The organism is Microbacterium sp. 22242 (assembly GCF_052045495.1).
GTDB lineage: Bacteria > Actinomycetota > Actinomycetes > Actinomycetales > Microbacteriaceae > Microbacterium.
The window spans coordinates 1-53,387 of record NZ_JBQEOZ010000017.1; the positions used below are offsets into that span (position 1 = coordinate 1).

Below are 53,387 nucleotides of genomic sequence, written 5' to 3' on the forward strand. Positions count from 1 at the left end.
CATCGCCCGCGAAATCTACTACGTCCTGATCCAGCCTTGACATCCATAGGAGCATCCCTCGGCGGACCCGCTGCCCCCTCCCCTGGCGGGCGGCTGCGGCGTAGGGTGGGCCCGTGGCTGTGATCGACGACCTCGTGCACGCAGCCGCCGAGGCCTCCTCCGCCATCCCGGGAGCGGCCGCGGCGGCCCTCGACTCGGCCTCCTGGCTCGGGAAGGCGATCGACGCCGACCGCGCCGCGGGCGTGTTCTCGCGCTGGGGGCTGTCCACCGTCATCGACGCGGACGCCCGCGAAGCGGTGATCTCGCGGGCTCTGTTCGAGGCGCTGCACGAGCGCGCCGTACTGCCCGCGACCTGGCCGGTCGGCAACGCCGGCGTGCTGCACGCCTACGGCTATCTGCTCTCGCTCACACCGACGCCCTACGGCCTCAAGCGCGAGCGCTGGCTGGACGGCGCCCTCGCCGCGGCGCTGGGCCTGGACCCGGTGCACTTCCTGCCGTGGGAGGGATCCGGGACCCTGCTCGGCCGGGTGACGGACGCGTTGTCCGCGCTGCTCGAGTCCGGCGGCGAGTTCAGCTGGTTCGCGCCGGTCGCCGGCCGCGCGACGCTGACCGTGCTCGGGCCCGAGCGCGGCGCCCGAGCCCTCGGCTACGCCGTGGCGCCGACGCCCGGATCCGCTCCGCTGCTGGTCACCCTGTTCCCGGTCGCCCAGGCCGACGCCGTGCGCCGCGAGCTCGACGAGGCGTCCGCGCGACTGCGCTGGAACGCCGCCTGATCCGGCCGGGCACTGCGCCGCTCTGACGCCTGACCCGGGGCGACCGGAGGCGGCCGAGGAGCGTGACCGCCCGCCCGACCCGCACCGTCATCGCGTGGCGGACGCCGCGGCCTCCTTGGGCGCGTGCGCCTCGAGGAACTCGTACACGTCCGTGGTGTCGACGCCGGGGAACGCCCCGGTGGGGAGCGTCGCGAGCAGGGTGCGCGGGGTGCGCACGTTCGGCCAGGAACGCTCCCGCCAGCGCTGCTCCAGGTCGGCCGGGGCGCGACGGCAGCACACCTCGACGGAGTGCTTCGAGACGCCGCGGTTCGGCGTGTCCCGCCCGATGAACCACTTGGTGTCGTCGAAGCGCACGCCGACGCTCACCGAGTGCAGGCCCTCGCTGGACGGCTCGACGCGGGCCGTGCACCAGTACGTGCCGTTGCCGGTGTCGGTGTACTGGTAGTACGGGTTGAACCGGTCCTCCTCCTCGAACACGACCCTGCTCGTCCAGCGGCGGCAGCACATCTGCCCCTCGATGGATCCGAGCCGGTCGGTCGGGAAGTTCACGTCGTCGTTCTCGTAGGCCTTCGTGATCGTGCCCGACTCGTGCACCTTGAGGAAGTGCACCGGGATGTCGAGATGACGGGTGGCGAGGTTCGTGAACCGGTGCGCCGCCGTCTCATACGACACCGAGTACGCATCGCGCAGATCCTCGATCGAGATCGCACGGCGCTCCTTCGCGTCCTTCAGCACCGGCACCAGGTGCTCCTCGGGCATGAGCAGGGCGCCGGTGAGGTAGTTCGTCTCGACCCGCTGGCGCAGGAACTCGGCGTAGCTGCGAGGCTCGGCGTGACCGAGGATCCGGCTCGACAGCGCCTGCAGCACCGCGGCGCGCGCGTCGCCCTTGCCCGGCACCCGGCTGGAGAGGTAGAGCCGGCCGTGCGCGAGGTCGGCGACGCTCCGCGTGGACTGCGGCAGGTCGGGCGCGTAGTGCAGGGTGAAGCCCAGATGCGCGGCGATGTCGCTCGCGCTGCGCTGCGTGAGCGGCCCGCCGGGGTGGCGCACGGCGGCGAGGATCTCGGCCGCCTTCTTCTCCAGGTCGGCGAAGTGGTTGTCCTGGCTGCGCATGAGGTGGCGCAACTCGACGTTCGCGCGACGGGCCTCCTCGGGGGTGGCGGCACGCTCGTCGCGGAGGCGGTCGATCTCGCCGTGCAGAGCCAGCAGTGCCTGCAGCGCCTCATCGGGCACGGTCTTCGCGATGCGGAACGGCGCGATCCCGAGGGCCTGGAACGTCTGCCCCTTCATGGCGCGCTCGACCGCGATCTCCATCGCGGCGCGCTCGTCGAGCGGCCCCTCGGCGAGCAGCTGGTCGATGGTGGTGTCCAGCGCCCGCGCGATCGCCTGCAGCTGGGTGAGCTTGGGCTCGCGCTTGCCGGTCTCGATCATGGACACCTGGCTCGGCGCGCGGTCGATGGCCGCGGCGAGCTGCTCGAGCGTCATGCCGCGGGCGGCGCGGAGCTGCCTGATGCGCCGGCCGATCGTGAGGGCGTCGACCTCTTCTGCCATGTCTGCGGTGACCATGACGCCGATTCTGTCACGAAAACAGAAATCTGACCAAACTTCTCCCTGGATTTGGTCAGGCAGGTTCCAGATCTTCACTCAGAGTGGTCTCAAGCCACCCGGCTCGTTCGACAGGCTCAGCAGCCGATGCCGGACCGGATCCCACTCACGGAGGAGACAGATCATGACCATTCCCGCCGCGTCGCCGACCGCCCCGATCCGGATCGTCGGCACCGCCGTCGCCGCCGAGGGTCCGGCGATGCGCGTCACCGGCCCGACGCAGGACCGCTTCGGCGAGATCCTCACCCCCGCCGCGATCGCCTTCCTGACCGAACTGCATCACCGCTTCGGCGGACGCCGGCAGGACCGCCTCGCCGACCGGATGCGCCGCCGCTTCGAGATCGGAAACGGCCACGACCCGCGCTTCCGCGACGACACCCGGCACATCCGCGAGGACGCCGACTGGCGGGTCGCCGGTGCCGGCCCCGGTCTCGAGGACCGCCGCGTCGAGATCACCGGGCCCACGGATCCGAAGATGACCATCAACGCGCTGAACTCGGGCGCGAAGGTGTGGCTGGCCGATCAGGAGGACGCCACGAGCCCGACGTGGGGCAACGTGATCGGCGGTCAGCTGTCGCTGCGCGACGCGATCCGCGGACGCCTGGTGCACACCAGCGCCGACGGCAGGGAGTACCGCGTCACCGCCGCGCAGACCCCGACGATCGTGATGCGCCCGCGCGGCTGGCACCTGCCCGAGAAGCACCTCGAGTTCACCGACCGCACCGGCCGCACCATGGACGCCTCCGGCTCCCTGGTGGACTTCGGGCTCTACTTCTTCCACAACGCCCAGGCCCTCATCGACGCCGGCCGCGGCCCGTACTTCTACCTGGCCAAGCTCGAATCGAGCGAGGAGGCGAAGCTCTGGAACGACGTGTTCACGTTCAGCGAGGAGTACTTCGGGATCCCCCGCGGCACGATCCGCGCGACCGTGCTGATCGAGACGCTGCCCGCCGCGTTCGAGATGGAGGAGATCCTGTTCGAGCTGCGCGAGCACTGCGCGGGCCTGAACGCCGGCCGCTGGGACTACATCTTCTCGATCATCAAGAACTACCGCGGCCGCGGCGCCCGGTTCGTGCTTCCGGACCGCAGCGAGGTCACCATGACGGTGCCGTTCATGCGGGCGTACACCGAGCTGCTCGTGCAGACCTGCCACAAGCGGGGCGCCCACGCGATCGGCGGGATGAGCGCTTTCATCCCGAACCGCCGCGACCCCGAGGTGACCGCACGCGCCATCGAGAAGGTGGCCGCCGACAAGAAGCGCGAGGCCGGCGACGGCTTCGACGGCACCTGGGTCGCACACCCCGACCTGATCCCCACCGCGCAGGCCGAGTTCGACGCCGTGCTGGGCGAGCGGCCGAACCAGCTCGACCGGCAGCGCGACGACGTGCAGGTCCGCGCCGAGGATCTGCTGGACGTGCACATCGGCCGGCCGATCACGGCCGAGGGCGTGCGCGACAACGTCTCGGTGGCGATCCGCTACCTCGAGGCGTGGCTGCGGGGCATCGGCGCGGTCGCGATCGACAACCTCATGGAGGACGCCGCGACCGCCGAGATCAGCCGTTCGCAGGTGTGGCAGTGGATCCACCAGGGCCGGTCCACGCAGGACGGCACGCCGATCACCGCCGAGTACGTCGAGGGGCTGATCGCCGACGTGCTCGCGCAGACGCCGCGCCCTTCGACCGGCTCAGGGACCACCGATCGCTTCGACGACGCCGCCGCGCTGTTCCGCGAGGTGGCGCTGCAGCCCGAGTTTCCGGCGTTCCTGACACTGCCCGCCTACACCCGCTTCCTCGTCGAGACGGCCTGACCCGCCTCGGCACCCCCGACCTCCGCCCACGAACGAAGGACACGACAATGACCCGCTACCAGGACGACATCGCCGCCATCCAGGCGCTCAAGGACGCGAACGGATCCGGATGGAACGCGATCGAGCCCGAGTCCGCCGCCCGCATGCGGGCGCAGAACCGGTTCCGCACCGGTCTCGAGATCGCGCAGTACACCGCCGACATCATGCGTCGCGACATGGCCGAGTACGACGCCGACTCGTCGCTGTACACCCAGTCGCTCGGCGTCTGGCACGGCTTCATCGGGCAGCAGAAGCTCATCTCGATCAAGAAGCACCTGAAGTCGACGAACAAGCGCTACCTCTACCTGTCCGGGTGGATGGTCGCCGCGCTCCGCTCCGAGTTCGGGCCACTGCCGGACCAGTCGATGCACGAGAAGACGGCCGTGCCCGCGCTGATCGAGGAGCTGTACACGTTCCTGCGCCAGGCGGACGCCCGCGAGCTCGACTTGCTGTTCACCCAGCTCGACGCGGCCCGCGCCGCCGGCGACGACACCGCGGCCGAGTTCATCCAGTCCCAGATCGACGGCTACGAGACCCACGTCGTCCCGATCATCGCCGACATCGACGCCGGCTTCGGCAACCCCGAGGCGACGTACCTGCTCGCCAAGAAGATGATCGAGGCGGGCGCCTGCGCGATCCAGATCGAGAACCAGGTCTCCGACGAGAAGCAGTGCGGCCACCAGGACGGCAAGGTCACGGTGCCGCACGAGGACTTCATCGCGAAGCTCAACGCGGTCCGCTACGCGTTCCTCGAGCTGGGCATCGACAACGGCGTGATCGTCGCCCGCACCGACTCGCTCGGCGCCGGGCTCACCCAGAAGCTCGCCGTCACGCACGCCCCGGGCGACCTCGGCGACCAGTACAACTCGTTCCTGGACGTCGAGGAGATCTCCGAGGCCGAGCTCGGCAACGGCGACGTGGTCATCAAGCGCGACGGCCGGCTGCTGCGACCCAAGCGCCTGGCCAGCAACCTGTACCAGTTCCGTCCCGGCACCGGCGAGGACCGGGTCGTGCTGGACTGCATCACGTCCCTGCGCAACGGCGCCGACCTGCTCTGGATCGAGACCGAGAAGCCGCACGTGGAGCAGATCGCCGGCATGGTCGACCGGATCCGCGAGGCGATCCCGAACGCGAAGCTGGTCTACAACAACAGCCCGTCGTTCAACTGGACGCTGAACTTCCGCCAGCAGGTCTACGACCTCCTCGCCGCGCAGGGTGCCGACGTCTCGGCCTACGATCGCGACAAGCTGATGAGCGTCGAGTACGACGACACCGAGCTGGCACGTCTCGCCGACGAGAAGATCCGCACCTTCCAGCGCGACGGGTCCGCCCGCGCCGGGATCTTCCACCACCTGATCACGCTGCCGACGTACCACACGGCCGCGCTGTCGACCGATGATCTCGCGAAGGGCTACTTCGGCGACGAGGGCATGCTCGCCTACGTCAAGGGCGTGCAGCGCCGCGAGATCCGCGGCGGGATCGCGACCGTGAAGCACCAGAACATGGCGGGATCCGACCTCGGCGACAACCACAAGGAGTACTTCGCCGGCGACGCCGCCCTCAAGGCGGGCGGACAGCACAACACGATGAACCAGTTCAGCTGACACAGCGCGGCTCGATCGTCCACGGTGTGCCGAACTCAGTCGATTCGCTCGCGAGAGGGTTCGCTCCTCCTTGCAGGGCCGCGATCGACTGAGTTCGGCACACTTACCGGCTGAAAGGATCCTTCCCATGACCTCTACCGCAGACCTCTACGACGAGCACGGCGACGCCCTGCAGTCCCTCGCTCTGCAGCTGCGCGACTTCGGCGGGACGGTCGCCTTCGAGGGCCCGGTCCGCACGGTGCGCTGCTTCCAGGACAATCGGCTCGTGAAGGAGCTGCTGGCCACGCCCGGAGAAGGCGCGGTGCTGGTGATCGACGGGGCCGGATCCCTCGGCACGGCGCTCATGGGCGACCTGATCGCGGCGAGCGCGGTGACGAACGGCTGGGCGGGCGTCATCATCCACGGCGCGATCCGCGACAGCGCGGCCATCGGCCGACTGCCGCTCGGGGTCAAGGCGCTGGGCACCAACCCGCGCAAGAGCGGCAAGACCGGTGCCGGCCAGGTCGACGTGATGCTGCGCTTCGGCGATGTGGAGTTCTGCCCCGGCGCGAGGGTCTACGCCGACGAGGACGGCGTGCTGGTCGAGCGCTGATCCGCCCGGCCTCGCCGAGCAGCCGCGGCAGAGGCGCCCGGCCGTGCCGCGGCGGGCACCGCGCGATAGTCGGGGCGGATGCCTCATGTGCCCCCGGGCCGGCGGCGGGAAGGTGGATCCATGTCCACCACCGCCACTCCCCAGGCCGCCTCGACCGCCGTGACCGACCGCCCTCGTCTCCCCGAGGGCGACGACGAGCGGTTCACCGGATTCGGCGTGCTCGGCCTCGCCTTCCGCGACGGCGACTGCCTCGCGCTGCGCGTGATGACGCGGACCAGCATCGGCCCCGGCTACCGCGCCGTGTGGCACCGCACGCCCGACGGCGCCTGGCACATGTCCGTCACCACGGATCCGGCGCACAGCTGCCCGCGCTATTTCAGCGCGGCGGCGACATACGAGCAGGTGCCCGAGATCGAACTGCGATGGGCCGGCCCGGCGCGGCTGCACGTGCGGATCCCCGGCGTGCTGGACTGGGAGATCGCCCTGCGGGCGACACCGGCCACACGGGCGATGTCCGCGCTCGGATCCGCGCTTCCCGCTGCCGCGCGGCGCAGCGATCCGCTGCTCGGTGCGATGGGGCCGATGGCACGCCCGATGCTGCGCGCCGGTCGGATGCGGATGACCGGCGCCGCCCCAAACCGGCAGCGCTTCCAGGTCGTGCCCACGCGGCTGTGGCGGGTCGCGGAGAGCACGGCGACCGTCGACGGGAGGGATCTCGGGCCCGTCGGGGCGCTGGATCGGCAGATCAGGATAGGCGACTTCTGGATGCCGCAGCGCGGGCTGTTCTACGTCGGGGACGCCCGGTTCAGCACGTTCGACCCGGCACGGCACGCTGCCGTGGCCGTGTCCGAGGACGGGCACGCCGGGGATGCGCGATCACGCTGATGTCCTGGTCCTGCCGGATCGCTTCGCGGACAATGGACACGTGGGCGCGACAGCCGGTGCTCCGACAAGGGGCGAGATGCTCGCGGCGGTCTCCGTCGCGATCGACCTCGGCCTCGGCCAGCCCGCGGAGCACATGATGCGCGCCGCACTCCTGGCCGACCGCCTCGCCGCGCGGCTGGGCCTGGACGACGAACAGCGCGGCACCGCCTTCCAGACGACCCTGCTCATGTGGATCGGCTGCACGGCCGACTCGCAGGAGTACGCCCGCTGGTTCGGCGACGACATCGCCGTGCGCAGCGCCTCGTATCTCGTGGACTGGTCGGGACTGCCGTTCCTGCGCTTCCTCGTCGAGCACGTCGCGCAGGGCCGTCCCCTCGTGCAGCGCGCGACCACCCTCGCCGCACTGATGATCGACTCGCGCGGCAGCCTCGGCACGCTGCTGCACTCGCACTGCCTGTCCGCCGCCCTGCTGGCCGAGCGGCTGGGACTCCCCCGCACGGTGCAGGACGCGGTGTCCGCCGCCTTCGAACGGTACGACGGGCGCGGACTGCCCCGTGCGCTCTCCGGCGACGCGATCCCGATCGCGATGCGGATCGCGCAGCTCGCCGACACCGCCGAGGTGCACGATCGACTCGGCGGAACGGAAGCAGCCGTCCGCATGGCCCGCGAGCGCCGCGGCGGCCAGTTCGATCCCGCGATCGTCGACGCGTTCACCGCCGACGCCGCCGCGCTGCTCGACATCCCGCACGGATCCGCCGCGTGGGCCGCGGCCCTGGACAGCGCTCCCGATCGGGACGACGTGCTGCACGGCGACGCGCTCGACGCCGCCGTCGCCGCCATCGGCGACTTCGCCGACCTGAAGTGCCCGTTCCTCGTGGGGCATTCGAGGGGCGTGGCCGCGATCGTGGGCGCGGCGGCCCGCGGGGTCGGAGTGCCGGCCGACGAGGTCACGGTCCTCCGGCGTGCGGCGCACCTGCACGACGTCGGACGGCTGGGCGTGTCGAATCTGATCTGGTCGAAGCCGGGCGTGCTCGACGACGGCGACTGGGAGCGGGTGCGGATGCATCCGTACCTCGGCGGCCGGGTGCTCGCGCGGATCCCCGGGCTCGCGGCCGAAGCCGCCCTGGTCCGCGCCCATCACGAGCACCTGGACGGCAGCGGCTATCCGGCCGGCGCCGCCGGCGTGAGCCTCAGCCGCTCCGACCGTCTCCTGTCGGCCGCCGTCGCGTATCGGGCGGCGATCGAGCCGCGCCCGTACCGCGCTGCCCTGGATCCGGGCGCCGCGACCACCCGACTGCGCCGGCGCGTGGCCACCGGTCACCTGGATGCGGAGGCGGTCGCCGCGGTCGAGGCCGCGACGACCGAGTCCCCGCGGCGGCGCGCACCGCGGCCGGCCCTTCCGGCAGGACTCACGCCGCGCGAAGCCGAGATCCTGACCCTGGTCGCCCAGGGCCGCAGCAACCGCGAGATCGCGTCCGCGCTGACGCTCAGCGAGAAGACCGTGCGCAATCACGTCGAGCACACCTACGCGAAGATCGGCGTCGCGAACCGGGTCGGAGCGAGCCTGTTCGCGATCGATCACGGTTTCGTCGGCCGCTCGGCGTGACGACGGCGAGGGATCGAGGCTTCTCATGGCACGCGCATCCGCCACGGCCTACGCGGTCGTCGCCTATCTCTGCTTCCTGGCGGTGCTCGTCCGGGCGATCGCGTTCCTCGCCGACATCGGCCCCGCCGTCATCGACGGGGCGCCGGTCACGGCATGGCCGGTGGCTGCGGCCGTGGATCTGCTGCTCGTGGCCGTGTTCGCGCTGCACCACTCCGTGTTCGCCCGCGCCGCGGTCAAGCGGCGGCTGGAACGGATGCTCCCGATGCGGGTCGAGCGTGCGACGTACGTGCTCACGGCGAGCGCGCTGCTGGCGCTCGTGCTCTGGCAGTGGCGCCCGATCCCGGCGATCGTCTGGGATGTGCGCGCCGAGCCGTGGCGGACGATGCTCTGGGCCGGCTGCGCGCTGGGCTGGCTCGTCGCGATCGGCGCGTCGTTCATGATCGACCATCTGGGCTTCGTCGGCCTCCGGCAGGCCGCGATGGGGCGCCCCGCCGACCACGCGTTCCAGGCCCGCTGGCTGTACGCCGTGGTCCGGCATCCGCTCATGCTCGGCCTGCTGCTGGCGTTCTGGATCACCCCCGTCATGACGTGGGGGCATGTGCTTTTCGCCGCGGCGTTCAGCGCGTACATCGCGGTCGGGATCCGCTTCGAGGAGCGCGACCTGCGCGCGGAACTCGGGGAGCCGTACCGCCGGTACGCGCAGCGCACGGCCGCGCTGGTGCCGGGTGTGCGCATGCCGGCCCGTCGTAGCCGTCCGCCGCGCCTCAGGCGGGGATGACCGCGGCGCCGGGGTGCTGTTCGAAGATGAGCTGCGTCTGGGTCTGACCGAGCGCCGGCACGGCTCCGAGGTGGGTGCGCAGGAAGTCGCGCAACCCGGGCACGCTCTCGCAGGCGACGTGGATGACCAGGTCGTGCACGCCGCCGATCAGGTAGACCCGCTGCACACCCGGGATCGCGCGCAGGTGGGCCGTGATGGCGGGCACCTGGTCGCGGGCATCGTCCTTGACGGCGACCATGATGAGCGCCTCGACGCCCGCGCCGGCGGCCACCGGGTCGAGCTCCGCATGATAGCCGCGGATCACGCCCGCCTCTTCCAGCGCCCGCACGCGCCCGTGGCAGGTCGAGCGGGGAAGGCCGACCCGCGCGGCGAGCTCCTTGTTCGAGAGCCGCCCGTCGCCGGCCAGTTCGGCCAGGATGCGCCGATCCGTCGGCGTGAGCCGGATCCCGTCCGCCATATCGCCCCCTCACAGGTCACCGATCCGGCGATCGCACGCGAACCGCCGGAGATCTCGGACATCTGCCGGAATCCTAGGCGAATCCTCGGCGATTCGTCATCATGGATCCCGGCCCTCCCTCTCGTCGTCCCGGGAGGCCGGAGACCCCCACCGAGGAAGGTGCCCGATGACGGATCCCGCAGCGCCGATCACGCGCGAGCTGTGCGAACAAGCCGACCGGAACGACCCGCTCGCCGGACTTCGCGAACGCTTCGCCCTTCCCGAGGGCGTCGTCTACCTCGACGGCAACTCGCTCGGCGCGCTCCCCCGCGACGCCGTCGCCCGCGCGGCGGACGTGGTGAGCCGGGAATGGGGCGCCGACCTCATCGGCAGCTGGAACAAGAACCACTGGTTCGCACTGCCCCTCCGGATCGGCGAGAAGATCGGCCGGCTGATCGGCGGCGGCGCCGGCGAGTGCGTCGCGACCGACACCACGTCGGTGAACGTCTTCAAGGCGGTCTCGGCCGCGATCCGGCTCCAGCAGCAGGACGCGCCGGAGCGCCGGGTCATCGTGTCGGAACGGGAGAACTTCCCCACCGACCTCTACATCGTGGAGGGGCTGATCGCGCTGCTCGACCGCGGCTACTCGCTGCGGCTGATCGACGGACCGGAGGAGCTCGACGCCGCCCTCGGCGAGGACGTCGCCGTCGTGCTGCTCACCCAGGTGAACTACCGCACCGGCTCTCTCTGGGACATGGCCGCGGCCACCGGGCGGATCCACGACGCGGGCGCACTGGCGATCTGGGACCTCTGCCACTCGGTCGGCGCGGTGCCCGTCGCCGTCGCCGACGCCGGGGCCGACTTCGCGGTCGGCTGCACGTACAAGTACCTCAACGGCGGCCCCGGCTCCCCGGCGTTCTTCTGGGTCGCCGAACGCCACCTGGACCAGGTCGAGACGCCGCTGACCGGCTGGTGGGGGCACGACCGCCCGTTCGCGATGGCGGACTCGTACGCGCCGGCATCCGGCGGGCGGCGCTTCCTCGTGGGAACTCAGCCGATCCTGTCGCTGGCGACCATGGAGGTCGGCCTCGACATGCACCTCGAGGTCGACCAGGAGGCGCTGCGACGCAAGTCGCTCGCACTGACGACGCTGTTCATCCGGCTGGTGGAGACCCGGCTCGCACACCACCCGCTGACTCTGATCACGCCGCGCGACGAGGCGCGCCGGGGCAGCCACGTGTCGTTCCGGCACCCCGAGGGCTACGCCGTGATGAAGGCGCTCATCGCGCACGGCGTGATCGGCGACTACCGCGAGCCCGAGGTGCTGCGGTTCGGGATCACCCCGATGTACCTCGGCCACGCCGACGTCTGGGACGCCGTGGAGATCCTGCGCCGGGTGCTCGACGAGGAGCTCTGGCGCGCACCCGAGTTCCAGGAGCGCGACGCCGTCACCTGATCCCACCCCGCGGCCGGTGGGCGCCTACGCTGGAGACATGAGCGATCCCGACGACCGGCGCCGGCTGCTCGAGAGCCTGGCCGACGAATTCCTGCGCGACTATCCCCGCGGCGCACGGCTGCTCGCCGTGGCGAGCCCGGACCCGAAGCGCTCCGCGGCGTTCGCGGAGGGGCTCGGCGAGGTGCTGCGCGGGCGGGGGATCGCGGCGACCGTCACCGCACAGGGGGATCGCGACGAGGATGCGCTGCGCACGGATGTCGTGGCTCCCTCCCGCGCCTCCGGAGCAGACGCCGTCACGATCGTCTCCGGTATCACGGGCCTGCTCGCGGAGCGGGTCCGCGGGCTCTGGCATTTCTCGGTGTGGCTGATCGACGGCGACGAAGTTCCGCACACCGCGGCGACCGCGCTCGTCGACCTGACGGATCCGGGGCATCCCACTCGTCGCCTCGCGGACTACTGCGCTGTGCCGCCGTCGTATCTGAGCTGAGCCGCGCGGCGCGGGCTGCGCGCGCGGCGGGGCCTGAACCGCATCGCGCGCCGAACGGGGCCTCACCGGCTGAGCGCCGTGAGCACGTCCAGGAGAGCACGCTGATCGTCGACGGCGTCGAAGAAGCTGCGGTCCGTGTCCTCGACCACGCGCACGGCCCGCGCCGCGAGCGCCGCGCCTTCCGGCGTGACGTCGACGATGCGCGCCCGGGAGTCCGTCGGATCCGGGGTCCGTCGCAGCAGCCCTCTGGCCGCGAGCGCTCGCACCACCTGCGACGTCATCATCGGATCCGTGCCCGCGTGCTCCGCGATCCGCTTCTGGCTCGGGCGTTCGCCCGCCACCTCGGTGAGCCACCAGGTGCTTGCCAGCAGCACGAACTGGACGTGCGTGAGCTCCAGGGGCTTGAGAGCGGCGGTGATGCGCCGCTGCCAGCTCAGGGTGGCGCGCCACAGCAGCAGGCCGGGGCTCTCACCGGGCTCGAGCGCCTCAGCCACGCAGCGCCTCCGCGCGGGCGCCGAGTGCCGCGATCACCTCGCCGAAGTCCGCGCTGACCACCGTACCGACCTCGCGGGCAGCCTCATCGGGCCCGTCGACCGCGCACCGGTACGTGATCCGCGTACCTGTCCCTTGCGGCTCCAGCTCATGCCGCACGCGCACCACCACGCCGGCATCGGGAACCGCGGTGACATCCTCGAACCCGCGATCGGCTTCGACCCACGCCAGCCGGAAGGGCAGCTCAGTCCCGTCCGGGAGGACCATCACCGCGGACGTCCCCGCCTGGAACGGCCCGTCCATCCGGATGTCGGCGACGCCGTCGTTCCACTCAGGCCAGGCCCTCGGCTCGGCGAGGACGGCGAACACGTCCGCCGGCGCGGCCGCGCATTCTCCCGTGACATCCTTCGACCACATCTCGACTCCCCTCGCGATTTACTATGTGCGCTTACTATCTCACAGGTCGCCCGCCCCTTCAATCGCATCTCCGCAATGAAGGGAGACCGCGGGAGCGGGTCGAATCGAGCGCTGTTCGCCGGCTTGGACAAGACCGGCCCGGCTTTGTACGTCACGGCCAGTTCCCACCACAGGCGCGCGAGTACGCTGGTGGCGTGACCGAACGCGCGCCTCTCTCCCGCAAACTCTCCGCCATCGCCGAGTCCGCCACGCTGAAGGTGGACGCCAAGGCCAAGGCCCTCAAGGCCGAAGGCAAGCCCGTCGTCTCGTACGCCGCCGGCGAGCCCGACTTCGCCACGCCGCAGTTCATCGTGGACGCCGCGGCGGAGGCCCTGGCGAACCCCGCGAACTACCGCTACACGCCGGCTGCCGGCCTGCCGGAGCTGCGCGAGGCGATCGCCGCGAAGACGCTCCGCGACTCCGGCCTCGAGGTCTCGCCCTCGCAGGTCATCGTCACCAACGGCGGCAAGCAGTCCGTCTACCAGGCCTTCCAGGCCGTGGTGAACCCGGGCGACGAGGTGCTGCTGCCCGCGCCGTACTGGACCACCTACCCCGAGGCGATCCGCCTCGCCGACGGCACCCCTGTCGAGGTCTTCGCGGGCGCCGACCAGGACTACAAGGTCACCGTCGACCAGCTCGAGGCCGCCCGCACCGAGCGCACCACGGTGCTCGTGTTCGTCTCGCCGTCCAACCCCACCGGATCCGTCTACTCCCCTGAGGAGACGAAGGCGATCGCCGCCTGGGCGCTCGAGCACGGGATCTGGATCGTCTCCGACGAGATCTACCAGAACCTCACCTACCCTTCGACAGGCTCAGGGACCCGCGTGAAGGCGACCTCGGTCGTCGAGGCGGTCCCCGAGGTCGCCGGTCAGACGATCCTCGTCAACGGCGTCGCGAAGACCTACGCGATGACCGGCTGGCGGGTGGGCTGGATGGTCGGGCCCGCGGACGCCATCAAGATCGCCGGCAACCTGCAGTCGCACCTCACCAGCAACGTCAACAACGTCGCGCAGCGGGCCGCGATCGCCGCGCTGAACGGCCCGCAGACCGAGGCCGAGCAGATGCGCGAGGCGTTCGATCGGCGCCGCCGGCTGATCGTGTCGGAGCTGTCGAAGATCGACGGCCTCGTCGTGCCGAACCCGACCGGCGCCTTCTATGTCTACCCCGACGTGCAGGGCCTGCTCGGCCGCACCTGGGGAGGGGTGACCCCGACGACCTCCCTCGAGCTCGCCGACCTCATCCTCGACCAGGCCGAGGTCGCCGTGGTGCCGGGCGAGGCGTTCGGCCCCTCGGGCTACATCCGCATGTCGTACGCGCTCGGTGACGACCAGCTGTTCGAGGGCGTGCAGCGCCTGCAGCGCCTGTTCGCGTCCTGATCGCGCTCGTTCCGCACGAGCCCGCGGCCTGAACCGCCGTCGGATCAACCGCCGCCCGATCCGTCGCCGGTTGCGGGGTCGTGCGTCCTCGGCGCCCCCTCTGGGCATCCGCGCCCCCTCTGAGCCACGTGNCGCAGAGGGGGCGCCGACGTCGGGCCGGGTGTCTGCAGAGTGGGGCTCGGTATCTGCAGAGTGGGGCCGGGGCGCCCGGACCGCGCACTATCCGGCCGCGACCGCGCAGGTCGTGGAAGCGGCGACCGCGAGCGTGAGCACCCGCGCGGCGAGTCCGCGGGCTCGGCTGCGGTTCAGACGTTCCGACAGGATCACACCGCCGCCGGGGCCCGGCATCGCGAGTCCGTCGATGAGACCGTCCGCGAAGAGCGACGCCGCGCCGATCCGCTGACGGGACGCGATCCGCGCGCGCACGTCGTCGCGGTCGCCCCCGATGTCGTCGGAGAGCAGCGCGGCGGCACCGGCGAGCGGCAGCGGTGCGAGCCAGGCGTCCCGGACCGCGACGATCGCGTCGGTGCCGGCGAGCGCGATCGCGGCGGCGCCGGTGCCCTCACCGAGCAGCAGGGCGACCGAGGGCACGGGCTGTGCGGAGGGCGTCGCCAGGGTCGCGGCGATCTCGGCGGCGAGCCCGGCCTCCTCGGCGCGCGCGGAGAGATCGGCGCCTGACGTGTCGGCGACGGTCACGATCGGGATGCCGAGGGATCCGGCGAGCGCCATCGCCCGGCGGGCGGCCACGACGTCGGCTACCGTGGTCGCCACAGCCCGGGTGCGGTCCTGGCCGACGAGCAGGAAGGCGGCGTCGCCGGATCGAGCCCAGCCGGTGACGAGCTCACTGCCGCCGCCGCGGCGCGGCACGAACTCGTCGCACGCCGCGATCAGCTCGGGCAGCGCGGGCCGACCGGGGCGGGCTGCGGCCTGCACCGCCGCCCAATCCGCGTCGGGGTCGGCTGCGGAGACGGATCCGGACGGTGCGTCCGCATCGCGGTCGGCGGGGACGGATCCAGCAGTCGGGTCCGCGCCGAGGCCGGAGAGGACGGATCCGGCAGCCGCGACGGGACCGGATCCGAACGGTGCGTCCGCATCGCGGTCGGCGGGGACGGATCCGGAATCCGGGTCCGCACCAGCAGCCCGCCCGCCTCCCACTCCCCGCGCATCCAGCACCGTCGCATCGCCCGCCGCGCCGGGCGCGAACAGCGCGAGCAGCCGCGACGCCCGCTCGCGGAAACCGCCCGCATCGACGACCGCGTCCAGGCGGTCGTGCGCACGGAGATTCTCCGCGCGCTGCACGCCCTCGGGGATCGGCATGGCGCTGCCGCACTCCGCGAGCGCTGTCACGACCCGCGGTCCGAGCAGCCCGACCAGCGCGTCCGGCTCGGCACTGACGTCGTGCGCGAGCGAGGCCCACGAGGCGTACACGCCGCCCGTGGTGGGGTGCCGCAGGTGCGACAGGTACGGCAGCCCCGCCGCGCGAAAGGCGACGACCGCGGCCGTGATCGTGCGCATGGTGAGGAACGCCGCGGCGCCCTCCTGCATGCGCGTGCCGCCCGAGGCGAGCCCGGCGAGCACGGGGAGCCGCTCGCGCCGGGCCCGGTCGAACGCCGCGACGACGCGCTGGGCGGCGGCGACCCCGATGGAGCCGCCGAGGAAGCCGAACGCGCTCACGATCACGGCGACCGGTCGGCCCCGCACGGATCCGGATCCGGTCAGCACGGCCTCATCGGCGCCGGCCCGCTCGGCCGCCCGGGCGAGCACGGCGCGGTAGTCCGGATCCTCCGGCGCCGGGAGCACCTCGTCCCAGGACCGGAAGGACCCCTCGTCGAGCACCGCGCCGAGCCAGACGTCGGCTGCGTTCATCCGGCGAGCCATTCCCGCACGGCGGCGGTGTGCTCGCCCAGCAGCGGCGGCGCCTCGTGCCGGACCCTGCCGGTCTCGGTGCCGGCGAAGTCGAACAGCCGCAACGGGCCGCCCTGCAGGGTCAGGTGGCCGAGCACCTCGTGGTGCACGTCCACGGCGAGGCGCTGGCTGAGCGCCTGCTCCCAGGCGAACACCTCGTCGACCGTGCGGACCCTGCCGGCCGGGATGCCCGCCGTGGACAGGGTCGCGAGCACCTCGTCACGGGTGCGGCCGGCGAAGACGCCCTCGATGTGCGCGACCAGGGCGTCCCGGTCCGAGACCCGCAGTCCGTTCGTCGCCCAGCGCTCGTCGTCCGGATCGACCCCGATGAGCGGCGCGAACGACCGCCAGAGCGCATCCGAGCCGACCGAGATCTGCACTACCCCGTCGCTGCAGCGGAACGCGCCGTAGGGCGCGATCGAGGGGTGCTGGTTGCCGATCGCGCGCGGAGAGTCGCGCCCGACGGTCCACCGGGTGGCCTGGAACGCGAGCACGCCCACGATCGAGGACAGCAGCGACGTGCGCACGACGCCACCGCGGCCGGTGCGCTCGCGCTCGACGAGCGCCGCGAGCACGCCCACGACGCCGTGGATCCCGCCGAGCAGGTCGCCGATCGGAACGCCCACCTTCTGCGGGGTGTCCGCATCGGGCCCCGTCAGCGACATGAGCCCCGCCTCGCCCTGCACGATCTGGTCGTAACCGGCGCGCTTGGCCTCGGGTCCGTCGTGGCCGAAGCCGCTGATCGAGAGCAGCACGAGCCGGGGGTTGAGCTCCTCCAGCCGGCCCGGGTCGAACCCGAGCCGATCGAGCGTGCCGGGGCGGAAGTTCTCCACGAGCACGTCCGCCCTCCGGATCAGCTCGGTGAGCAGGGCCCGATCGGCGTCGTCCTTGAGGTCGAGGGCGACCGACTCCTTGTTCCGATTGCAGGAGAGGAAGTAGGTGGACACCTGCTCCTCCCCTGCGGTGAGGAATGGCGGCCCCCAAGCGCGGGAGTCGTCGCCGCCGTCCGGACGCTCCACCTTGATCACCCGGGCGCCGAGGTCGCCCAGCATCATCCCCGCATGCGGGCCGGCGAGAGCGCGGGACAGATCGACGACGAGCATCCCGTCCAGGGGGCCGCTGGTCACGAGACGACCTCGACTTCCTCGGCGGGGATCTCCGCCGCAACGGATCCTCCGGCCGTACCGCGGGTGACCCGCACGATCGCCTCGACGATGCCGAACACCACGAGGTTGAGGCCCAGGCCGATGAAGCCGCTGTCCCAGTCGCCGAGCGGAACCTTCGCGAACGCCGTGACGGCGACGAACAGCGTGCCGACGACGATGCCGCTGGAGACCGCGATCGTGCTCACCCGCACCTTGCGGCCGATCCCGCTGGCCACCGCGGGCGCCAGCTGCGCGAGCCCGCCGTAGGTGAGCAGCAGCAGCGCGCCGATGTCGCTCTTCACCAGGCCGAGCGCGAGCGCCAGCAGCATGGCCGCGACGATCGCGACGCGGGTGACGACGAACCGGCCGCGCTCTGAGAGCGAGGAGGTGAGGTTGTTCGCCACCAGGGATCCGATGCCCATCGCGATCGCGCCGGCCGGCACCATCGCGGCGGCGGCGCCGAAGACGGCGACGACGGCGACCAGCCACTCCGGCAGCGCATGCTGCGCGGACGTGAGGAGCACCTGGTTGGGGATCGTGGACTTCGGGATCTGCAGCACCGCGACCATGCCGACCGTGATCGGCAGGAACAGCAGCAGCTGGTACACCGCGAGCCACTTGATGTTGCTGCGCAGGACGTTGCCGCTCTTGGCGGCGAGCGTCGGCGGCCACAGATGGGGGAAGGTCTGGAAGCCGGCGCCGATCGTGGTGATCGCCAGGCTGCTGATCCACCAGACCGGGCCGAAGCCCGGCGCGTTCGTGGTGAACAGGACGTCGTTCGCCTTGGCGACCTGGGCGAAGGTGTCGGGGAAGCTCCCGGCCGCGGCGACCACGCCGATCGTGACGACGGCGAGGGCGATCAGCATCCCGAAGTCCTTGAAGATCGAGACCCGGGCGATGCCGCGGATGCCGCCCCACAGCACGAACACGATCACCAGGGCGCTGGCGAGCACCATGCTGAGACCGCGCGCGGACGCCGACCCGGTCGCGAGCTGCACGATGAGACCGAGGCCGGTCAGCTGGAGCTCGAGGTAGGGGATCAGGAACAGCGCGCCGACGACCGCCACGATGACGCTCAGGGTGCGCGACCGGAAGCGGTCGTGGAAGAAGTCCGCCATCGTCAGGTAGCCGCGGGATGCGGCGATGTTGCGCAGACGCGGGTTCACGAAGTACTGGATGCACAGGCACGCCGTCAGGTAGCCGACCGCGTAGGTGGCGCTCACACCGCCGACGAAAGCGATGCCGGCGAGGCCGAGGAAGCTGAAGGTGGTGAGCGATTCGCCCGCCTGCAGGAACCAGGACGTCCAGGTGGGAAGCTTGCGCCCGGCGACGAGCCAGCCGGACATCCCCTTCTCCCGGCGGCGCCCGACGACGCCGATCACGCCGATCAGGACGATGCCGATGATGATGATCGCGGTCATCATGCGTGCTCACCCCCGTTCGGGGAGGAGGCGAGCTGCGCCTCGTCGTGATCGCGGACCTGACGGCGGATGCCGACGTCGATCACGTTCAGCAGCACGACGGTCAGCACGACCGTGAACGCCATCCAGACGATCACCGCGGGCAGCCCGAACCACAGGGTCGGGTGCTCTGCGAACGGCATCAGCGGGGTGATCAGGATCAGCAGGATCGGGATGCACGCGACGGCGACACGGCCGGGGGTCGCGATGCGCCCGGTGACCCGGATCGCGCTCGTGGGCGTGTCCGGCGTCACGGCGCCGGAATCGGACGTGGTCATGGGTGTTCTCCTTCGAACAACGGAACGGGTGGGTGAGAGAGCAGGTCGGAGGGTCAGGAGGTGAGGGAGGCGGCCGGCCGGGAGGCCTCCGGTGCGGCGGCGGGGACGGCGAGCAGCGTCTCGACCGCCTGCGCCAGCTCGAGGAGCTTGACGTCCTCGCGCGGTCCGGCGAGCAGCTGCGCGCCGACCGGGAGCCGTCCGGAGTAGCCGCCGGGCAGTGACAGCGCGGGGATGCCCAGCGGCGTGAACAGCCAGGCGGCTCGCATCCAGTCGAGGTAGTCGGTCATCGCCGTGCCGGCGACCTCGCGCGGCCAGTCCCATTCGACGGGGAACGGCAGCACCTGAGCGGCGGGCGCGAGCACCAGGTCCGTGCCCGCGAAGAAGCGCGCGGCCGACCGGGTCAGCCGGGTGACCTCGGCGTAGGCGCGCATCACGTCCGCCCCGCTCACCCGCTCCCCCTCACGGATGTTCCCGGTGACGAAGTCGTTGAAGTTCTCCGGCTCGGCCGCCAGCAGCGGGCCCCAGCCCGCCGCGAAGCTCGCCGCGCGCAGGGTGCGGAACGCGGAGTCCGATCCGTCCAGGTCGGGGCAGTCGTGCTCGACGATCGCTCCGGCGGCTTCCAGCGCCCTCGCCACGTCGTCGAGCACCGCGCGCACGGCGGGTTCGACCGCGACCCGGCCGCCGAGATCCGGCGCGTATGCGACGCGGACCCCGCTGAGGTCGCGATCACGCAGCTCGCGCAGGCGGGCCCGGTCGAGTTCCGGCGCGTACGGGACGTCGGGCGTCTCGCCGTTCATCACCGAGAGGAGCAGCGCGGCGTCCTCGACCGTGCGCGCCATCGGGCCGGCGGTGGCCAGCGGATCGAACACGTTCGGGGTGTCGGCGTTGGGCACCACGCCCGGGGTGGGCCGCACGCCGACCACACCGCAGAAGGAGGCGGGGTTGCGCAGCGATCCGCCCATGTCGCTGCCGTCGGCGATCGCGGTGAACCCTGCGGCGAGCGCGGCCGCGGCACCGCCGCTCGATCCGCCGGCGGAGCGGGACGGATCGTGCGGGTTGCGGGTCACCCCGTAGACCCTGTTGACGCTGTGGGAGCCGGCGGCGAGCTCGGGGATGTTCGTCTTGCCGTAGAAGACCGCGCCCGCCGCACGCATCCGGGCGACGTGGAGGTCGTCGTGGTCCGAGACGGCGCCGACGAAATGGCGGTGTCCGAGCGTGTTGGGGAAGCCCGTCACGTGCCCGAAGTCCTTGACCGCGGTCGGCAGTCCGTGCAGCACGCCGCGCTGCTCGGGCGCCAGCGCGTCCTGCCGGCGGGCCTGCTCGTGCGCGAGCTCGACATCGATCGCCACCACCGCGTTGAGCTCGCCGTTGCGACGGGACACCTGGTCGAGGTGGGCCTGCAGCAGGTCGACGGCGGTCAGTTCTCCGCTGCGCGTGAGACGCGACTGCTCCTTCGCGCCGAGTGCGACGATCTCGCCGGATTCAACCACTTCAACTCCTGTTCACACCACTCTGTGCCACATTCAGCACATCCCTGTACTGATTGCGCCAAGTTAGCAGGCGCGAAAGGGGTTGTAAAGAAGAATCGATCAGATGACGCACGGAATGCGCCGAATCATGTCCGGATGACGCGCGGAATGCGCCGGACACCCGGCACGCGACGAAGCGTCCGCGCCCAGCCGCGAGATCGGCCGGGATCAGACCTCGCGGACCCGCAGGCCGCCGCGCTTGTACGCCGCGATCACCGAGGCCGAGCGGATCCCGTCGACCTCCGCCGACCAGGGGCTCTCGGTGAGGAAACGCCGCAGCTCGCTCACGGTCGGCGCCGCGACGTCGACCAGGATCTGCTCGTCGGACAGGGTGAAGGCCGCGTATCGCACGAACGGCGAGGCGCGCAGCGCCTCGGACACCGAGGCGACGGCCGACGGGCGCACCCGCAGCCAGACGAACCCGGCGATCGGCAGGCCGAGCGTGGCCGGTGCGACGATCGCGCGCACATCGACGGCACCGCCGATGAGGACCCCCAGCCGTCGGCGCACGGCCGATTCGCTGAGCCCGACGGCGACCGCGATGTCGATCGCGGCCGCGCGGGCGTCCCGTTCCAGCGCGGCGACGATCGCCGCGTCGTTGGCGTCGAGCACCGCGATCGCCTGCTCGATCGGCGACGGACGCCCGAAGCCGGGGTTCAGCGCGTGCGCCTCCTGCTCCGTCAGCTGGCCGGGCATCCAGCTCGTCAGGGTGCGGTAGTACTCCAGCACGGGGATCAGCGCGACACCGGTCACGCCGGGGATCGCCGGGATGTCGTGCAGCATGAGGTCGGCGTTCTCCTCCGGAGCGTGCTCCTCGACGAGGATCCGCACCGGAGAGCCCAGCACGTACACGAAGATGCTGCTCTCCCGAGCCGCGAGCGCACGCGCCACGGCGTCGACGTCGGCGGCGTTCGCCTGCACCTCGAGCAGGACGGTGCGGGTCTGCCGCATGACGCCGATGCGGATCTCCTGCGAGTCCAGCAGCGCGTTGCCCCGTCGCACCACGGTGCTGACCGGCACGCCGATCACGCCGGCGATGCGCCGCCACGAGGCGCGACCGTCGACCTGCAGCGCTCCGGCCACCCTGCGGTCGATCTCGTCCAACGCCATGCAGTCAGTATGCCGTCGGAAGCATGCGATCGCCGGACGACGATCCGCGGAGATCGAGCGGTCAGTCCTCGTAGCCGACGAGCCAGCGCACTCCGAAGCGGTCGACGAGCGTGCCGTCATGAGCGCCCCACGGCCGCTCCTGCAGGGCGTCGATCACGCGGCCGCCGTCGCTGAGCTGCGCGAACCAGCGCGTCAGGGTGTCCGCATCGGCGGTTCCGAGCAGCGAGAAGAACAGCCCGTTCATGTGCACGGCGTCCTCGTCGGGGCCGCGTCGGCGCCGCCGAGCGCGACCGGACCGCTGAGCGTGCCGTGCGCGATGGCGTCGGCGGGCCCGTCGGCGCGCTGGAACTCGGCGAAGGTGTGCATCGCCAGCTCGCCGCCGAAGATCGACTGGTAGAACGGCAGAGCGTCGGCCGCGGTGCCGGGGAACAGGATGTAGGGGACGAGTCCGGTCATGCTGCGAGCGTACGCTCCGGTTCCCGCCTCAGCCCAGCAGCAGCACGGCGCCGAGCAGCACCGGCACGCAGCCGATCGTCGTGAGGAACACGGTGTCCCGCGAGATCGCCTCGCCGATGTCGTAGCGCTGCGAATAGTTGAAGACGTTCTGCGCGGTCGGCAGCGCCGCCAGCACGACCACGATCAGCACCGCGTGCGGGGACAACCCCAGCACGAACTGCGCCAGCAGCCAGGCGATCACCGGCATGACGAGCAGCTTCAGGGTGCTCGCCAGGAGCACGTCCCTGCGATGCCCGGCCGCGCCGAGCACCCGCCGGCCGTGCAGGGAGATGCCGTAGCTGATCAGGAGCACGGGGACGCAGGCGTTCGCGATCAGGGTGATCGGCTCCATGACGATCGGCGGCAACCGGATCCCCAGCACCGACACCAGGGTTCCGAGCGCGGATCCCAGGATGATCGGGTTGGTCGCGGTGCGCACCACCGTGCGCCACGGCGACGTGCGCCCTCCGGTCACGGCGTCGAGGATGGTCAGCGAGATCGGCGTGAACACCAGCAGCTGCATGAGGATCACCGGCGCGGGGTAGGCGGCGCTGCCGAGCAGGTACAGCGACAGCGGGATGCCGATGTTGTTCGAGTTCACCTGTCCCGCCGAGAGCGCGCCGATCACGGTCTCGCCGACGCTGCGTCTCCAGACGAGCCGCGCGACCAGCGCATACGTTCCGATGACGACGACCGCGGCGATCGCCGACACCGGCAGCAACGCGGAGAACAGCACGTGCGCGTCCGCCTTGGCGAGCACGCTGAACAGCAGGAACGGCGACAGCACGAAGAACGTCAGCCGGCTCAGGGCCCTGGGCGCGTGCGGGCCGAGCAGGTCGACGCGGCCGATCGCATAGCCGACGAGGATCGCGAGACCCACGACGGCGAACCCGGTGAGCGTCGCGAGCATCCGCGATCCCTAGAGCTCGACGTCGACGAGCACCGGTTCGGGCTGGAGCACCAGGCCGAACTCGGCGTGCACCCGGCTCTGGATGAAGCGGGCGAGCTCGGCGATCTCCCCCGCCGTCGCGCCGCCGCGGTTGGTGAGCGCGAGCGCGTGCTTCGTGGAGACGCCGGCGCGCGACTGCGGAAGCTTGAACCCCTTGCGGATCCCGGCGTTCTCGATGAGCCAGGCGGCGCTGACCTTCACGTCGCTCGGCGGGGCCGCGGGCCTCGGCGTGAGGCCGTGGTACGAATCGAGCGGGATCACGGTGACCGTGTCGAGGTCGGGCGTGACCGGCCAGCGCGGGCACTCGGCCGGCAGCGTCCTGGCCGCCGCCTCCGAGATGACCGCGTTCTGGAAGAAAGATCCGGCGCCGTGCGTGTCGGGATCGGCCGGGTCGAACAGCATGCCCTTGGCGGCGCGGGTCTGCAGGATCCGCTCCCGCAGCCAGGCGAGCGGCACCGGCTCGTCGCTCGTCAGCGCGAGCGCGCGGCGCAGCTGCTCGCCCCGCACCACGCGCCCGGCGGTGCCGGTGACCGCCAGGTCGAGCGTCACGGAGAGGATCACGGCGCGGCGCTCCGGCGCGGATCCGTAGTGGTGCTTGAGCACGGAGGTGCGGAAGCCGAGACCCAGGTCGGCGGCGGGCGTCGTGGCGACCTCGCCGGAGTGCGCATCGATCAGCTCGACCTCGACGAGCGTCTCCTGGATCTCCTGACCGTAGGCGCCCACGTTCTGCACCGGAGCCGCCCCCACGGTTCCGGGGATGCCGGACATCGCCTCGATCCCGGCATAGCCGCGCTCCACTGCGTAGGCGACCAGGGCGTCCCAGTCGTGACCCGCCTGCGCGCGCAATCGCACCCGGCCGGGATGCGGAGAGGGGAGCTCCTCGATGCCGCTCGTGCGGATCCGGATCGCGGTGCCGTCGAACGGCTCGTCGCCCGCGAACAGGTTGGAGCCTCCGCCGAGCACGAACCACTCGTCGCCGGTCGCCCACACCTCGCGCAGGACGGCGACCAGCTCGTCCCGCGTCTCCGCGTCGATCATGCGCGCGGGTGCAGCGCCGGTCTGCAGCGTGGTCAGCTCGGCGAGGCGGATCGGTGCGATCTGCGCCATGTCAGAGGGAGTCCGCCGCGACGCGCAGCTGCGCCTTGACGAGCACCGTGGCGTCGGCGTGCTTGACGGTCAGATCGATGCGGACCGCGGCCTCGTCCACGGCGCCGACCTTGGCCGAGACCGACACGTCGGCGCCGTCCCGCGCGTCGACCACGACGGGGCGGGCGAAGCGGACGCCGTAGTCGAGGATCCGCGCGCTGCCGGGCAGGGCCGCGACGGCCACCGAGGAGGCGATACCCATCGTGAGCATGCCGTGCGCGAGCACGCCGGGCAGGCCGACCTCCGCGGCGACGTCGTCGCGGTAGTGGATCGGGTTGAAGTCTCCGGATGCCCCGGCGTAGCGGACCAGCGACTCGCGCGTGACGTGCACGGTGCGCTCGGCGATGATGTCTCCGACGTTCACGCGGCGGCCTCCTCGGCGTCTTCGGCGGGCGCGTCGCTGACGAGCAGGACGCTCGTCGCGGTGACCACGTGCTCGCCCGCGGCGTCGCGGATCTCGGCGTCGCTCGTGATCATGGCCGCCGGACCCATGGCGCGGATGCCCGTGACCGTGAGCTGCGCCGTGAGCTCGTCGCCGGCCACGATCGGGCGGCTGTACGCGAAGCGCTGCTCGGCGTGGATCGTGCGGGACAGCACGATCCCGGAGTCCTCGAGCCCCAGCAGCTGCTGCAGCGTGAGGTCCTGGATGACCATCGCGAACGTGGGCGGCGCCACGACGTCGGCGAAGCCGAGCGCCTGGGCCGCCGCGAGGTCGGTGTGCTGCGGCGCTTCCGCGAACACGGCGCGCGCGAACTCGCGCACCTTCTCGCGGCCGACGAGGTAGGGGGCGGTCGGCGGGAACTCACGTCCGACCAGTTCAGGATTCACGGGCACGCCTCGATCCTATCGAGACGGTCCGGAGAGCCGCCTGACGTTCGCGATCGTGGCCCGGCGCGACGCCGGGACCACGATCTGCGCGGTGGATCCGGATGCGAAGGCGTGCGGGAACGGGACGTCCTCAGCGCCCGGTCCCGGCGCCGCGGCGTTTCACGAGGCCGTGGACGGGCTCGGCGACGGCGCCGGGCTCTTCGGTGCCGGGCTCTTCGGCGTCTTGGCGGTCGCGGCCTCGCAGCGGTCGAGCCGGGTCTTCAGCTTCGACGTCGCGTCCTTGATCCGGTCGCCGTATCCGCCCGACTCGGCCTTGGTGACGATGCTCTTGACGTCGTCGGCGCGGGCGGTGCCGGTGGCCGCGCGAGCGCCCTTCAGATCGGTTCTCAGCGCGGACGGGAGCCGGCGCCACGCGTCGATCGCGCCCTCGAGCGTCTTGCGCCCCTTCGCCGCGGCGGCGACGTCGGCGCCGTACCCGCCGGACTGCGCCTTGGCCAGGATCTTCTGGGCGGCTTCCTTGCGGGCCGACGTCGTGGACTCCTTGCGGGCCTTGGCGATGTCGTCGTGCAGGGCCGTGGGCAGGGCGTCGTAGGCGTGCCGGACCGCCGCCACGTCATGCACGCAGACGGCCGGCACCTTCGCGGGGGCGGTGGCCGCGTCGGCGGCGACCGGCACCGCCACGATCCCGGCGACCGCGGCGAGCGCGAGCGCGCCGGCGCCGAGCAACCCTCCGTATCGCCTGCTCGGCCGCAGGGGCGTGGTGGCCGCGGCGCGGTGCGGTGTCGTGTCGTCGTGCATCATGGCTGCTCCTCGGATTCGGGCGGGCCCGATCCTCCGGGGACGGGCCTGAGCTTGTCTGTCCTGTCATCCTGCGCCGCGCGTGTGCGGACGACGTCGACGTATTGTTCGGGCAATGTAAGGGTTCCCTGTGGAACGCCGTCGACGCGACGGCCTCCTGCCGTCTCCCCGGTTGAATGAATGTCATGAACCCCCGGGCCGGCCTGGATGCGCCCGCCGGTCTCGTCCTGGTGGTCGAGGACGAACCGGCGATCGCTGCCGTGGAGCGTCTCTACCTCACCAAGGCCGGTTTCGGCGTGGAGACGGCCGCCGACGGGCGAGCGGCCTGGGCGGCCGTCAAGGCGCACCGCCCGGTCGCGATCGTGCTGGACGTCGGGCTGCCGCAGATCGACGGGATCGAGCTCTGCCGGCGGCTGCGGGCGGAGGACGACTGGACGCCGATCATCTTCGTGACCGCGCGCGACGACGAGCTGGAGCGGCTCCTCGCTCTCGAGCTCGGCGGCGACGACTACCTGACCAAGCCGTTCTCCCCGCGCGAGCTCGTCACCCGGCTCAGGGCGGTGCTGCGCCGGACGAACGGCCCTGCCACGCGCAGCCGGATCGTCCTCGGCCCACTCGAGGTCGACCTGGAGCAGCGTTCGGTCGTGCTGCGCGGTGCCCGCCCGGCCCTCACCGCCACCGAGTTCGATCTGCTCGCCCACCTCGCCCGGTCGCCGGGGCGGGTGTTCAGCCGGGAGCAGCTGCAGTCGGCCGTGTGGGGGCACGCGGATCACGCCTCGGGGCGCAGCGTGGACGTGCACATCGCCCAGCTGCGCGCGAAGCTCGGGCCCGGCTCGGGCATCCGCACCGTACGCGGCGTCGGGTACGCGCTGGACGAACAGGACGCCGAGGCGGCCGCGACGGGATCGGCGGGCTGAGATGCGCTCGCCGCTGCGCACGCTCGCCGGGCGGATGGTGCTGACGACCGTTGTCGTCGCGACCGTGGCCGTCGTGGTGGCCGGCGCGGTGTCGTTCGGCCTGGTGCGCGCGGCCACGCTGAACGAGGCGCGCACGGTCGCCTCATCGATCGCCGACGAATGGGCGGCGCTTCCGCAGGCGCAGCTCCGGCAGGAGATCGCCGACCGTTCCGCCGTCGGCGACGAACCGCGGATCGCGCTCGTGGAGAGCGACGGAACCGTCCTGGGATCGAGCGGTATCGTGATGCGCCCGAAGGTGCGCGCCCGCATCGTCACGGGATCGAAGCTGTCGGCGACGATCACCAGCAAGGGCGCCTCGTACATCGTCGAGGCCCGGCCCGCGGCGGACGGCGACACGGTCGTCGTGGCGCGGTCGGTCGAATCGGTCGACGCCCAGGTGTTCGACGTCGCCGGAAAACTGGCACTCGCGCTGTCGATCGGCCTGGCCGTCGCGATCGCGGCAGGCGTGCTTCTCGCGCGGGCGGTGACCGGGCCGCTGTCCCGCACCGCCACGGCGGCTCGACGACTCGCCCGCGGCGAACGCGGCGTCGGCCTGCCGGCAGCGGGCACCGCCGAGGTCTCCGACGTCGTGGACGCGCTCGACGAACTCGACCGCGCCCTCGCGACCAGCGAAGCCCGGCAGCGCGAGTTCCTGCTGTCGATCTCGCACGAGCTTCGCACGCCGCTCACTGCGATCGGCGGCTACGCGGAGGCGCTCAGCGAGGGGATGATCGACGCCGGGGAGCTCGACGCGGTCGGCGCGACGATGCTCGCCGAGACACGGCGTCTGGACAGGTTCGTCGCCGACCTGCTCGAGCTGGCCCGGCTCGAGGCGCACGACTTCCCGGTGGATTCCGGGTCCGTCGACGTCTCGCAGCTGGTCGCCGATGCCGTCGCCGCCTGGCGAGCGATCGCCGACGGCGCGGGCGTCGCGCTCTCCGCCCAGGCCGCTCCGGGACTCATGGCGGAGACGGACGCACACCGGGCACGTCAGATCCTCGACGGCCTGCTCGAAAACGCGCTGCGCGTGACCCCGGCGGGCGGGACCGTCACGGTCACCGCCGCCCGCGGCACGACGGGCGAGACGTCGCGGGCCGCGATCCTCCTCACGGTCCGCGACACCGGCCCGGGACTGACCGCCTCCGACCGGGACGTCGCCTTCGAACGGGGCGCGCTGCACGAACGCTACCGCGGACTGCGGCCGGTGGGGACGGGTCTCGGTCTCTCGATCGCGCAGCGCTTGGCGGGCCGTCTCGGTGCGAGTCTGCAGGCCGTCGACCCCCGCGGGGAGGGCGCCGCCTTCCAGCTCGCCCTTCCCGCCATCGTCGACGCCACGCACGGTTCGACGGCCTAGCGCCGGCCCGTTGTCCGCAGCATTGTCGGTCGTCAGCCCTTGCCGCGGCCCCGGACCGCCTTGATCGACATCTGCACCGCGATCGCCACGGCGTAGACGGCGAAGAGCAGGTTGGCGAGGCGCGGATCGATGAGGGCCGCGAGCCATGCGCCGAGCGCCGTCGTGGTGCACGCCGCGAGACCGATGATCCCGGCGGCAAGAAGATCGACGTTGCGTGTGCGCAGGTTGCCGAACGTGCCCGAGATGCCGGTGGGGATCAGCATCAGCAGCGAGGTCCCCTTGGCAACCAGGTCGCTCGTGCCGAACGCGAGCATGAGCACGGGCACCGCGATGACCCCGCCGCCCACGCCGATCAGACCGGCCAGCACCCCGGTGATCAGGCCGAGCAGGAGCAGCAGCGGCCCGGTGACCCAGGTCAGGTCGAGGCCGGCACCGCGGGACGGGATGACGAGGAAGAGGCTGATGATCACGATGACGAGGAACCCGACGAAGCACCAGCGCAGGGCGGTCTGCGAGATCCTCGGCAGCAGCCGCGTGCCGATCTGCGCGCCGAACACGGATCCGAGCGCGAGGATCAGCGCGGGGATCCAGGCCACGGAGCCGTGCACCGCGTAACTGATCACGCCGACGATCGAGGTCGGCACGATCGCGGCGAGCGAGGTGCCCGCGGCGAGACGCTGATCGAAGCCGAGGAGGAGCACCAGCATCGGCACGATGAGGGTGCCCCCGCCGACGCCGAAGAGCCCGGAAAGGAGGCCGGCCGCGAGGCCGATCCCGATGAATGCGACGTAGGCGCGCGTCCCGCGCATCCGTGCGACGACTCCCTCGGCCACGCTCGCTCCTGTCCGCCGCACTCGCGCGCGGCGCGTTCAGCCTAGCCGCCGGGTGGCGCGAGAGCGTCGGCGATGACCGGGCCGACCCCGTGCGGGTCTCCGCCGCTTCTCACCGATCGGCACGAACACCGAACCCCGGTCAGCGCCCTTCGAACCGGGGAGGCCGCTTCTCCTGGAAGGCGGCGAAGCCCTCGCAGTAGTCGTCGGTGTCGCAGAGCGCCGCCTGTGCGGCGTTCTCCTGCCGCATCGACTCCCACAGGCCCAGCCGCTCGTCCCGCAGCGCGGCGACGAGGCGCTTGCTCGCGACGAACGCGGCGGTGGCGCCGGAGGCCGCACGCTCCGCCGCCGCCACGGTGGCGTCGAGCAGCTCGTCGGCCGGGATCGCCTGCGAGAACAGTCCAGCGGCGACGGCCTCGGATCCGCTCATCAGTCGCCCCGTGTAGATCAGGTCGAGTGTGCGATGCGCGCCGAGGCGCTCCACGAACAGCGCGTGCCCGCCCGAGTCGAGCGTGGCGCCGAGGGCGGCGAAGGGGGATCCGATCTTCGCGGTGTCGGCGACGTACACGACGTCGGTCGCGATGAGCAGGCCGAGCCCCACGCCGAGCGACGCGCCCTGCGCGGCCGCGAACGTCGGTGCGGGGAACGCCGACATGCGCTGCAGCACCGGCGTGACGAGCCCGTCCAGGTAGCCCATCACGTCGTCGTCGCGCGGGTCGACGCCCGCGATGTCGCGGCCTGCGCAGAACGCGCGGCCCTCACCGCGGAGCACGAGCGCGCGCACGCCCGCGCGCTCCGCCTCGGCATAGGCATCGCCGAGATCGCGCACCGCCTCCTCGTCGAGGGCGTTGAGCTTGGCGGGGTTGTTCAGCACGACGTGGGCGACGGCGCCGTCGATCGCGAGGTCGATCATGCTTCCTCCTTGGTCCCTGGTTTTGTCGAAGGGGCGGATCCGGCGACCCCTCAGACGTCGTAGTCGACGACGACGCGGTCCGAGGTGGGATGCGACTGGCAGGTGAGGACGTAGCCGCGCTCGAGCTCGTCCTTCTCCAGCGCGTAGTTCTCGGTCATGGTGACGGATCCGTCGACCAGGCGCGCCCGGCAGGTGCCGCACACCCCGCCGGCGCAGGCGAACGGCACATCCGGACGCACCCGCAGCGCGGCGTTCAGGATCGACTCGTTCGCCGCCACCGGACTCTGCACCGTGCCGGCCTGTCCGTCGAGCGTGAACTCGATCGTGCGCACCGGCTCGTCCTCGCGCACCACGACCGGGCGGCCCCCTTCCGGCCGCTCCTGTCCCGGCTCGCCCGTGGTGAACAGCTCGTAGCGGACGTGGGCGGACTCGACGCCGATGTCGGCGAGGACGTCGCGGCACAGCTGCACGAGGTCGAACGGACCGCAGAGGAACCATTCGTCCACGGTGCCGGGCAGCACGAGGCCGTCGAGGATCCCGCGCAGCCGCTCCTCGTCGATCCTCCCGGACAGCAGCGGCGCCGAGCGCTGCTCTCGGGTGAGCACGTGATGCACGGCGAACCGGGCCGGGTAGCGGTCCTTGAGGTCGGCGAGCTCCTCGAGGAACATCACGTCCATGGTGGAGCGGTTCGTGTAGACGAGGGTGAACGCGCTCGACTCCGACCGCGCGAGCACCGTCGCGGCGAGCGCCATCAGCGGAGTGATCCCGGATCCGGCGGCGATGCCGGCGACGTGCGCGCCGTCGAGCGCGTCGAGCGTCGAGGTGAACGCCCCCTGCGGGCTCATCACCTCGATCCGGCTTCCCTGCTGCAGCTCGCTCAGCGCCCACGTGGAGAAGCGGCCGCCGTGGTCGCGCTTGATCGCGACGCTGACCCCGGTCCCTGGGCGGGCCGAAGAACCCGGCGAAGGGCCGGGAGCGGGTGGCCGGCACAGCGAGTAGGAGCGGCGCACTTCGCGCCCGTCGATCTCGGCGCGCAGCGCCACATGCTGTCCGGCCAGGTAGTCGAACTCGCCGGCCAGCTCGGCCGGCACCGCGAACGAGACCTCGATCGCGGTGGCCTCGTCGCCGCTCCAGGTGAGCGGCCGCACCTCCTGCACGGTCAGCGTGTGGAAGCGGGCGCGCCGGCGCGGCGCGACTCCCTTCCCCGGATCCGCCGAGGGATCGGATCCGCCGACCGCGCTGTTGAGCAGCGCGCCCGCGATCCGCTCCGAATCCGTCCCCTCGACGGCCGCGGTCCGCGGCGCCGCGCTCGGATGCCAGAGCGCGGCCATCAGATCACCTTGAAGTGATCGAAGGGCTCGAGGCAGGCTCGGCACTCGTAGAGCGCCTTGCACGACGTGGAGCCGAAGCGGGAGATCTCGCGGGTGTCCAGCGAGCCGCAGCGGGGGCAGCGCACCCCGAGCGCGACCCGGATCGGACCGCGGTGGGCGACACTGCCCGTGGGCGGCGCGATCCCGTACTCGGTGAGCTTGCGCTTGCCGTCCTCGCTCATCCAGTCGGTGGTCCACGCGGGCGAGAGCACCAGGCGAACCTCGACGTGGTCGAATCCGGCGCGGATGAGCGCGAGCTCCACATCGTCGCGGATCGCGTCCATGGCCGGGCAGCCGCTGTAGGTGGGGGTGATGTCGACGCGGATCCGGTCGTCGTCGACCTTCACGTCGCGCAGCACGCCGAGATCCTCGATCGTCAGCACCGGCACCTCGGGATCCTTCACCGCGGCGGCCGCTTTCCAGGCCCGCTCCCGGAGGTCGTGCTCCGCCGCGGCCGGGAGGACCTGCCCGGTCACCACGTCGCCCCCGGGTGCCGTCGGGCCAGCACCTGCATCTCGGCGAGGAGGTGCCCGAGCCCGGTCGCGTGGGATCCGCGCCGTCCGCCGCCGGTCGAGGTCGACCCGGCGGGGATCTCCAGGTCGGCTTCGGCGAACACCGCCGCGACGACCGCGTCGAAGCCCGCGCGCAGGGAGGAGGGGCGCACCGCGGCGTCGCCGAGTCGGTCGATCAGCGGGTCGTCGCGGAACAGCTCGGCGGCGTACGGCCACACGTCGGCGACGGCGCGCACGATCCGGGCACGGGACTCCTCGGTGCCGCCGGCGAGGCGCAGCACCCACTGCACGGCGTGGTCGCGGTGGTAGTCGACCTCCTTGACCGCCTTCTCGGCGATCGCGGCGAAGGTCGCATCCGTGCTGCGGCGCAGGGCGGAGTAGAGCTCGAACATGTATGCGCTGACGAGGAGCTGCCGCGCGATCGTCTGCGCGAAGTCGCCGTTGGGCTGCTCCACGAGCCAGCAGCTGCGGAACCCGGCCTCGTCGCGGAAGTAGGCGAGGTCGTCCTCGCTGCGTCCGTCCCAGGATCCGGCGTAGCGCAGGAAGGAACGGGCGTGGCCGAGCAGGTCGAGCGCGATGTTGCCGAGTGCCACGTCCTCCTCGAGCTCCGGCGCGTAGGTGATCCACGCGCCGAGCTGCTGGGACAGGATCAGGGCGTCGTCGCCGAGCCACAGTGCGTACTCCGCGACATCGGCCGAGGCGGCGCGCGCGCCGGTCCCGGACAGCTCCGCGGCGAGCGCGAGCTCATCGACCGACACGTCGCCGTGCGGGTCGATCGCACGGTCCGGCTCCGGTCCCTGAGCCTGTCGAAGGGCGCTCACAGGTGCGGCACCCCCTCGGACGCCGTGTAGTACACGGCGTGCCGGTAGTTCTTGCCGGCCGGGCTCTCGAAGAACGCGCCCTTGTCATCCGGGTCGCTCGTGGTGATGGCGTCGGCCTGCACGACCCAGATGGAGGTGCCCTCGTTGCGCCGCGTGTAGAGGTCGCGGGCGTTGCGGATCGCCATCTCGGCGTCGGGCGCGTGCAGGGATCCGACGTGCACGTGGCTGAGCCCGCGGTTCGCGCGCACGAACACCTCGAACATGGGCCACAGCTCTTCGGGCGAGGCACCGGGAGCGGTCATCACGCCGCCTCCGCTTCCTTCGGTCCCTGAGCCTGTCGAAGGGACTGCTTCCGGGCGTACTCGGCCGCGGCCTCGCGCACCCAGGCGCCCTCCTCGTGCGCGTCGCGGCGGCGCTGCAGCCGCTCGGCGTTGCACGGGCCGTTGCCACGGACGACCTCGAAGAAGTCGTCCCAGTCGATCTCGCCCATCTCGTAACGTCCGGTCTCCTCGTCGAAGCGCAGCTCCGGATCCGGCAGCGTCACGCCGAGGATCTCGGCCTGCGGCACGAGCATGCCGACGAAGCGCTGGCGCAGGTCGTCGTTCGAGAACCGCTTGATCTTCCACTGCATCGACTGCGCGGAGTTCGGCGACTGGTCGTCCGGCGGTCCGAACATCGCGAGCGAGGGCCAGTACCAGCGGTTCACCGCGTCCTGCGCCATGGCGCGCTGCTCCTCGGATCCCTGCATGAGCGTGAGCAGGATCTCGAAGCCCTGGCGCTGATGGAACGACTCCTCCTTGCAGATCCGCACCATGGCGCGGCCGTAGGGGCCGTAGGACGCGCGGCAGAGCGGCACCTGGTTGCAGATCGCGGCGCCGTCGACGAGCCAGCCGATCGCACCCATGTCCGCCCAGGTCGGCGTCGGGTAGTTGAAGATCGACGAGTACTTCGCCCTGCCGTCGATGAGCTGCTGCATCATCTCCTCGCGGGTGATCCCGAGGGTCTGCGCGGCCGAGTACAGATACAGGCCGTGCCCGGCCTCGTCCTGCACCTTCGCCATCAGGATCGCCTTGCGCTTCAGGCTCGGGGCGCGCGTGATCCAGTTGCCCTCGGGCTGCATGCCGATGATCTCGGAGTGCGCGTGCTGGGAGATCTGCCGGATCAGGGTCTTCCGGTACGCGTCGGGCATCCAGTCCCTCGGCTCGATGCGCTTCTCGTTCTCGATGAGCTCGTCGAACACCTGCTGGGGGTCGACATCGGCCATGAGGGAAGCCTGTGGGGCGGTCATCCTCGACACCTCCTGCGAATTACCTACCGTTCGTCCAGTTATTATGGCACACTCGTATCGTTCGCAGAAGAACGGCCCCCTTCGAAGGAGAAGCGATGACCGAGACGGCTCCCGGCCCCTCGAGCGCCTCCGGGCCCGGCCCGCTGCGGCCGATGATGCGACGGGATCGCGCCTCGGCCGCCCTGGGCATGCGGGTCGAGGCGGATGAGCCCGGCCGCGCCGTCGTGTCGATGCTCGTGCGCGAGGACATGACGAACGGCTTCGACATCACCCACGGCGGTCTCGTCTTCACGCTCGCCGACACGGCGTTCGCGATCGTCTGCAACGAGGACGAGCGGGTCACGGTCGCGGGCGGCGCCGACATCACGTTCCTCAAGTCCACCAGGGCCGGCCAGACGCTGACCGCGACGGGGGTGCGCCGGGCGCGCAACGGCCGCACCGGCCTCTACGACATCACCGTGACCGACGAGACCGGCGACGTGGTCGCCGAGTTCCGCGGCCGCTCGATCACCACCGACCGCCCCTTTCCCGACGAGGAGCCCTCATGACCGACGCCGTCGTCGACGCCGCCCGCGACCGGGACGCCACCGCGCTGTCCCTCGACGAGCTGCGGGCGCTGCAGCTCGAGCGCCTGCAGTGGTCCGTGCACCACGCCTACGAGAACGTGCCGTTCTCGCGCCTGGCCTTCCAGAAGGCCGGGATCCATCCCGATGACATCCGCACCCTCGCCGACGTCGCCCGGCTGCCGTTCACGACCAAGAGCGATCTGCGCGAGTACTACCCGTTCGGCATGTTCGCGGTGCCGATGGCTGACGTGCGCCGGATCCATGCGTCCTCCGGCACGACCGGTCGACCGACCGTGGTGGGCTACACGCAGGAGGATCTGGACAACTGGGCAGAGCTCGTCGCTCGCTCGCTGCGCGCCGCGGGCGTGCAGCCGGGCTGGAAGGTGCACAACGCGTACGGCTACGGCCTGTTCACCGGCGGTCTGGGCGCGCACGCGGGCATCGAGCGGCTCGGCGCGACGGTGATCCCGATGTCGGGCGGGCAGACGGCCAGGCAGGTGCAGCTGATCCACGACTTCGAGCCCGATGCGATCATGTGCACGCCCACGTATCTGCTCACGATCGCCGACGCGCTGGAGGCGGCGGGGATCGATCCGCGTTCGACGTCGCTGAAGGTCGGGATCCTGGGTGCTGAGCCGTGGACGAACGAGATGCGCCGCCAGATCGAGCAGCGGCTGAACATCGACGCCGTCGACATCTACGGGCTCAGCGAGGTGATGGGCCCGGGAGTGGCGATGGAGGCGGTGGCCACGAAGGACGGCCCGCACATCTGGGAAGACCACTTCCTGCCGGAGATCATCGACCCGGAGACCGGCGAGCCAGTGCCCGACGGCCAGCCGGGCGAGCTCGTGTTCACCTCGCTCACCAAGCAGGCCTTCCCGGTGATCCGCTACCGCACCCGCGACCTCACCCGGCTGCTGCCCGGATCCGCATACCCCGCCATGCGCCGGATGGAGAAGATCACCGGCCGTGACGACGACATGATCATCCTGCGCGGCGTGAACCTGTTCCCGACCCAGATCGAGGAGATCGCGCTCGGGATCGAGACGCTCACCCCGCACTTCATCCTCGAGCTGACCCGGCAGGGTCACCTGGACGCGCTCACCGTGCGGATCGAGCGGCATCCCGACATCGACGCCGCCACCGCCGTGGCCGCCGCCGAGGTGCTGAAGCTGCGGATCAAGACGTCGATCGGCACCTCGGTCGACGTCACGATCGAGGAGCCCGGATCCCTCCCCCGCAGCGAGGGCAAGTACAAGCGCCTCTACGACCTGCGCTGAAGACGACGGGGGATCCTCAGCCGGGACTCGAGAACTCCTCGACCGCCTGCCGCCCCGCGTTCGCGGCGCGATCGAGAAAGCCCGAGATGACCTGAAGCTCAGCCGGCGAATAGTCGGCGCAGACCGCATCCAGCTGCGCGTTCATGCCTTCGTAGTGGCGGAAGACCTCGGCCATGGCGTCCGGACGCGCCGAGACGAGCACTCCGCGTCGGTCGGCGTCGTCCCGCTGGCGCCGCACCCAGCCGCCCTTCTCCAGCCGGTCGATCACCCCGGTCATGGTCGACGGATGCACGCCGGCCCGTCGTGCGAGGGCGCTGGGGCTGGCCGGTCCGTGCTGGGCGAGGAAGTCGAGGCAGTCGAGATCGATGTCCCGCAGCTCCACCTGCGTCGAGACGTGATGCGAGAGCAGCGCGATCTGGTTGTTCACCTCGCGGAAGCGCCGCTTGAGCTCGCTCGTGATGCGTCGCCGGGTGCGCGCGTCCTCGGGGTCGACCAGGTCCATTCCCGTCACTCTAGTCGATCTCGAATTCATATAGTATGGTTTTCGTATTATACGAATTCAGTCCTAATGACGAAAGGGACGCCCCATGAACATCGTGGTCTTCGGAGCGAACGGACCGACGGGGCGCCTCGTGGTGCGGCTCGCCCTGGATGAGGGGCACCGCGTCACCGCCGTCACGCGATCTCCCGGCTCCTTCCCGCTCGCCCACCCGGCGCTGCGCGTCGAGCCCGGCGACGTCTTCGACACCGATTCCGTGCACCGCGCGATCGCCGGTCATGACGCCGTCCTCTCCGCGCTCGGGGTCCCGTACTCCCGGGAGGAGATCACCACGTATTCGACGGGTGCCCGCGCGATGCTGAGCGCCATGTCGGCGCACGGAGTCCGTCGGCTGGTCTGCGTCAGCTCGAGCGCGGTCGACGTCGAGGCCGGACCGCACGGCGGCTTCTTCTTCGAGCACGTACTGCAGCCGTTCGTCACCGGCGTCCTCGGCAGGACCCTCTACGACGACATGAAGCGGATGGAGCGTGTCGTCGCCGCGAGCGACACGGACTGGACGGTGATGCGCCCGTCCGGCCTGTTCGACGCCGCGGCCGTGAGCGACTACCGCACCGCCGAGCGGTATCTGCCGCAGAAGTTCACTGCCCGCGTCGACCTCGCCGACGCGATGCTTCGCCAGATCGACGACCGCCGCCACCTGCGCACCACGGTCGCCGTCGGTACGGTCTCCGGAACGCCGAGCGTGGCTCGGCTCATGATGCGCGAGGCCTTCAAGAGGCCTCCCCGCGCGGTGCTGGGCAACGCCTGAGCCCTCTCGATCCGTGCCGCGAGCTCGAACCGGATCCGTGCTCAGTCCTCGGCGCCCTTCGCGTCGTCGCTTCGCTCCGTGCTCGGGACGAGCTGCTTCTCCACCAGGGTCAGCACGTCGTAGGTCGCCACGACCTCGTCGCGCTGGTTGTGGATCACGGCGTCCCAGCGCACCTCGCCGTACGCGTCGGTCTCGCGCGGGGTGATCTGCTTGGCGGTGAGCGTCACCCGGATCGCGTCGCCCGGCTTCACCGGCGTCACGAAGCGCAGGTTCTCCAGGCCGTAGTTCGCGAGCACCGGCCCCGGCTCTGGCGAGACGAACAGGCCCGCCGCCCACGACACCAGCAGGTAGCCGTGCGCCACGCGGCCGCCGAAGAACGGGTTCGCCGCGGCGGCCTCCTCGTCCATGTGCGCGTAGAACGTGTCGCCCGTGGAGTGCGCGAACGCCTCGATGTCCGCGAGCGAGAGCTCGCGCAGGCCCGATTCGACCTGGTCGCCGAGGCGCAGTTCGGCGAGCGATTTGCGGAAGGGGTGCACCGCCCTGTCCGTCCCCGCGCCGGTGTGCCACACGCCGGTGATCGCGGTGAGGATCTCGGGCGTGCCCTGAATCGCGGTGCGCTGCATGAAGTGCCTGACCGCGCGGATCCCGCCCAGCTCCTCTCCCCCGCCGGCACGACCGGGGCCGCCGTGTACGAGGTGCGGGACAGGCGAGCCGTGCCCGGTCGAGGTGCGCGCGTCGTCCCGGTTCAGGAACAGCACGCGGCCGTTGTACGCCGCGATGCGGGTGAGCAGCTCGGTCGCGACCGCCGGATCCTTCGTCGCGACGCTGGTGACGAGGGATCCGCCGCCGCGGCCGACCAACTCCGCCGCCTCCTCGAGGCTGCCGTAGCCGAGCACGCTGGCGACCGGGCCGAACGCCTCGACCTCGTGCACCGCCCTCGCGGTCGTGTCGGCGAAGCCGACGAGGATGGGCGCGACGAAGGCGCCCTCCGGCGCCAGGCCGATGCTGCCGTCCGCCCGGACGACCTCCGGCGCGTCGGTGGATCCCAGCAGCAGCTCGCCGCCGGCGGCCCGCAGCGCAGAGACCTGGCGCAGCACTTCCTCGCGCTGCTCGGCCGAGACGAGCGGCCCCATGGTGACGCCCTCGGCATGCGGGTCGCCGATCACGACCCGCTCGGCGATCTTCGCCTGCAGCGCCGCCACGAGCGGATCCACGAGCTCGGCCGGCACGATCGCACGGCGGATCGCTGTGCACTTCTGGCCGGCCTTGGTGGTCAGCTCGATCATGAGCTGCTTGACGTAGGCGTCGAACTCGGGGGTCTCGGGCGTCGCGTCCGGACCGAGCACGGAGGCGTTGATCGAGTCGGTCTCGCTCGTGAAGCGCACGTCGTCCGAGGTCTGTGCGCGCAACCGCGCCGCGGTCGACGCGCTGCCCGTGAACGCGACGAGGTCGCCGAGGCGCAGCAGGTCGAAGATCCCGGGCAGGGATCCGCTGACCAGTTGCAACGATCCGTCCGGCAGCAGCCCCGAGTCGACCAGGATCCGCACCCACGCCTCCGCGATGTAGGCCGTGGGCGTCGCCGGCTTCACGATCGACGGGACGCCGGCGAGGAACGCGGGGGCGAACTTCTCCAGCGCCCCCCACATCGGGAAGTTGAAGGCGTTGATCTGCACCGCGACGCCGGGCAGGCGGGTGTAGACGTGGCGGCCGAGGAAGGATCCGTCCTTCGACAGCGGCTCGACCGGTCCGTCGAGGAGCACGGTCGCGTTCGGCAGCTCCCTGCGTCCCTTCGACGAGTAGGTGAACAGCACCCCGATGCCGCCGTCGATGTCGCTGAGCGAGTCGCGCACGGTCGAGCCGGACGCCTTGGAGAGCTCGTACAGCTCGTCCCTGTGCTCGTTCAGCACGGTCGCCATCTGCTTCAGCAGCAGTGCGCGCTGATGGAAGGTCAGGGCCCCGAGGCTCTGCTGGCCGACCGTGCGCGCGTACTCGACCGCGCCGGCGAGATCGATGCCGGCCGAGTCGACGCGGACGATCTCGGCGCCGGTCGACGCGTCGCGGACGATCGTGCCGTCGTCCGAGGCGGAGGTCCACCACGCGCCCTGAAGGTAGCTGGGCAGCAGTTCGGTCATCGTCACTCGCTCCATTCGTAGAATCCGCGGCCGGTCTTGCGGCCCAGGTGGCCGTCCGCGACGAGGTCGCGCAGCAGCTGCGGCGGCGCGAAGCGCTCGCCGAGCGCGGCGTGCAGCTCCTCGGCGATGCCGAGTCGCACATCCAGCCCGATGATGTCCGTCGTGCGGAGAGGTCCGGTGGGGTGCCGGTAGCCGAGTTCCATCGCCGCGTCGATGTCGGCCGCCGTGGCGACCCCCTCCTCGAGCATCCTGATCGCCTCCAGCGCGAGCGCGACGCCGAGCCGGCTCGACGCGAACCCGGGGACGTCGGCGACCACGATGGCGGTCTTGCCGAGGGCGGCGACCCAGTTCCTGGCGTCGGCGACGAGCTCCTGGTTCGTGGAGGCGCCGACGACGATCTCGACGAGCACCGAGGCGGGCACCGGGTTGAAGAAGTGCAGCCCGAGGAAGCGCTCCGGGTGCTCCAGCGATGCGGCGAGGTCGTCGATCGAGATCGAGGAGGTGTTCGAGGCGATCGCCGCGGTTGTCGGGACGGCGGCCTCGACTCGGCGCAGGCTGTCGGCCTTGAGCGCGCGTTCCTCGGGCACGGCCTCGACCACGAGGTCGCGATCGGCGAACAGCGCGGCATCCGTGCCGGTCTGCAGCGCCGCGGCGAGCTCGTCGAAGACGCGGTCGGTGCTGCCGCGCTCGATGGAGCGGCGCAGGCTCTCCCTGACGCGCTCCCCCGCCGCGATCGCGGATGCCTCGTCGCGCTCGACGACGACGACCCGGGATCCGGCGAGCAGGAACGCGTGCGCGATGCCCGCGCCCATGCGTCCGCCGCCGAGCACGCCGACGCGCTCGGGCGCCGTGGGGTCCACTCCGCTCATCGGCGGATCCTCCGTTCCAGGAAGGCGGTCATCCGCCGATGCTTCTCGGGGCTCTCGAACAGCTCGGACTGCAGCTCCAGCTCGATCTCCGGATGCCGGTCCGGCCTGGCGAGCAGCGCGGTCTTGGTGTGCCGGGTGGCGAGCGGATCGTTTGCGGCGATGCGGTCCGCGATCGCGTGCGCGGCGGCGAGGAGGTCCTCCGGCTCGTGCAGCGACGACAGCAGACCCCACTCGAGCGCCTGCCGGCCGGTGAGGATGCGGCCGGTGAGCAGCAGCTCCGCCGCCCGCGCCTCCCCCACGATCTGCGGCAGCCGCCACGTCGCTCCGGCCGCGGCGATGATGCCGAGCCCGGTCTCGGGGTTGCCGATGCGCGCGGACGGCGTGCCGATGCGGATGTCGGCGGCGTAGGCGAGCTCCGCGCCCCCGCCCAGCGCGTAGCCGTCGACCGCGGCGATCACGGGCATCGGCAGCTGCCGGATGCGCCGGAACGCGGTCGTGTTGATGCCGGCCCGCGCATCCTGCGCACGCCGGTCGCGGAGCTGGGCGATGTCGGCGCCGGACGCGAAGACGCCGCCGGCTCCCCTGAGGATCAGGATCCGCGGATCCGCCTCCAGCTCGGCGCAGAGGGCGTGCAGGGCGTCGATCATGGCCTGGTCGATGGCATTGCGGACGTCCGGGCGGTCCAGCGTCGCGGTGACCCGGGCGGCGGCGCGCTCGATGCGCAGGATGTCGGGCCCGGATCCGTGCGTGGACGACGAAGCGCTGGTCATCGTCACACCCGCTCCAGGATCATCGCGGTGCCCTGGCCGACGCCGACGCACATCGTGGCGAGGCCGTAGCGGGCGCCCTCGCGCTCCATCCGGCCGAGGAGCGTCACCAGGATCCGGCAGCCGCTCGAGCCGAGCGGATGGCCGAGCGCGATCGCGCCGCCGTCCGCGTTCACGATCTCCGGATCCAGGCCGAGCCTTCGCATCGAGGCGAGGGACTGGGTCGCGAAGGCCTCGTTCAGCTCGACGGCTCCGAGATCCGCGATCGTGAGCCCGGCCTTCGCGAGGGCCTTCTGCGTCGCGGGGACGGGACCGAGCCCCATGATCTCGGGGGCGAGTGCGGCGGAGGCCGAGGCGACGATGCGCGCCCGCGGCACCAGTCCGTGCCGCTCGATCGCGGCGGATCCGGCGACGACGACCGCTGAAGCGCCGTCGTTCAGCGAGGACGCGTTGCCCGCGGTGACGACGGATCCGCCGGCGACCACCGGACGGAGCCCGGCCAGCACTTCGAGCGTGGTGTCATGGCGCGGCCCCTCGTCGGTGTCGACCGGCCCGCCCCGCGGGCTCTGCACCGCGACGATCTCCGCCGTGAGACGTCCGGCATCGATCGCGGCGATCGCCCTCTGGTGACTGCGCAGCGCGAACGCGTCCGCGTCCTCCCGGGTGATCCCGTCGACGCGCGCCACCTCTTCGGCGGTCTCCGGCATCGAGAACGTCGCCTTGTCCCGGGCCGCGAGGCGCGGGTTGACGAAGCGCCAGCCGATCGACGTGTCGAACGCCTCGCCCGGCTTGCCCCAGGCGCGCTGCGGCTTGGCCTGCACCCAGGGCGCGCGGGTCATGGACTCCGCACCGCCGGCCACCATCGCGTCGGCGTCGCCGGCCCGGATTGCCTGCGCGGCGAGCGCCACCGCGGACATGCCGGACGCGCACAGCCGGTTGACGGTGAGCCCGGGAACGGTGTCGGGCAGCCCGGCCAGCAGGGCGGCCATCCGTGCGACGTTGCGGTTGTCCTCGCCCGCCTGGTTCGCCGCCCCCAGGATGACCTCCTCGACCGCGTCGTCCGGCAGCCCCGCCCTGTCGACGGCCTCGCGGACCACGAGCGCGGCCAGGTCGTCCGGGCGCACGTCCGCGAGCGCTCCCCCGTAACGGCCGACCGGCGTGCGCACGCCGCCGATGAGGTAGGCCTCGGACATCGTCATCCTCTCGGGTCGTCGTCGCGCGGGTGTCCGCCGGGCGGATCCCGCCGATCCGATTCCCAACCGATCGTTCAGTAAAAGGATGGCAGACCGAGGCGCGCCCGGCAAGTCCGCACCGTCGCCGGTGGCAGAATGATGCGGATGAGCACCGGATCCGCGAACGCGCCGGAGACCGCCCCCGCGGCGGAGGCCCCGAGCACCGCGGAGGCCCCGAACACGGCCGAGGCCGCCGCCGAGGCGGTGCCGCGCGTTCGACGCGGGCGGCCGGGATACGACAGGGCTCAGGTGCTCGAGATCGCGGTACGGCTGTTCAACGAGCAGGGCTACGACGCCACCAGCGTGTCGTCGCTCGCCGAAGAGCTGGGTCTCAGCAAGGCGGCGATGTACCACCACTTCGCCTCCAAGGAGCAGATCCTCGAGATCGCCCTCGACGACGCCCTCAGCGGCCTGGAGGCCGTGCTCGACGGGGCGCTCGCGGACGAACGGCTCCCCGCCGCGACCCAGCTCGTGACCGTGATCGAGGGCGCCGTGCACGTGCTCGCGAGCCGGCTTCCGCAGGTCACGCTGCTGCTGCGCGTGCACGGCAACAGCGAGATCGAGCGCGCCGCACTGGAGCGCCGCCGGATCTTCGATCAGCGCGTCGCGCGTCTCGTGGAGACGGCGCAGCGCGAGGGCGTGCTGCGCGCGGACATCCGCCCCTCGGTGGCCACTCGCCTGATGTTCGGCATGATCAACTCGATCATCGAGTGGTACCGGCCCGGGCACACGTCGTTGACCGCCGACAAGCTCGCCGCGGACGTCACCCGTGTGATCTTCGACGGCCTGCGGGCGGGCTGAACGCGGATGCCCGCCCGGCGTCACCGCCGGACGGGCATCGAAGCGGGCGCTTGCGCGCCTCGGGAACCGCTCGTCAGAGCTCCTGCTCGACCACGCGCGGGTTCGGCTCCGGCGCCTCGCGGTTGTCGAGGAGACGGAACAGCACCGCGGCGATCGCGGCGCCGACCAGTGGAGCCACGATGTACAGCCACAGGTTCGCCCAGTCGAACTGGCCGCTGATCGAGAGGCCGAGCGCGACGGCGGGGTTGAACCCGCCGCCCGAGATGCCGCCCACCGCGACGGCGCCGACGAAGACCGTGCCGCCGATCGCGAGGCCGTAGAACGAGTTGACCTCGTTGTCCTTCGAGGTCGCGACGTTCAGCACGACCCAGACGAGCGCGAGGGTGACCAGCGCCTCGACCAGGAAAGCCGGGCCGACCTGGATCTTGGTCGGCGCTGCCGCGTGCGGCCACACCGCGAAGCTGACCAGCGCGGCGAGGGCGCCGCCGACGAACTGCGCGACGACGTACAGGACGAAGTCGACGACGCTCATCGCGCCGCGGATCAGGACGCCGAGCGACACGGCCGGGTTGAGGTGCGCGCCGGAGATGTGGCCGGCGGCGTACACGAGGACCATCAGGGTGAGGCCGATCGCTAGAGCCGTGAGCGGGCTCTTGCTGTTGACCGCGCCGATGATGCTGAACACGAAGAGGAACGTCGAGATCGCCTCAGCGAGTGCGCTCCGAGCAGTACCAGTCATGACGTATGCCTTCTCTTGTCAGGTCAGGGTGAGGGCGGACGCGCTCCGCCCCGGCACGCCGACCGGCGCACCCTGGATAACGGAGCCAGAATACCGGTTTCCTGTCAATCCGCTGGGAGCCGCAGCAGGAAACGGCGGATCCGCGAAAAACCCTTGACCGGGGCCCCGATCGATCATACAATTTCATCATCCAGAACTTCTATTCCACATTTCGGAATAACCAACATGACCGAGAGAAGGCGATGATGCCCAAGACCACGAGCACCCCCGGACAGCGCCTCGCGGCGGTCTACCCGCTGATCGATGTCGACCCGGACTTCCACATCCCCGCGCGTCGGGAGAGCCGTGTGGTGCGCTTGCTCCGCGCCGCCTTCGGCCGCCCGCGTCCCGCCGCGGGCTGAGACCCCGTCCGGGGGCCAGCGTCGTCCTCCGGTACGGCCCCGACTCGGTGCCCCGCCGAGCCGGCGTTCCCTACTCGGTCCGCACGCCGTCGGCCGGACCGATCCGCGCGTGACCGGCGTTTCGGAGCCGAATGGTCGCGTTCTCGTCGATGCTCGTCCTGACCTGGCCGACATCCCCCGTGCCCTCGAGTGCGGCCCAGAAGATGAAGGGCAGGAACAGCGTGCGGATGAGCATCGCCCACCCGGCCTTCGGCAGTCCGATCCGGCCGCCGTCGCTCATCCTGACCAGACGCGTCCCGGCGAGGAGCGCCCCGAGCGCCCGGCCGTCGCGATAGCACCAGCCGTACAACAGCGGCAGGATGACCAGGAGCAGCAGCGCGACCACCGCGCCGCCGGCCGGTGCGTACGGGTCCGACGAGCGCGCGGCAGTGAGGACGCCGAGCCCGATCGCGGCCCCGTCGACGAGGACCGTGTCGATGAGCCACGCGAGCACGGCCGCGGAAACGGTCGCTTCGACGTAGAGGCTGCCATCGGCATGCGCTTTGAGCCGCTTCGCTGGGGCGTCACCCAGCAGCGGTGCGAGCTGCACGCGCAGCCGGGCGAGGGCGGACCGAGCCTCCTCAGCGGGCTTCAGCGGGATTTCGGGACCGACGCTCACAGCATCAACCCTAGGACAGTACCGAGCCGATCGGCTTGGTACGGAATCCCCAACCCGAGCGGCGGGCGCACCGGGCGTCGCTCGCGCCTGCTGCCAGGTGGTCCAGAGCGTCCGACCGGTAGCCTTCCTCTCGGGATGACGACCTGATCGGATGGGCAGATGGACACGACGCCGAAGCTGAGGGCCGAAGGGCACGGGCGGGCCGTGGTCCAGTCGCGGGCGATCGCCAAGCGCGAGCAGCTGCTGCTCGGCGCGGCCGCCGTGTTCGACGAGGTCGGCTACGCCGCCGCCAGCCTGTCGATGATCGAGCGCCGCTCCGGGGTTTCCCGGGGCGCCATGTACTTCCAGTTCACGACCAAGCGCGAGATCGCCGACGCGGTCATCGACGAGCAGCACGCGACGTCGAGCCGCCTCGTGGTGGCCGCCGCAGGCACGGGCGCCGGCCCGGTCGAGCAGATCGTGATGATGTGCCACGGCCTTGCCGCGCAGATCGTCGACGATCCCGTCGTGCGCGGCGGCATCCGGCTCACCATGGAGCTGGCGTTCGACGACGAGGGCCCGGTGCGCCCCTACGTCGGCTGGATCGACGTCATGGCCGACCTGCTCGGACGGGCTCAGGCCTGCGGGGACGTGCGCTCCGAGATCGTCGCCGTCGACGCCGCGCGGGTTCTTGTCTCGGCGTTCACCGGCACGCAGCTGGTCTCGCACGTGCTGGACCGGCGCGCCGACCTCTCCCGCCGCGTCGACGACCTGCTGCGCATCTTCCTTGCGGGCATCATGACCGATGCGCGTCGCGAACGGATCGACGACGTGCTGGCCGCGCGCTGCTGAGCTGACCCGCCTCATGGGCTCGCGGCGACCGCACTCGCCGCGACACAAGAACACCTCCACAGGATCCGCGGGACTCCGCGGTGTGGAGGTGAACTCTGTAGCAGCAGCGGGGCTTGAACCCGCGACCTCACGATTATGAGTCTTGCGTCTCCCCGAGCAGGGCATTGATCTGCACGATGAGCTCCGGAATTCGATGACGTGCCGCGGTCCAGACGACGCCATCGTCGACCACCGCATAGCCGTGCGCGAGCACGTTCCGCAGCCCGACGATGCGGTGGAGGTCGGGGATCGCGGCAGCAGTCTCCGGATCGTGCTTCCGCAGATTCCCGAGCGCCTCGCCGACGATCTCCAATTGCCGTTCGACCGCAGAGCGATGAAGTGCGTCCTGACGATAGGTGTCTTCGTCGAGATCGGTGATGAACTCGCTCACCCGCCGAGCAGCCTCTCCAGCATCCCAGAGGAACGCTGACGATTCAGGCCGCATAGAGTTCCTCGGCGGTCGCGAAGGCACGCTCTCGGAAGTAGGGATTGCGCACGGCCTTGGCCATCACGAGATCGACCGGGCGCCCGAAGATCTGCTCCAGGTCCTCCTTCAGGCCGAAGTACGCATCGAACGTATCGCCCGCCTCAGTCGAGAGGTCTACGAGCACGTCGACATCGCTGTGCTCCGGATCGAACCGTTCCGTCACCGCCGACCCGAAGACGCGAAGGCGCTGAACACCGCGAGTCCGCGCAACGCGCGCGATCTCTTCTCTGTCCACGTCGATCTTCAACGCCATGGCTCCGAGTGTACCGACGGAGGCACGAAAAAACCCCGTCGAGGACGGGGTTTGAAAGTAGCAGGAGCGGGGCTTGAACCCGCGACCTCACGATTATGAGTCGTGCGCTCTCACCAACTGAGCTACCCTGCCGCACGGCATCCACATGGATACTGTGAGCCCCGAGTCAGGATTGAACTGACGACCCCTTCCTTACCATGGAAGTGCTCTGCCACTGAGCTATCGGGGCGTGCTGCCCCGGAGGGCAACCAGACGAGAATACCAAAGATTCGGCGCTCGGCTAAATCGGGCCCGGCAGACCCTGCCTCAGGGGGCGAGACCCGTTTCCGGCACCACGGGAGCGCACGGCATCCTTCACCGAGACCCTCCGCAGTGACGGCGCCGCGCGGCATTTCAGCGCGGCTCCGGGGCTCAGGTCTCCTGCAGGATCCGGCGTTCCAGCTCTGCGACGAGGTCGGCACTGCCGGCCAGGCACAGCCGCCGGATGATCGTCGGTGCTTCCGGCCGGAGGAATCGTCCGCCCGCCTCCTCGACGAGCAGGGCGCCGGCGGCGAAGTCCCACGGCTGCAGGCCGCGTTCGAAGTACCCGTCCAGCCGGCCTGCGGCGACGTAGGCGAGATCGGTCGCCGCACTGCCGCCTCGGCGCAGGTCGCGGGCGATCGGCATCACCCGTCCGACGACCTCGAGGTCGCCGGCGTGCGTGCTCGGGTCGTAGCCGAAGCCGGTCGCCAGCAGGGCGCCCGCCTCACCCGCCTCCGCGATCCGCAGGCGCGCACCGTCGACGTACGCGCCCTCGTGGCGCGCGGCGGAGAACATCTCCCCCACGACCGGGGAGTTCACCGCGCCCGCGAGCGCGGTCCAGTCGTCGGGGCCGACGCCCTCGACGGCGGCGATGCTCACCGCGTAGAGCGGAATGCCGGTCGCGTAGTTCACGGTGCCGTCGATCGGGTCGACCACCCAGGTGATGCCGCTGGTCCCCGAGCCCGTGCCCGATTCCTCGCCGAGGAATCCGTCGTCGGGCCTGGCCGCGGTGAGCCGCGTGCGGATCAGCGCCTCGACCTCCCGGTCGGCGTCGGTCACGATGTCGGCGAGAGAGCTCTTGGTCGCGGCGAGCGTCACGCCCTCGGCACGCCGCCGCCGGGCGAGCTCCCCGGCCTCGCGGGCGATCTCGATCGCGAGATCGCTCAGTTCGAGCGGCGAGATCACGAGATCGGCGGCACGGGCGGCGCAGGCGGGAAGGCAGGTGCTGCCGGAGCAGGGCGAGGTGCGTCCGGCGCAGGCGCGCCGGGTGCCGCACCCGCGGGACCCTGTGCGACGGCATCCTTTGCGACAGCGGCCTGCTGTGCGTCCGGCCCCGACGGTGCGTACGGCTCCCCGCCCGGCCGAAGCTGGGCGGCGGACTGCTCCGGCTGAGGGAGAGCCTGCTGCGGCACGCCCGGCTGCGGCTGCGCGGACGCCTGGGGTGCAGGGAAGACTGTCGCGCCCGGCGCGGGAACGCCGGTGTAGTACGCGTTCCAGTCCGGGTTCCCGTCCGGCAGCATCGGCAGCGGGGTGCGCGCGTCGGCGTAGGTGGGCCACGGCTGCGCGGCCGCGGTCGGATAGGCGACCGTCGCGGGCGCCGCGTACGGCACCAGGGGCGGCGCGGCGGCGGTCGGGCGCTTAGGCGCGAACAGTGCGTTCAGCAGCGGGATGAGCATGGTGCCGACCGCAGCGAGGATCGTGAGCGCGACCACGATCCGCCAGTACAGCTCGTCGTAGTGGAACGTGTGCGGGAAGGTGAGGAAGAACACCAGCATCGCCACGAGCAGCCCGAGGAACACGAAGGTGGCGTACACGATCACGCGGGTCAGCACCGTGACGTGCCGTCGGGCGGCGCGCTGGAACAGCCGCACGTGCAGCAGTGCCAGCTGCAGGATCCCGACCACGAGCACCAGCTGGAAGAACCGCTCCATCCCCCCGAAGTACTCGGTGTCGTCGGGCAGCCAGATCTTGACCGCGCCGACCAGCAGCGCGATGATCCACGAGATCATGCTGAGCAGCGACACCCAGTCCTGACGGTTGGGTGCGAGCCCCGCCTCGAGGATCGCGATCCCGGCGAAGCCGGCGAGCAGCACGATGGTCAGGAACGCCCGGCCGATCAGGCCCTGCTGATCCCCGAGCAGCACCCACACCACGCACACCAGCGCGGCGGCGACGAGCGCGCCGATCGCGATCCAGATGGCTCCGCGGATCAGCAGAGACGTGTTCGGTTTCGACTTCTCGGGCGCGTGTGCGTTCGTCATGGGTCCCCGTTCCTCCGGTGTGCTCTCATCCTCGCACGGCGGGGATCCTCACCGCGGAGGCCGTCGAGAACCGTGGAGAACTCCGCGGGCCGGCGGGCTGTGCGGGGCGGGCGTCGTGGTCAGCGCCCGGCCGAGCGGGCCGCGAACGCGGCGATGAGCGCCTGCGCCTCGGATCCTCCGAACGCCGCGGCGATCGTGCGGGCCTCCTCGTCCAGCTGCCCCTGGAACGTGCGGTCCTGCCGGGAGCGGATCAGGCGCTTCGCCTCCCCGTAGGCGCGGAACGCGCCGGACAGCCAGAACCGGGCGAGCTCCTCGGCGCGCGTGCGCACGGCGGCGGCGATCGTCTCGGCGTCCCCTTCGCCGATCGCCTCGGCCGCGATGCCCCACTCCACCGCCTCGGCCGCGGAGAGCAGCCGGTCCGTGAGCAGCAGCTGCAGGGCGCGCCGCTCCCCGACCGTGCGGGCGAGCTGGGCGCTGACGGAGAGGTCAGGGGTGAGACCGACGTTGGCGTAGCGGCTGCCGATCTTCGAATCGGCGCCGATGACCGCATAGTCGCTCGCGAGCAGGAGCCCCAGCCCTCCGCCCGCGGTGGTCCCGTGCGCCGCCGCCACGACCGGCACCGACGAGGAGGTGAGCGCGCTGATGCCGGAGTGGATGACCTTCGCGAGCCTCTCGATGTCGCCGCCGCCGGCGAGAGAGGTGGCCATGTCGATGACGTCGCCGCCCGCGCAGAACGCCCGCCCCTCGCCTTCGATGAGGATCACGCCCACCGCGCTGTCCCCGGTCGCGCGGGCGGTGACGTCGGCCCAGGCCCCGGCGAGCTCGGCGTTGAAGGCGTTCAGCCGGTGCGGGCGGTTCAGCGTGATCCGGGCGAGGCCGTCCTCGACGCGGTAGTGCAGCGGCTCGGTCATGGGTGACTCCCTCGGGATCGGCGGCGATCGAGCGGCCCGCAGGCCGCCCGATCAGCCTACCCGCGCTCGCGCGGACGGTGGCACCGAGTCTCAGTCGACGTGAGCCTGAGGTTCAGTCGTCGCCGAGCACCGCGGCGACGAAGGCGTGCACGCGGCGGTGCGTGCCGTCGAGGCGGCGGTCGACGTGCCGCTCCGCGCGGATCTCGTTCGGGGCGAGCGGCGGGGCCAGTCGCACGCTCTCGTGGCAGGAGAGGTCTGCGCATATGTAGGTGCCGACCGTGGATCCGCGGCGCCCGGCCTCTCCCCCGCGGCGGGCGGCGAACAGCGCGATCTGGTTGCCCGGCTGCATCGTGTGGCAGAGGTTGCACATGCCGGAGCGGGCCCTGGTCGGATCCGCGGCACGCAGCACGATCCCCACCGGCTCGCCGTCGCGCTCGATGACGATGCAGCCGTTCTTCGCCGCGACCGGGTCGCGCCAGGCGAAGAAGTCGAGGTAATCCCATTCCGCGAGCAGCAGGTCGTGCGGCATCGCGATCTGCGCCACCTCCTCGGCGGTGGCGTTGCGGAACGACGCCCGGATCTGGTCTTCGGTGAGCGCACGCATGAAGACCAGTCTAGGAAGGCGTCGCCTCACCGCTCCAGGACGACCGCCATGCCCTGTCCGACGACGATGCGGATCGCGGCGACGGCCACCCCGCCGCACTGACGTCGGGAAACATCTCGTCGATCACGCCGCGCCGTCCTCGGCGAGCACGCGGCCGGCGATCCGGAACGCGGTGTTGGCCGCCGGCACGCCGGCGTACACGGCGGACTGCAGGATCACCTCGCGGAGTTCGCCGACGGTGAGCCCGTTGCGCAGGGACGCGCGCACGTGCATCGCGAACTCCTCCTCGTGCCCGAGCGCGATGAGCGAGCTCAGCACGGCGATCGAGCGGGACCGGCGGTCCAGCCCGGGCCGGGACCACACGTCCCCCCAGGCGACGCGGGTGATGAAGTCCTGGAAGTCGGCGGTGAAGTCGGTCGCGGCGGCGGTCGCACGGTCGACGTGCGCGTCGGAGAGCACGGCGCGGCGCACGGCCATGCCCTGCTCCCTGCGCTCGGCGTCGGACAGTCCCTCGTCGGCGGTCATGGTCGGGTCCTCTCTGCGGCGGCGGGCTCGGCGTCGCCCGGTTCAGCCGCGACGGGCTCGGCGTGGGCGGCGGCGAAGAAGTCGTCGAGCAGCGCGGCGGTCGTCTGCGGCTGCTCCGCGGGCGGCAGATGGGCCGCATCGCGCACCTCGAGGACGTCTCCGTGCCGCACCCCCTCCGCGACCTCCCTCGCCTTGCTCTCCGGGGCGACCTGGTCGTGCTCTCCCCACAGGGCGAGCACGGGGACGTCGATCGCGCCCAGCCGGTCGCGGACGTCGAACACGGCGAGCGCCTCGCAGCACAGCGCATAGCTCTCGTCGTCGGCGTCCTGCAGGGTGTGCAGCAGCCGGCCGGTGAGCTCGGGATCGCGCGCGATCGACTCCGGCGCGAACCAGCGCTGCGCGGATCCGATGATGAGGCTGGACGTGCTCTGCGTGCGCACCTGCGCCGCGCGGTCCGTCCAGCTCTCCGGCGTGACGAGCTGCGCGCCGGAGGCCAGGATCGCCGCCGCGGACACCAGCCCGGGATGGCGCAGGCACAGCTCCAGCCCGACGGCTCCGCCGAGCGAGACCCCCGCGTAGCGCACCGTCATCCCGCCGAGGCCGCGGATCCCGTCCGCGACGGCGTCCGCGAGCTCGCCGACCGTGAACGGCTCCGCTGCCGGAGCGGACGCGCCGTGCCCCGGCAGGTCCCATGCGACGACCCGGTGCCGGCGGGCAAGCTGCGGCAGGGTGCGCTCCCAGAGGATCGCGGAGGTGCCGAGCGACGGGCCGAGCACGAGCAGCGGTGCGCCTTCGGGGCCGATCGGGGCGGTGAACGACAGCGCGGGGATCACGGCCGGATCCCGTCCTGCAGCGCACGGTGCACGGCCTCATCGGTCAGCCGTGCCGCAAGCCCGGTGTACTGCGCTGGATCCAGCAGCGCGTCGACGTCGAGATCCGCCGCCTCCGGCAGCTCCCGGAGCAGCTCGTCGAGCCCGCGGCCGGCCGCGGCCGCGGCGATCAGCGCGTCGAACGGCGCCTTCCCGATCCGCGGCACCAGGACGAGTGCGAGTCGCTCGCTGACCACGAGCCCACCGGTCAGGCCGAGGTTGGCCCGCGAGCGGTCTGCGTCCAGGACGAGCCCCGGCGCCAGCGCGGCGGCGCGGGCGGTCGCGCCGACGGCGAGCCGCAGGAGCTCCTGCAGGGCGGGCCACTCCGCGTGCCAGGCGCCATCGGGCCGTTCGTCCACCGCGAGCCCCGCGGAGAGGTGCAGCTGCGCGGCGAGCCCGGGGGCGCGCATCGCGGCCGACCGGATCAGCACGGCGTCGACGGGGTTCTGCTTCTGCGGCATCGCGCTCGAGCCGCCTCCCGCCGCCACGGACGCCTCGCCGACCTCGGTGCGGGCGAGCTGCGCGACATCGCTCGCGAACATGCCCACGGCGCCGATGACCGCGGCCAGGGCGTCGCCCAGCTCGGTGATCGGCCAGCGATCCGTGTGCCAGGGCGCTTCCGGTGCACGCAGGCCCGCCTGCGCGGCGAACAGGGCGGGGAGCTCGGCCGCGACGTCCGCGCCGAACAGCTCGACGAACGACGCGAGTGTTCCGCCGGCTCCGCCGAGCTGAGCCGGCAGCCGCTCGGCGGTCTCGGCCAGACGGCGGCGTGCCCGTCCGAGCGCACGCAGCCAGCCCGCCACACGCAGCCCCACGGTGGTCGGGACCGCGTGCTGGGTCAGCGTGCGGGCGACGGCCGGATCGTCCTGGTGCTGCTGCGCGAGAGCGAGCAGGCTCCCCTCGGCGCTGCGGAGCAGGTGGTCGACCCGGCTGCACACGCCCGCTGCCATGGCCATCAGCGCGGTGTCCAGGATGTCCTGGCTCGTCGCCCCGCGATGCACCCAGGCCGCGGCGTCCGCGTCGTGCGCGGCGACGCGCTCGCGCACGAGCGGGATCACCGGGATGACCGGGTTCCCGCCGGCGACGGCCGCGCGCGCGAGCGCCGCCAGGTCGAGATCGAACCAGGGCTCGCGCATCACCGCGAACGACGCCTCGTGCACCGACTCCGGGGCGACCCCCGCCGCGACGAACGCCCGCAGCAGCGCGAGCTCGGCGTTGACGAGCGCGAGTGCCACGGCCCGGTCGGAGGCCTCCTGCACGTCCGCCGTCACCGGGGAGAGCAGGCTGTCGGCGTACCACCCGTCAGAAGACCCCTCAGAAGACAAGGAACACCGTCTCGTCCTCGCCCTGCAGGCGGATGTCGTGGCGCAGGCTGCCGTCGGGCTCGCGCACCGCGATGAGCGTCGCGCGCTCCGCGGGCGTGAGCGTCGACAGCAGCGGATCCGCGTTCAGCGCCTCCTCCGCTCCCGGAAGGTAGATGCGGGTGTGCAGCTTGTCCGGAAGACCCCGCGCGTAGACGATCGCAGCGAAGAACGGCGCCGCGGCGGACGCGCCGTCCTTGCCCGCTCCGGGCTCGCGGGTCCAGAACTCGTAGCGGCCCTCGTCGGTCGTGAACGAGCGGCCGAAGCCGGTGAACGTGTGGTCGTCGCGGCGGAACGCGCCGCGGGAGCGCGGCACCGATCCGTCGGCATCGGCCCCGAAGATCTCGATCATCGCGTCCGGGATCGGTGCGCCCGCGCCGTCGCGCACGGTGCCGCC

59 protein-coding genes and 2 tRNA genes (1 of these 61 running past the window's edge) are annotated in these 53,387 nt (G+C 71.7%); 18 read left to right on the forward strand and 43 right to left on the reverse strand.

The annotated features are described in order from the left end of the window. The first annotated feature begins 113 nt into the window (after positions 1–113). Positions 114–773, forward strand: a complete 660-nt coding sequence (locus ACTJJZ_RS15380) for an amino acid deaminase (protein WP_440722066.1) — start codon at positions 114–116, stop codon at positions 771–773. Positions 774–860: 87 nt separating this feature from the next. Here the strand turns inward: ACTJJZ_RS15380 and ACTJJZ_RS15385 are convergent, their stop codons facing one another. Next, positions 861–2,336 carry a helix-turn-helix domain-containing protein gene (locus tag ACTJJZ_RS15385; protein WP_440722067.1) on the reverse strand — a complete coding sequence of 492 codons (1,476 nt, stop codon included), beginning with the start codon at positions 2,334–2,336 and terminating at the stop codon, positions 861–863. Between the two features lie 238 nt (positions 2,337–2,574). Between ACTJJZ_RS15385 and aceB the strand changes: the two genes are divergently transcribed. The 6 genes from aceB (at position 2,575) to ACTJJZ_RS15415 (ending at position 9,686) form a co-directional block, all read left to right on the forward strand. After that, complete coding sequence (gene aceB, locus ACTJJZ_RS15390) at positions 2,575–4,182, forward strand: malate synthase A (protein WP_440722142.1); 1,608 nt, start codon at positions 2,575–2,577, stop codon at positions 4,180–4,182. A gap of 47 nt (positions 4,183–4,229) precedes the next feature. Further along, entirely contained in the window at positions 4,230–5,825 is a 1,596-nt protein-coding gene (locus ACTJJZ_RS15395; protein WP_440722068.1) for an isocitrate lyase, read from the forward strand. Positions 5,826–5,952: 127 nt separating this feature from the next. Beyond that, the gene (gene rraA, locus ACTJJZ_RS15400) at positions 5,953–6,417 is read left to right on the forward strand and encodes a ribonuclease E activity regulator RraA (RefSeq protein ID WP_440722069.1); all 465 of its coding nucleotides are present in this window, start codon (positions 5,953–5,955) and stop codon (positions 6,415–6,417) included. A gap of 120 nt (positions 6,418–6,537) precedes the next feature. After that, entirely contained in the window at positions 6,538–7,302 is a 765-nt protein-coding gene (locus ACTJJZ_RS15405) for a hypothetical protein (protein ID WP_440722070.1), read from the forward strand. Positions 7,303–7,342: 40 nt separating this feature from the next. Continuing rightward, complete coding sequence (locus tag ACTJJZ_RS15410; protein ID WP_440722071.1) at positions 7,343–8,908, forward strand: HD domain-containing phosphohydrolase; 1,566 nt, start codon at positions 7,343–7,345, stop codon at positions 8,906–8,908. A gap of 25 nt (positions 8,909–8,933) precedes the next feature. Further along, positions 8,934–9,686: a methyltransferase family protein gene (locus ACTJJZ_RS15415; RefSeq protein WP_440722072.1), complete on the forward strand. Its 753-nt coding sequence runs from the start codon at positions 8,934–8,936 to the stop codon at positions 9,684–9,686. Here ACTJJZ_RS15415 and ACTJJZ_RS15420 read toward each other — a convergent pair. Continuing rightward, positions 9,673–10,143, reverse strand: a complete 471-nt coding sequence (locus ACTJJZ_RS15420; protein ID WP_440722073.1) for an Lrp/AsnC family transcriptional regulator — start codon at positions 10,141–10,143, stop codon at positions 9,673–9,675. The genes ACTJJZ_RS15415 and ACTJJZ_RS15420 overlap by 14 nt on opposite strands. Positions 10,144–10,309: 166 nt before the next feature. Here ACTJJZ_RS15420 and kynU point away from each other — a divergent pair, with 166 nt between their 5' ends. Beyond that, positions 10,310–11,578, forward strand: a complete 1,269-nt coding sequence (gene kynU, locus ACTJJZ_RS15425; protein WP_440722074.1) for a kynureninase — start codon at positions 10,310–10,312, stop codon at positions 11,576–11,578. Between the two features lie 37 nt (positions 11,579–11,615). Beyond that, the gene (locus ACTJJZ_RS15430; RefSeq protein WP_440722075.1) at positions 11,616–12,065 is read left to right on the forward strand and encodes a hypothetical protein; all 450 of its coding nucleotides are present in this window, start codon (positions 11,616–11,618) and stop codon (positions 12,063–12,065) included. Positions 12,066–12,127: 62 nt separating this feature from the next. On the opposite strand, the gene ACTJJZ_RS15435 is transcribed toward ACTJJZ_RS15430, so the two are convergent. Both ACTJJZ_RS15435 and ACTJJZ_RS15440 read right to left on the reverse strand, forming a co-directional pair. Further along, positions 12,128–12,559 (reverse strand): MarR family winged helix-turn-helix transcriptional regulator, encoded by a 432-nt coding sequence (locus ACTJJZ_RS15435; protein WP_440722076.1) that lies wholly within the window; start codon positions 12,557–12,559, stop codon positions 12,128–12,130. Further along, positions 12,552–12,974 (reverse strand): SRPBCC family protein, encoded by a 423-nt coding sequence (locus ACTJJZ_RS15440; RefSeq protein WP_440722077.1) that lies wholly within the window; start codon positions 12,972–12,974, stop codon positions 12,552–12,554. The genes ACTJJZ_RS15435 and ACTJJZ_RS15440 overlap by 8 nt, the downstream gene beginning before the upstream one ends. Positions 12,975–13,168: 194 nt before the next feature. Between ACTJJZ_RS15440 and ACTJJZ_RS15445 the strand changes: the two genes are divergently transcribed. Beyond that, positions 13,169–14,389: a pyridoxal phosphate-dependent aminotransferase gene (locus tag ACTJJZ_RS15445; protein ID WP_440722078.1), complete on the forward strand. Its 1,221-nt coding sequence runs from the start codon at positions 13,169–13,171 to the stop codon at positions 14,387–14,389. Between the two features lie 219 nt (positions 14,390–14,608). On the opposite strand, the gene ACTJJZ_RS15450 is transcribed toward ACTJJZ_RS15445, so the two are convergent. The 13 genes from ACTJJZ_RS15450 to ACTJJZ_RS15510 form a co-directional block, all read right to left on the reverse strand. Beyond that, positions 14,609–16,255, reverse strand: a complete 1,647-nt coding sequence (locus ACTJJZ_RS15450; RefSeq protein ID WP_440722079.1) for a carboxyl transferase domain-containing protein — start codon at positions 16,253–16,255, stop codon at positions 14,609–14,611. Then, a complete protein-coding gene (locus tag ACTJJZ_RS15455; protein ID WP_440722143.1) occupies positions 16,252–17,397 on the reverse strand; it encodes a CaiB/BaiF CoA transferase family protein in 1,146 nt (381 codons plus the stop codon). Before ACTJJZ_RS15455 ends, ACTJJZ_RS15450 begins: the two co-directional genes overlap by 4 nt. A 20-nt stretch (positions 17,398–17,417) precedes the next feature. Continuing rightward, positions 17,418–18,863, reverse strand: coding sequence for a sodium:solute symporter family protein (locus ACTJJZ_RS15460; protein WP_440722080.1), 1,446 nt, complete (start codon positions 18,861–18,863; stop codon positions 17,418–17,420). Beyond that, complete coding sequence (locus ACTJJZ_RS15465) at positions 18,860–19,177, reverse strand: hypothetical protein (RefSeq protein ID WP_440722081.1); 318 nt, start codon at positions 19,175–19,177, stop codon at positions 18,860–18,862. The genes ACTJJZ_RS15460 and ACTJJZ_RS15465 overlap by 4 nt, the downstream gene beginning before the upstream one ends. Positions 19,178–19,230: 53 nt before the next feature. Continuing rightward, a complete protein-coding gene (locus ACTJJZ_RS15470) occupies positions 19,231–20,667 on the reverse strand; it encodes an amidase (RefSeq protein WP_440722082.1) in 1,437 nt (478 codons plus the stop codon). Positions 20,668–20,874: 207 nt separating this feature from the next. After that, complete coding sequence (locus tag ACTJJZ_RS15475) at positions 20,875–21,816, reverse strand: Lrp/AsnC family transcriptional regulator (protein ID WP_440722083.1); 942 nt, start codon at positions 21,814–21,816, stop codon at positions 20,875–20,877. Between the two features lie 61 nt (positions 21,817–21,877). After that, the gene (locus ACTJJZ_RS15480) at positions 21,878–22,060 is read right to left on the reverse strand and encodes a hypothetical protein (protein WP_440722084.1); all 183 of its coding nucleotides are present in this window, start codon (positions 22,058–22,060) and stop codon (positions 21,878–21,880) included. After that, positions 22,057–22,272 carry a hypothetical protein gene (locus tag ACTJJZ_RS15485; protein WP_440722085.1) on the reverse strand — a complete coding sequence of 72 codons (216 nt, stop codon included), beginning with the start codon at positions 22,270–22,272 and terminating at the stop codon, positions 22,057–22,059. Before ACTJJZ_RS15485 ends, ACTJJZ_RS15480 begins: the two co-directional genes overlap by 4 nt. A gap of 28 nt (positions 22,273–22,300) precedes the next feature. Continuing rightward, positions 22,301–23,221, reverse strand: a complete 921-nt coding sequence (locus ACTJJZ_RS15490) for an AEC family transporter (RefSeq protein ID WP_440722086.1) — start codon at positions 23,219–23,221, stop codon at positions 22,301–22,303. Between the two features lie 9 nt (positions 23,222–23,230). Beyond that, positions 23,231–24,367, reverse strand: a complete 1,137-nt coding sequence (locus ACTJJZ_RS15495; RefSeq protein ID WP_440722087.1) for a UDP-N-acetylmuramate dehydrogenase — start codon at positions 24,365–24,367, stop codon at positions 23,231–23,233. A 1-nt stretch (position 24,368) separates the two neighbouring features. Next, positions 24,369–24,770, reverse strand: a complete 402-nt coding sequence (locus ACTJJZ_RS15500; protein WP_440722088.1) for a MaoC/PaaZ C-terminal domain-containing protein — start codon at positions 24,768–24,770, stop codon at positions 24,369–24,371. Further along, positions 24,767–25,240 (reverse strand): FAS1-like dehydratase domain-containing protein, encoded by a 474-nt coding sequence (locus tag ACTJJZ_RS15505; protein ID WP_440722089.1) that lies wholly within the window; start codon positions 25,238–25,240, stop codon positions 24,767–24,769. Before ACTJJZ_RS15505 ends, ACTJJZ_RS15500 begins: the two co-directional genes overlap by 4 nt. 153 nt (positions 25,241–25,393) lie before the next feature. Beyond that, positions 25,394–26,035 carry a hypothetical protein gene (locus ACTJJZ_RS15510; protein WP_440722090.1) on the reverse strand — a complete coding sequence of 214 codons (642 nt, stop codon included), beginning with the start codon at positions 26,033–26,035 and terminating at the stop codon, positions 25,394–25,396. 182 nt (positions 26,036–26,217) lie between these two features. Between ACTJJZ_RS15510 and ACTJJZ_RS15515 the strand changes: the two genes are divergently transcribed. Continuing rightward, positions 26,218–26,949, forward strand: coding sequence for a response regulator transcription factor (locus tag ACTJJZ_RS15515; protein WP_440722091.1), 732 nt, complete (start codon positions 26,218–26,220; stop codon positions 26,947–26,949). Position 26,950: 1 nt separating this feature from the next. Continuing rightward, positions 26,951–28,342, forward strand: coding sequence for a sensor histidine kinase (locus ACTJJZ_RS15520; RefSeq protein ID WP_440722092.1), 1,392 nt, complete (start codon positions 26,951–26,953; stop codon positions 28,340–28,342). A gap of 32 nt (positions 28,343–28,374) precedes the next feature. On the opposite strand, the gene ACTJJZ_RS15525 is transcribed toward ACTJJZ_RS15520, so the two are convergent. From ACTJJZ_RS15525 to paaA, 7 genes are all read right to left on the reverse strand, one after another. Then, the gene (locus ACTJJZ_RS15525; RefSeq protein ID WP_440722144.1) at positions 28,375–29,151 is read right to left on the reverse strand and encodes a sulfite exporter TauE/SafE family protein; all 777 of its coding nucleotides are present in this window, start codon (positions 29,149–29,151) and stop codon (positions 28,375–28,377) included. Positions 29,152–29,314: 163 nt separating this feature from the next. Next, positions 29,315–30,085, reverse strand: coding sequence for an enoyl-CoA hydratase/isomerase family protein (locus ACTJJZ_RS15530; protein ID WP_440722093.1), 771 nt, complete (start codon positions 30,083–30,085; stop codon positions 29,315–29,317). A 50-nt stretch (positions 30,086–30,135) separates the two neighbouring features. Continuing rightward, the gene (gene paaE / locus ACTJJZ_RS15535) at positions 30,136–31,416 is read right to left on the reverse strand and encodes a 1,2-phenylacetyl-CoA epoxidase subunit PaaE (protein ID WP_440722094.1); all 1,281 of its coding nucleotides are present in this window, start codon (positions 31,414–31,416) and stop codon (positions 30,136–30,138) included. Further along, on the reverse strand, positions 31,416–31,931 hold the full coding sequence (gene paaD, locus ACTJJZ_RS15540; protein ID WP_440722095.1) for a 1,2-phenylacetyl-CoA epoxidase subunit PaaD: 516 nt from the start codon (positions 31,929–31,931) through the stop codon (positions 31,416–31,418). The genes paaE and paaD overlap by 1 nt, the downstream gene beginning before the upstream one ends. Then, on the reverse strand, positions 31,928–32,788 hold the full coding sequence (gene paaC / locus ACTJJZ_RS15545) for a 1,2-phenylacetyl-CoA epoxidase subunit PaaC (RefSeq protein ID WP_440722096.1): 861 nt from the start codon (positions 32,786–32,788) through the stop codon (positions 31,928–31,930). The genes paaD and paaC overlap by 4 nt, the downstream gene beginning before the upstream one ends. Continuing rightward, complete coding sequence (paaB, locus tag ACTJJZ_RS15550; RefSeq protein WP_440722097.1) at positions 32,785–33,090, reverse strand: 1,2-phenylacetyl-CoA epoxidase subunit PaaB; 306 nt, start codon at positions 33,088–33,090, stop codon at positions 32,785–32,787. Before paaB ends, paaC begins: the two co-directional genes overlap by 4 nt. Next, positions 33,090–34,076, reverse strand: coding sequence for a 1,2-phenylacetyl-CoA epoxidase subunit PaaA (paaA, locus tag ACTJJZ_RS15555; RefSeq protein WP_440722098.1), 987 nt, complete (start codon positions 34,074–34,076; stop codon positions 33,090–33,092). Before paaA ends, paaB begins: the two co-directional genes overlap by 1 nt. A 95-nt stretch (positions 34,077–34,171) precedes the next feature. On the opposite strand from paaA, the gene paaI reads away from it, so the two are divergent. Together paaI and paaK are read left to right on the forward strand one after the other, a co-directional pair. After that, positions 34,172–34,624, forward strand: coding sequence for a hydroxyphenylacetyl-CoA thioesterase PaaI (paaI, locus tag ACTJJZ_RS15560; protein WP_440722099.1), 453 nt, complete (start codon positions 34,172–34,174; stop codon positions 34,622–34,624). Continuing rightward, complete coding sequence (gene paaK, locus ACTJJZ_RS15565; protein ID WP_440722100.1) at positions 34,621–35,922, forward strand: phenylacetate--CoA ligase PaaK; 1,302 nt, start codon at positions 34,621–34,623, stop codon at positions 35,920–35,922. Before paaI ends, paaK begins: the two co-directional genes overlap by 4 nt. 16 nt (positions 35,923–35,938) lie before the next feature. Here the strand turns inward: paaK and ACTJJZ_RS15570 are convergent, their stop codons facing one another. Then, positions 35,939–36,424: a MarR family transcriptional regulator gene (locus ACTJJZ_RS15570; protein ID WP_440722101.1), complete on the reverse strand. Its 486-nt coding sequence runs from the start codon at positions 36,422–36,424 to the stop codon at positions 35,939–35,941. Positions 36,425–36,509: 85 nt separating this feature from the next. Between ACTJJZ_RS15570 and ACTJJZ_RS15575 the strand changes: the two genes are divergently transcribed. Further along, positions 36,510–37,229, forward strand: coding sequence for an NAD(P)-dependent oxidoreductase (locus ACTJJZ_RS15575; RefSeq protein ID WP_440722102.1), 720 nt, complete (start codon positions 36,510–36,512; stop codon positions 37,227–37,229). Positions 37,230–37,270: 41 nt separating this feature from the next. On the opposite strand, the gene paaZ is transcribed toward ACTJJZ_RS15575, so the two are convergent. The 4 genes from paaZ to ACTJJZ_RS15595 are packed head-to-tail and all read right to left on the reverse strand — an operon-like array spanning position 37,271 to position 42,190. Continuing rightward, the gene (gene paaZ, locus ACTJJZ_RS15580; protein ID WP_440722103.1) at positions 37,271–39,361 is read right to left on the reverse strand and encodes a phenylacetic acid degradation bifunctional protein PaaZ; all 2,091 of its coding nucleotides are present in this window, start codon (positions 39,359–39,361) and stop codon (positions 37,271–37,273) included. A gap of 2 nt (positions 39,362–39,363) precedes the next feature. Further along, positions 39,364–40,230, reverse strand: a complete 867-nt coding sequence (locus tag ACTJJZ_RS15585; RefSeq protein ID WP_440722104.1) for a 3-hydroxyacyl-CoA dehydrogenase family protein — start codon at positions 40,228–40,230, stop codon at positions 39,364–39,366. After that, a complete protein-coding gene (locus ACTJJZ_RS15590; RefSeq protein ID WP_440722105.1) occupies positions 40,227–41,000 on the reverse strand; it encodes an enoyl-CoA hydratase/isomerase family protein in 774 nt (257 codons plus the stop codon). Before ACTJJZ_RS15590 ends, ACTJJZ_RS15585 begins: the two co-directional genes overlap by 4 nt. A gap of 2 nt (positions 41,001–41,002) precedes the next feature. Next, a complete protein-coding gene (locus ACTJJZ_RS15595) occupies positions 41,003–42,190 on the reverse strand; it encodes a thiolase family protein (RefSeq protein ID WP_440722106.1) in 1,188 nt (395 codons plus the stop codon). A 144-nt stretch (positions 42,191–42,334) separates the two neighbouring features. Here ACTJJZ_RS15595 and ACTJJZ_RS15600 point away from each other — a divergent pair, with 144 nt between their 5' ends. Beyond that, positions 42,335–43,030, forward strand: a complete 696-nt coding sequence (locus tag ACTJJZ_RS15600; RefSeq protein ID WP_440722107.1) for a TetR/AcrR family transcriptional regulator — start codon at positions 42,335–42,337, stop codon at positions 43,028–43,030. Positions 43,031–43,103: 73 nt separating this feature from the next. Here ACTJJZ_RS15600 and ACTJJZ_RS15605 read toward each other — a convergent pair whose 3' ends face one another. Then, positions 43,104–43,769, reverse strand: a complete 666-nt coding sequence (locus tag ACTJJZ_RS15605; protein ID WP_440722108.1) for an MIP/aquaporin family protein — start codon at positions 43,767–43,769, stop codon at positions 43,104–43,106. 245 nt (positions 43,770–44,014) lie between these two features. Here ACTJJZ_RS15605 and ACTJJZ_RS15610 point away from each other — a divergent pair, with 245 nt between their 5' ends. After that, on the forward strand, positions 44,015–44,170 hold the full coding sequence (locus tag ACTJJZ_RS15610; protein WP_440722109.1) for a hypothetical protein: 156 nt from the start codon (positions 44,015–44,017) through the stop codon (positions 44,168–44,170). A gap of 70 nt (positions 44,171–44,240) precedes the next feature. Here ACTJJZ_RS15610 and ACTJJZ_RS15615 read toward each other — a convergent pair whose 3' ends face one another. Continuing rightward, positions 44,241–44,828 carry a hypothetical protein gene (locus ACTJJZ_RS15615; RefSeq protein WP_440722110.1) on the reverse strand — a complete coding sequence of 196 codons (588 nt, stop codon included), beginning with the start codon at positions 44,826–44,828 and terminating at the stop codon, positions 44,241–44,243. Positions 44,829–44,987: 159 nt separating this feature from the next. Here ACTJJZ_RS15615 and ACTJJZ_RS15620 point away from each other — a divergent pair, with 159 nt between their 5' ends. Beyond that, positions 44,988–45,659, forward strand: a complete 672-nt coding sequence (locus ACTJJZ_RS15620) for a ScbR family autoregulator-binding transcription factor (protein WP_440722111.1) — start codon at positions 44,988–44,990, stop codon at positions 45,657–45,659. 133 nt (positions 45,660–45,792) lie between these two features. On the opposite strand, the gene ACTJJZ_RS15625 is transcribed toward ACTJJZ_RS15620, so the two are convergent. The 12 genes from ACTJJZ_RS15625 to pcaG form a co-directional block, all read right to left on the reverse strand. After that, positions 45,793–46,143: a HepT-like ribonuclease domain-containing protein gene (locus tag ACTJJZ_RS15625; RefSeq protein ID WP_440722112.1), complete on the reverse strand. Its 351-nt coding sequence runs from the start codon at positions 46,141–46,143 to the stop codon at positions 45,793–45,795. After that, positions 46,133–46,438 carry a nucleotidyltransferase family protein gene (locus ACTJJZ_RS15630; protein ID WP_440722113.1) on the reverse strand — a complete coding sequence of 102 codons (306 nt, stop codon included), beginning with the start codon at positions 46,436–46,438 and terminating at the stop codon, positions 46,133–46,135. Before ACTJJZ_RS15630 ends, ACTJJZ_RS15625 begins: the two co-directional genes overlap by 11 nt. Before the next feature lie 58 nt (positions 46,439–46,496). Further along, positions 46,497–46,570, reverse strand: a tRNA-Met gene (locus ACTJJZ_RS15635). A gap of 25 nt (positions 46,571–46,595) precedes the next feature. Next, a tRNA-Thr gene (locus ACTJJZ_RS15640) sits at positions 46,596–46,667 on the reverse strand. Positions 46,668–46,849: 182 nt separating this feature from the next. After that, complete coding sequence (locus tag ACTJJZ_RS15645) at positions 46,850–47,644, reverse strand: inositol monophosphatase family protein (protein WP_440722114.1); 795 nt, start codon at positions 47,642–47,644, stop codon at positions 46,850–46,852. Next, positions 47,641–48,720 (reverse strand): hypothetical protein, encoded by a 1,080-nt coding sequence (locus ACTJJZ_RS15650; protein WP_440722115.1) that lies wholly within the window; start codon positions 48,718–48,720, stop codon positions 47,641–47,643. The genes ACTJJZ_RS15645 and ACTJJZ_RS15650 overlap by 4 nt, the downstream gene beginning before the upstream one ends. 119 nt (positions 48,721–48,839) lie before the next feature. Next, the gene (locus ACTJJZ_RS15655) at positions 48,840–49,631 is read right to left on the reverse strand and encodes an enoyl-CoA hydratase/isomerase family protein (RefSeq protein WP_440722116.1); all 792 of its coding nucleotides are present in this window, start codon (positions 49,629–49,631) and stop codon (positions 48,840–48,842) included. Positions 49,632–49,743: 112 nt separating this feature from the next. Then, positions 49,744–50,235, reverse strand: coding sequence for an FBP domain-containing protein (locus ACTJJZ_RS15660; RefSeq protein WP_440722117.1), 492 nt, complete (start codon positions 50,233–50,235; stop codon positions 49,744–49,746). A 123-nt stretch (positions 50,236–50,358) separates the two neighbouring features. Then, the gene (pcaC, locus tag ACTJJZ_RS15665) at positions 50,359–50,760 is read right to left on the reverse strand and encodes a 4-carboxymuconolactone decarboxylase (RefSeq protein WP_440722118.1); all 402 of its coding nucleotides are present in this window, start codon (positions 50,758–50,760) and stop codon (positions 50,359–50,361) included. Continuing rightward, entirely contained in the window at positions 50,757–51,593 is an 837-nt protein-coding gene (locus tag ACTJJZ_RS15670; RefSeq protein ID WP_440722119.1) for an alpha/beta fold hydrolase, read from the reverse strand. The genes pcaC and ACTJJZ_RS15670 overlap by 4 nt, the downstream gene beginning before the upstream one ends. Continuing rightward, positions 51,590–52,954, reverse strand: a complete 1,365-nt coding sequence (locus tag ACTJJZ_RS15675; RefSeq protein ID WP_440722120.1) for a lyase family protein — start codon at positions 52,952–52,954, stop codon at positions 51,590–51,592. Before ACTJJZ_RS15675 ends, ACTJJZ_RS15670 begins: the two co-directional genes overlap by 4 nt. After that, a protein-coding gene (gene pcaG, locus ACTJJZ_RS15680; protein WP_440722121.1) for a protocatechuate 3,4-dioxygenase subunit alpha crosses the window boundary here: on the reverse strand, positions 52,944–53,387 show its 3' portion. 189 nt of this gene lie beyond the right edge of the window; the window shows 444 of its 633 coding nt (coding positions 190–633); its start codon lies beyond the right edge, outside the window — the gene reads right to left on this strand; it ends in the stop codon at positions 52,944–52,946. The genes ACTJJZ_RS15675 and pcaG overlap by 11 nt, the downstream gene beginning before the upstream one ends.

Excerpts from the sequence above, each read along its gene's own strand:
- paaK (WP_440722100.1), top strand. The coding sequence starts at position 34,621 with ATGACCGACGCCGTCGTCGACGCCGCCCGCGACCGGGACGCCACCGCG.
- ACTJJZ_RS15625 (WP_440722112.1), bottom strand. The coding sequence starts at position 46,143 with ATGCGGCCTGAATCGTCAGCGTTCCTCTGGGATGCTGGAGAGGCTGCT.
- ACTJJZ_RS15575 (WP_440722102.1), top strand. The coding sequence starts at position 36,510 with ATGAACATCGTGGTCTTCGGAGCGAACGGACCGACGGGGCGCCTCGTG.
- ACTJJZ_RS15605 (WP_440722108.1), bottom strand. The coding sequence starts at position 43,769 with ATGACTGGTACTGCTCGGAGCGCACTCGCTGAGGCGATCTCGACGTTC.
- pcaC (WP_440722118.1), bottom strand. The coding sequence starts at position 50,760 with ATGACCGCCGACGAGGGACTGTCCGACGCCGAGCGCAGGGAGCAGGGC.
- ACTJJZ_RS15405 (WP_440722070.1), top strand. The coding sequence starts at position 6,538 with ATGTCCACCACCGCCACTCCCCAGGCCGCCTCGACCGCCGTGACCGAC.
- ACTJJZ_RS15610 (WP_440722109.1), top strand. The coding sequence starts at position 44,015 with ATGCCCAAGACCACGAGCACCCCCGGACAGCGCCTCGCGGCGGTCTAC.
- ACTJJZ_RS15495 (WP_440722087.1), bottom strand. The coding sequence starts at position 24,367 with ATGGCGCAGATCGCACCGATCCGCCTCGCCGAGCTGACCACGCTGCAG.
- paaE (WP_440722094.1), bottom strand. The coding sequence starts at position 31,416 with ATGGCCGCGCTCTGGCATCCGAGCGCGGCGCCGCGGACCGCGGCCGTC.
- ACTJJZ_RS15530 (WP_440722093.1), bottom strand. The coding sequence starts at position 30,085 with ATGATCGACCTCGCGATCGACGGCGCCGTCGCCCACGTCGTGCTGAAC.
- aceB (WP_440722142.1), top strand. The coding sequence starts at position 2,575 with ATGCGCGTCACCGGCCCGACGCAGGACCGCTTCGGCGAGATCCTCACC.
- ACTJJZ_RS15440 (WP_440722077.1), bottom strand. The coding sequence starts at position 12,974 with ATGTGGTCGAAGGATGTCACGGGAGAATGCGCGGCCGCGCCGGCGGAC.
- ACTJJZ_RS15485 (WP_440722085.1), bottom strand. The coding sequence starts at position 22,272 with ATGACCGGACTCGTCCCCTACATCCTGTTCCCCGGCACCGCGGCCGAC.
- paaZ (WP_440722103.1), bottom strand. The coding sequence starts at position 39,361 with ATGACCGAACTGCTGCCCAGCTACCTTCAGGGCGCGTGGTGGACCTCC.
- ACTJJZ_RS15475 (WP_440722083.1), bottom strand. The coding sequence starts at position 21,816 with ATGGCGTTGGACGAGATCGACCGCAGGGTGGCCGGAGCGCTGCAGGTC.
- paaA (WP_440722098.1), bottom strand. The coding sequence starts at position 34,076 with ATGACCGCCCCACAGGCTTCCCTCATGGCCGATGTCGACCCCCAGCAG.
- ACTJJZ_RS15620 (WP_440722111.1), top strand. The coding sequence starts at position 44,988 with ATGGACACGACGCCGAAGCTGAGGGCCGAAGGGCACGGGCGGGCCGTG.
- ACTJJZ_RS15385 (WP_440722067.1), bottom strand. The coding sequence starts at position 2,336 with ATGGTCACCGCAGACATGGCAGAAGAGGTCGACGCCCTCACGATCGGC.
- ACTJJZ_RS15395 (WP_440722068.1), top strand. The coding sequence starts at position 4,230 with ATGACCCGCTACCAGGACGACATCGCCGCCATCCAGGCGCTCAAGGAC.
- ACTJJZ_RS15515 (WP_440722091.1), top strand. The coding sequence starts at position 26,218 with ATGAACCCCCGGGCCGGCCTGGATGCGCCCGCCGGTCTCGTCCTGGTG.
- ACTJJZ_RS15585 (WP_440722104.1), bottom strand. The coding sequence starts at position 40,230 with ATGAGCGGAGTGGACCCCACGGCGCCCGAGCGCGTCGGCGTGCTCGGC.
- ACTJJZ_RS15430 (WP_440722075.1), top strand. The coding sequence starts at position 11,616 with ATGAGCGATCCCGACGACCGGCGCCGGCTGCTCGAGAGCCTGGCCGAC.
- ACTJJZ_RS15465 (WP_440722081.1), bottom strand. The coding sequence starts at position 19,177 with ATGACCACGTCCGATTCCGGCGCCGTGACGCCGGACACGCCCACGAGC.
- ACTJJZ_RS15655 (WP_440722116.1), bottom strand. The coding sequence starts at position 49,631 with ATGACCGAGCCGCTGCACTACCGCGTCGAGGACGGCCTCGCCCGGATC.
- kynU (WP_440722074.1), top strand. The coding sequence starts at position 10,310 with ATGACGGATCCCGCAGCGCCGATCACGCGCGAGCTGTGCGAACAAGCC.
- ACTJJZ_RS15460 (WP_440722080.1), bottom strand. The coding sequence starts at position 18,863 with ATGATGACCGCGATCATCATCATCGGCATCGTCCTGATCGGCGTGATC.
- ACTJJZ_RS15650 (WP_440722115.1), bottom strand. The coding sequence starts at position 48,720 with ATGACGAACGCACACGCGCCCGAGAAGTCGAAACCGAACACGTCTCTG.
- ACTJJZ_RS15660 (WP_440722117.1), bottom strand. The coding sequence starts at position 50,235 with ATGCGTGCGCTCACCGAAGACCAGATCCGGGCGTCGTTCCGCAACGCC.
- ACTJJZ_RS15510 (WP_440722090.1), bottom strand. The coding sequence starts at position 26,035 with ATGATGCACGACGACACGACACCGCACCGCGCCGCGGCCACCACGCCC.
- ACTJJZ_RS15415 (WP_440722072.1), top strand. The coding sequence starts at position 8,934 with ATGGCACGCGCATCCGCCACGGCCTACGCGGTCGTCGCCTATCTCTGC.
- paaB (WP_440722097.1), bottom strand. The coding sequence starts at position 33,090 with ATGACCGCTCCCGGTGCCTCGCCCGAAGAGCTGTGGCCCATGTTCGAG.
- ACTJJZ_RS15490 (WP_440722086.1), bottom strand. The coding sequence starts at position 23,221 with ATGCTCGCGACGCTCACCGGGTTCGCCGTCGTGGGTCTCGCGATCCTC.
- rraA (WP_440722069.1), top strand. The coding sequence starts at position 5,953 with ATGACCTCTACCGCAGACCTCTACGACGAGCACGGCGACGCCCTGCAG.
- ACTJJZ_RS15420 (WP_440722073.1), bottom strand. The coding sequence starts at position 10,143 with ATGGCGGACGGGATCCGGCTCACGCCGACGGATCGGCGCATCCTGGCC.
- ACTJJZ_RS15520 (WP_440722092.1), top strand. The coding sequence starts at position 26,951 with ATGCGCTCGCCGCTGCGCACGCTCGCCGGGCGGATGGTGCTGACGACC.
- paaI (WP_440722099.1), top strand. The coding sequence starts at position 34,172 with ATGACCGAGACGGCTCCCGGCCCCTCGAGCGCCTCCGGGCCCGGCCCG.
- ACTJJZ_RS15590 (WP_440722105.1), bottom strand. The coding sequence starts at position 41,000 with ATGACCAGCGCTTCGTCGTCCACGCACGGATCCGGGCCCGACATCCTG.
- ACTJJZ_RS15600 (WP_440722107.1), top strand. The coding sequence starts at position 42,335 with ATGAGCACCGGATCCGCGAACGCGCCGGAGACCGCCCCCGCGGCGGAG.
- ACTJJZ_RS15570 (WP_440722101.1), bottom strand. The coding sequence starts at position 36,424 with ATGGACCTGGTCGACCCCGAGGACGCGCGCACCCGGCGACGCATCACG.
- ACTJJZ_RS15455 (WP_440722143.1), bottom strand. The coding sequence starts at position 17,397 with ATGCTCGTCGTCGATCTGTCCCGCGCTCTCGCCGGCCCGCATGCGGGG.
- ACTJJZ_RS15525 (WP_440722144.1), bottom strand. The coding sequence starts at position 29,151 with ATGCGCGGGACGCGCGCCTACGTCGCATTCATCGGGATCGGCCTCGCG.
- ACTJJZ_RS15450 (WP_440722079.1), bottom strand. The coding sequence starts at position 16,255 with ATGAACGCAGCCGACGTCTGGCTCGGCGCGGTGCTCGACGAGGGGTCC.
- ACTJJZ_RS15595 (WP_440722106.1), bottom strand. The coding sequence starts at position 42,190 with ATGTCCGAGGCCTACCTCATCGGCGGCGTGCGCACGCCGGTCGGCCGT.
- ACTJJZ_RS15630 (WP_440722113.1), bottom strand. The coding sequence starts at position 46,438 with ATGGCGTTGAAGATCGACGTGGACAGAGAAGAGATCGCGCGCGTTGCG.
- ACTJJZ_RS15480 (WP_440722084.1), bottom strand. The coding sequence starts at position 22,060 with ATGAACGGGCTGTTCTTCTCGCTGCTCGGAACCGCCGATGCGGACACC.